Genomic DNA, 57,671 nt, shown 5'->3' with positions numbered 1-57,671 from the left:
TGATGTTGAATCGATTCAAGAGCATATGACGCCCAGTGCTAACCTAGATGAATCTGAGCATGATTTAGGGGCTGATGGCGTCGATGACGATATTATCGACGAAAATGACAGTGATGAGGAGCAACTCGCCTTCAGTTTCGATATCGAGCAAGCAGAGCCTGAAGCCGTTCAAACGGATGAAGCCGATAGCCATCAGGTCAACCTAGACAAAGCGCAGACATAAAAAGACCAACAAAAAAGACCGATTAACTGTTTAAAGTTAATCGGTCTTTTTATTACTGCAAGTGCTAACTACAACAAATAGTGACTGCAACAAGTCGTTACTGCAAGCCTGACCGCATATGCGATATCAGGCAAGCATGAGCGTATTAGCTGCGGCGCTGACGCACAGCTTCAAATAAGCAAATACCGGTCGCAACCGATACGTTCAAGCTCGACACACTACCGGCCATAGGGATAGAGATCAGTGAATCGCAAGACTCACGGCTTAAACGGCGTAAACCTTTATCTTCCGCACCCATGGCAATCGCCAGTGGCCCTTTAAGATCGGCTTGATAAAGCTCGCAATCTGCCTCGCCCGCCGTACCCACAATCCATACACCTTTATCCTGCAGGTGACGCATAGTGCGCGCAAGATTAGTCACTTGGAATAAAGGCACAGTTTCCGCCGCGCCACATGCCACTTTACTCACTGTCGCAGTTAAGCCGACTGAGTTGTCTTTAGGCACGATAATACCTTGCACGCCAGCCGCATCGGCATTACGTAGGCAAGCGCCTAAGTTATGGGGATCCGTCACGCCATCCAAAATCAGCAGAAATGGTTGCTCAGTGTTGGCAAGCAGCACATCTAGATCTTGCTCATTCAACACTTTCGCCGCTTTAACGCGCGCGACTATGCCTTGATGTTGGCTGCTTTCCGCTTTGTCATCCAAGGCTTTACGAGAAGCGACTTGAATCGTAGTGCCAAAGGCTTTGGCCTGATTGGCAAGCACAGTTAAGCGCTCATCGTCACGGCCTTGTAACAGCCATAACTCGATAATGCGCTCAGGGCTGTGTTTTAACAGGGCTTCAACTGCGTGGATCCCAAAAATAATATCTTGTTTTTTCATTTATTTCTTTCTCGTGCTCCGCTTAGCGGCTTTTGGCTTTTTAGCCGGATCTTTTACTGCTGTTTTTTTCGCTTTAGTGCCCGCTTTAGCCTTAGGTTTGGCTTTGCCAGCTTCAGCCTTAGTGCTAGGGGTTGCGGTTTTACCTGCTTTGCCTTGCTTAGCACCTTCGCGATTAACACGCTCACGGGCAGTCATCGGCTTATCACGGCTGGCAGATGCTTTACGCTTGCCACCTTTACCGTCATCGCCCAGCATGACTAAATCAATCTGTCTGTCATCTAAGTTAACAGCAGCGACCTTAACCGTCACAGGATCGCCAACTTGATAGACTTGGCCAGTGTGCTCACCGATAAGACGTTGACGCATAGGATCGAATTGGTAGTAATCGCTACCTAGGCTTGAGATATGCACTAAGCCATCGATAAACAGCTCATTTAAGCGCACGAACAAACCAAAACTCGTCACTGAGGCAATCACAGCTTCAAAGGTATCGCCGACGTGATCTTGCATAAACTCGCACTTGAGCCAATCGCTAACATCGCGGGTCGCTTCATCGGCACGACGCTCTGTAGTCGAACACTCTTCGCCCAATTGGTCGAGTTCATCGAGTTGATAGTGGTAGCCACCATCCTGCGTCCACTTTTCTGTGGCTTCGCCTCTTTCCTTCGCCAGTAAATAACGGATCACACGATGTAAGACTAAATCCGGATAACGGCGAATGGGCGAGGTAAAATGCGCATATTCTTCTAAGGCTAGACCGAAGTGACCTTCATTATCTGGGGTGTAAATTGCCTGACGCATAGAGCGCAGCAACATCACTTGGATAAGTTCAGCATCGGGACGGTCGGCAATTTGCAGCATCACGTTCTGGTAATCAGACGGCGTTGGCTCAAGTCCGCCAGGCATAGTCAAACCACGCTCAGCAAGGAACTCTTTAAAGTTCGCCAACTTTTGCTCAGATGGCGCTTCATGCACTCGGTACAGCACGTCGCCTTTGTGTTTCTTCACAAATTTAGCTGCAGAAACGTTGGCTAAAATCATGCATTCTTCAATGATTTTATGTGCTTGATTACGGCCACGCGGCACGATTTTATCAATCTTGCGCTGCTCATTGAAAATGAACTGCGTTTCCATGGTTTCAAACGCAATCGCACCACGCTCAGCTCTTTGCTCATCTAGCGCTAAATACAATGACTGTAAACACTGCAGATGCGGGAACAAGGCTTCATGCTCAGGCGCAATCGGGCCGCCTTCTAACATCTCAGCCACTTGGGTATAAGTGAAACGGGCATGGGAATACATCACAGCCGGATAAAACTTATAACCCGACAACTTGCCTTTGGCAGACACTGTCATCTCGGCGACCATACATAAACGGTCGACGTGAGGATTAAGCGAACATAGGCCGTTGGAGATTTTCTCCGGCAGCATAGGGATCACTTGCGATGGGAAATACACTGAGTTACCACGGGCACGCGCTTCGGTATCTAAAGCCGAATCGGTGCGAACATAATAACTAACGTCAGCAATCGCAACCCATAAACGCCAGCCGCCACCGGCTTTTTTCTCCGCATACACGGCATCGTCAAAATCGCGGGCGTCTTCGCCGTCGATAGTCACTAATGGCAGATGACGTAAATCCACACGGCCAACTTTATCGGCGTCGGTCACTTCATCGGGAATTCGGCGCAGTTTCTTCTCGATCACAGGTGACCAAGTATGGGGTAAGTCATAGTTACGCAAGGCGATTTCGATTTCCATCCCCGGCGCCATTTGCTTACCAAGCACTTCAGTCACTTTACCCGCAGCCTTAACAAAACGACCCGGGCGACGCGTTAATTCAACCACAACCACATCGCCTTGACGGGCGCCGTTGCGATCTTCATTCGCGACTAAGATTTCTTGGGTTATACGCTTATCATCGGCAATGACAAATGCCATACCGCTATCAACATGATAACGGCCAACAATCGCGGCACTGCGCGGCTGGATCAAACGCACCAAACGCGCTTCGCGGCGACCACGACGATCTGTGCCCGCTTTTTGCGCGAGCACTTTATCACCATGGAAATACATCAGCATATCGCGGTTCGAAATAAATAAGTCATCACCGCCTTCATCGGGTTTGAAAAAGCCGAAGCCTTCTCTGTGTCCGAGTACAGTGCCGGGGATAAGATCCATTTTCTCGGGCAAGCCATAGCTCTGCCCACGGGTGAACACGAGTTCGCCATCGCGTTCCATCGCACGTAGGCGACGGCGCAGGGCCTCAAGCTGTTCTTCCTCTTGGATGTTTAACGCCGCGGCAATACTGTCACGAGTGATAGGTGATTTCTGAGAACGTAAGTAATCGATAATATACTCACGGCTTGGGATAGGGTTTTCGTACTTATCCTGTTCACGCTCAAAATGAGGGTCTTTGATCATTCAATATCCAAATAATGTGTCTCTAGATTAAGAGACCACTTAACGGGTTCGCAACTGTTCTTGCTGGGCCCGCGCCACTGCACTGGGGGGCATTTTAGCTGCTAACACCTGCAGTAAAGACAAGGCTTTTTTCTTCGTCGCCTCGTCCGCAAATACATCGTTATATAACCAGTGATAGGCCATCTCGTAATCCCTAGGACTACCATAACCTTCACCGAATAAACGCACTAACATCATACGAGCGGGTAAATCACCACTTGCAGCCGCAGGCAGTAAATAATGCACTGCTCTGTCTTTATTGCGGATGACAAATTTCCCACTCTGATAATACTCGGCAAGCTTTAACATCGCTTCTGAGCTACCTTGTTCGGCCGAGTCACGTAACAAAGCAATGCCCTTCACAGGGTTTGCCTTTACACAGGTTCCATAATTGAGCATTTCGCCCCACAGGAATTGATATAAAGGCTGTTTTAAGACTTGGGCTCGCGCCTCAATGTCTTGGACTAACTGGCAATCATCACGCTTCACTTTCGCTAAATATTGATCACTTCGGATCAAATCAAGCAATTGATCTTGGCTATAAATATCCACCGCCTGCGTTTCAGCAAAGCACATTGAAGATACTAAGGGCAGTAGCGCAACTAGTGCTGTACGTAGCATAACGACTCTCAATGACAATAGGGTGAATACTTGCATCGGCAGTATAACCTATTTCTTGAGCTTGAGCTGAATTTCTAACCGCAGAATTAAACAGAGAAAGGCATAAAGAAGCAGAGAAAAAGGCCGTGAAACACGGCCTTAACAGGTCTTAATTGAACGGATTAACCAAAATCATGGTTTCGTTACGGTCAGGACCAGTAGAGATAATGTCGATTGGTGTTTCTAATAGCTCTTCAAGACGCTTGATATAATTGATCGCTGCCGGTGGCAGTTGCTCAATGGATGTCGCGCCAAAAGTCGACTCGCTCCAACCTGGCATAGTTTCATAAACAGGCGTAACCAGTTCATAACCTTCAGCCGCAAGCGGGGTCACTTTAGAGATAGTGCCATCAGGATTCTGATAACCCACACAAATTTTCACTTCTTTCAGACCATCAAGTACATCTAACTTAGTCAAGCAGAAGCCACTTACACTGTTGATTTGAACTGCACGGCGCATTGCCACAGCATCCAACCAACCTGGACGACGCTTACGACCCGTTGTCGCACCAAACTCATGACCTTTAGTACCTAAATGATCACCAACTTCACATAATAGTTCAGTTGGGAATGGACCTGCACCCACGCGAGTGGTGTAAGCCTTCATGATACCTAAGACATAGTCTAAGTGACGTGGACCAAAACCTGACCCCGTCGCAACACCACCGGCAGTGGTATTTGAAGAGGTTACAAAAGGATAAGTTCCGTGGTCGATGTCGAGTAATGTACCTTGAGCGCCTTCAAACAGGATTGGCTCACCGGCTTTACGCGCAGTATCCAACAGTTCAGTCACGTCAACACACATGCTCTTCAGATAATCGGCCATAGCCAAAGCATCTGCTAGCGTTTGCTCGTAATCAACAGCTTCGACTTGATAGTACTCTGTCAGCATAAAGTTATGGTATTTCATAACTTCTTTCAGCTTTTCAGCAAACAGTTCAGCATTGAACAAGTCGCCTACTCGCAGACCGCGACGGGAGATCTTGTCTTCATACGCAGGTCCGATACCGCGGCCAGTTGTACCAATAGCTTTATTGCCACGTGCTTTTTCACGGGCGATATCTAAGGCGCAATGGAATGGTAGGATCAGCGGACACGCTTCAGAGATCAACAGACGTTCCTCAACAGGAACACCACGATCTTTCAGCATGTTGATCTCTTTCATCAGGGCGTCAGGTGCAAGCACCACACCGTTGCCAATAATGCATTTCACATTATCGCGCAGGATACCCGATGGGATCAGATGAAGAACGGTTTTATCACCATCGATAACCAAGGTATGACCAGCATTGTGGCCGCCTTGATAGCGAACTACATATTTTGCCTGTTCTGTTAGAAGGTCGACAATCTTACCTTTTCCTTCGTCACCCCATTGGGTGCCGAGAACAACTACGTTTTTGCCCATTATTTGCTGCAAGGTTGCGGTTAAAAAAGAATTTTAACAGATCTTAGTAAGCAAGGGCAAGCAGGCTGTTTTTTACGCAAAAATCACCAAGATCACCACTCCTGCCGTGACTAACGCGCCACCAAGTCGCTGGATAACCTGCTGATTTTGATGGGAGAGTTCATTTAAATAACGACGCCACTTGTTCGGAAAGAGTAAGGGGCCGACTCCCTCTAAAAGTAACACAAGTGCTACTGCCAGCATAAAAACTTGAAAAGTCATGCGCACCTCAAACTCAGTCGTTCAATACAAATTGATTGTATATCAGCACACCCCAACAACAGAGTCTCTTATTTAAATGAATTCGCCAGTACCGTAAATTTTAGCCAATAAAAAACCCAGCATAGGCTGGGTTTTTTGATATTCCAAAAACGAATTAACGCTTAGAGAATTGTGGCTTACGACGTGCTTTACGTAGACCCACTTTCTTACGCTCAACTTTACGAGCGTCACGGGTAACGAAACCAGCAGAACGTAGTGATGGACGCAGTGCTTCATCTAATTGCATCAGAGCACGGGTAATACCGTGACGGATTGCGCCTGCTTGGCCAGTGATACCACCGCCTTTAACAGTTACATAGATGTCCAGCTTGTCAGTCATTTCAACTAACTCTAAAGGTTGACGAACAACCATACGAGCAGTTTCACGACCAAAATACTGATCCAAAGGACGTTGATTTACAACGATGTTGCCACTACCTGCTTTAGCGAAAACGCGAGCTGTAGAGGTTTTGCGACGGCCAGTGCCGTAGTACTGAGTTGCAGCCATTTGCTTAATCCCGTTTAGATATCAAGAACTTGAGGTTGTTGTGCAGTGTGGTTATGTTCTGCGCCAGCGTAAACTTTCAGTTTACGGAACATGGCACGGCCCAGAGGACCTTTTGGTAACATACCCTTAACTGCTTTCTCGATGATCATTTCTGGCTTTTGCGCTTGCAGCTTTTCAAAGCTGATTTGCTTAATGCCACCAGGGAAGCCTGAATGCGAGTAGTACGTTTTGCCTTTCGCTTTGTTACCAGTAACAGTCACTTTTTCAGCATTAACAACGATGATGTAATCACCGGTATCAACGTGTGGAGTGTATTCTGGCTTATGCTTACCGCGTAAACGGGTAGCAATTTCAGTAGCGATACGACCTAAAGTTTTGCCGTCTGCATCAACGACGAACCAGTCACGAGTTACGGTTTCTGGTGTAGCAGTAAAAGTCTTCATTATTACAAAAACCCAAAGTTAATTTTCTGTCTCACATGCTGTCTGCATTTGCAAACAACACAAAATTGCCTTTTAGCACCCCTTCGAGCACTGACTTCGGCTTACAACTTCCGCCCAATTGGCGGAGTAACGTGGGCAGGTGGCGGAGTATAGACAAAGCTGAGTTAAAAATCACCTGATATTTTGATAAAAATTATAAAATATCGACCAATCTGGCTTGTCATCCTAAGGATTAACAAGCCAGTGGTGATTTAACACGGGAGTTAAAGCGAAACTCTTGCGCCGCAGGGTTAAGGCAGGTGCTCTGTTTTCAAATAATCGTGTGATTGCATCTCAATAAGACGCGAGCGACAACGTCTAAATTCGAAGTTAAGCAAGCCATCGGCGTAGATATCTTCGAGTGGCACTTGGGCCGATACGATAAGCTTTACATTGCGCTCGTAAAACTCATCGACCATAGCTAAAAATCGTCTGGCGATATCATCACCGGTCAAAAATGCGCCCATTTGCTCAATGCCGCTGACCAGTACAGTATGATAAATCCGCGCCAATTCCATGTAGTCACGCTGACTTCGCGGACCATCACAGAGCGCTCTAAAATCGGCCAACAATACGCCCTGCGCCTGCTGACGAATACTGATACTACGACCTTCGATTTCGATGTCGGCGGTAAGCACCTCTGACTCAGGCGCTAACTGGCTAAAATAACGCATAAGATTGGCATCGGCTTGTGCGTCTAACGGATGATGATAAATCTCCGCTTGCTCAAGGGTACGTAGTCGATAATCGATGCCAGAATCCACATTGAGTACTTCACAATGTTGATTAATTAAGGCTATCGCGGGTAAGAAACGTGCCCGCTGTAAGCCATTTTTATATAAGTCGTCGGGGATGATGTTAGACGTAGCGACCAGCACAACGCCTTCTTTAAATAGCGCTTGAAACAGCGTACCTAACAACATGGCATCGGTAATATCGGAGACAAAGAATTCATCAAAACAGATAACGCGATATTTCGCGGCCATCTTTTTCGCAATCACCAGCAAGGGATCGCGCACGCCTTTCAGCTCATCTAAATCTAAATGTAGCTGATGCATGAAACGATGGAAGTGAGCCCGCAGCTTTTGATCGCCAGGCAAGGCATCAAAAAAAGTATCCATCAGATAGGTTTTACCGCGACCCACACCGCCCCAAAGATACAGGCCTTTAGGTGAAGCAGGCGCCGATTTTAAGCCCAATGCACTAAACAATTTCCCTACGACAGAACTCGGCTCTTCCGCCGCCGTTAAGTCTTCATAGACACGTTGTAATGCTTTGACCGCAATTTCTTGGGCCGGATCATGGGAAAAACCGTCACGGGTAAGATCTTTTTGATAATGCTGCCAAGGGCTTAACTGAGGCACTTTTTAATTCTCTTATGTCCTTTATTAAAACTGCGATGATATTAGCACGGCCAATGTGGCGCAGGATATATTAATGCTGAATACGACTTTTGCCTCAACGCTAAACAGCATACAAGCGGCGAATAAACCTCTATGCTGTAGGTCATTTTAATCGGCAAAATTTGCTGATATCAGGGCTTGAAAAATGAGTATCTTGCCCACAGTTTTCCACTCAGCAACGAGTATGAAACAGCCGATAAAATAGGCTCAAAAAAATTAACATTTGTTAATATGATGAACTTTTTCAATTAGGTGCGTGTCCGAATGGTTACCTAGGCAAATAGCCGGTACCGATACAGATTTGATCTGGCACTCGCACAATAGCTAATGCATTACATCCAGATCGTTCAACCCTTATTTGGAGTTATGAATAGATGAAAACAAAATTATCTGTACTTTCAGCCGCAATGTTAGCCGCGACCCTGACTATGATGCCTGTCGTCTCACAGGCCGCCATTCCACAGACGGTTGAGGGACAATCCATTCCAAGTCTTGCGCCCATGCTTGAGCGTACGACACCTGCTGTTGTGTCCGTAGCCGTTACGGGGACTCATGTTTCAAAACAAAGAGTACCTGATGTTTTCCGTTACTTCTTTGGCCCCAATGCGCCACAGGAGCAAGTGCAGGAACGTCCTTTTAGAGGCTTAGGCTCAGGCGTTATTATTGACGCCGAAAAAGGCTACATAGTCACTAACAACCACGTGATTGACGGTGCTGATGATATTCAAGTTGGTCTACATGACGGTCGTGAAGTAAAGGCCAAACTCATTGGTACTGACTCAGAATCGGATATTGCATTGCTGCAAATTGAGGCAAAAAATCTTGTCGCAATCAAGTCATCAAACTCTGACGACTTGCGTGTTGGTGACTTTGCCGTTGCCATTGGTAACCCCTTCGGTTTAGGGCAAACCGTGACTTCAGGTATTGTCAGTGCTTTAGGCCGTAGCGGTTTAGGCATAGAAATGCTGGAAAACTTTATTCAAACCGATGCCGCGATTAACAGTGGTAACTCGGGTGGTGCACTCGTTAACTTAAACGGGGAATTGATTGGGATTAACACCGCAATCGTAGCGCCGGGGGGTGGTAACGTTGGTATCGGCTTTGCGATCCCAGCCAATATGGTGAAAAACTTGGTCGCGCAAATTGCCGAACACGGTGAAGTACGCCGCGGAGTACTGGGGATTTCGGGACGCGATCTTGATAGCCAACTCGCCCAAGGCTTTGGTTTAGACACCCAGCACGGCGGCTTCGTGAATGAAGTAGCCAAAGACAGTGCCGCCGAGAAAGCCGGTATTAAAGCGGGTGATATCATTATCAGCGTCGATGGCCGTGGTATTAAGTCCTTCCAAGAACTGCGAGCCAAAGTCGCCACTATGGGTGCGGGTGCTAAGGTTGAGTTAGGACTCATCCGTGACGGTGATAAGAAAACCGTTAAGGTGACCTTAGGTGAAGCAAGCCAAACCAGTGAATCTGCGGCTGGCGCCGTGCATCCTATGTTGCAAGGTGCATCCTTAGAAAACTCATCTAAGGGCATTGAAATTACCGATGTCGCCCAAGGTTCACCTGCGGCAATGAGTGGCTTACAAAAAGGAGATGTGATTGTCGGTATTAACCGTACTGCCATTAAAGATCTTAAGGCACTTAAAGCACAGCTAAAAGATCAAGAAGGTGCGGTGGCATTGAAGATCATGCGTGATAAGAGCATGTTGTATTTAGTCCTACGTTAATCGACTAAATAGGCCATTTTTTCTGCCACACATAAGCATAGGGAGCTTAGGTTCCCTATGCTTACATAGATTAAACATGTTAATCTAACTCACCTTTTTCAAGATCCATCCTGCCATGACGATAAAAGACACACTATTATATCTCGGTAAAGCCACCCTTTTCGGTCTTATCATGGCGGCCATGTTTTTATTGGTAACCCGTTATTTCGATAACCAATCCCTCGGTAATAGCCTGCTTCAAACCCGGGCCAACAACACAGTCGAGCTCTCCTTTGCCAAGGCGGTCCGCCGCGCAGCCCCTGCCGTTGTTAACATTTATAGCCTCAGCATAGATCAGAACCGCCCACTTAACTCGGGTTCGCTACAGGGCCTAGGTTCTGGGGTGATAATGAGCAAAGAAGGCTATATTCTTACTAATTATCATGTCATTAAAAAGGCCGATGAAATTGTTGTCGCCCTGCAAGATGGACGCAAATTTACCTCTGAAGTGGTTGGCTTCGATCCAGAAACCGATTTATCGGTACTCAAGATTGAAGGCGATAACTTACCGATAGTCCCCGTTAACCTCGACAGTCCGCCTCAAGTTGGTGATGTCGTACTCGCCATTGGTAATCCCTACAATTTAGGCCAAACCATTACCCAAGGCATCATAAGTGCCACAGGTCGTAACGGCTTAAGTTCTGGTTACTTAGACTTTTTGCAAACCGATGCGGCGATTAATGCCGGTAACTCTGGCGGCGCGCTCATTGACACTAACGGCAGCCTTATCGGTATTAATACCGCAGCATTCCAAGTGGGTGAAGAAGGCGGCGGCCATGGGATTAACTTCGCTATCCCGATTAAATTGGCCCACAGCATTATGGGTAAGTTGATTAAGAATGGCCGCGTGATCCGTGGTGCCTTAGGGATTTCTGGCGAGCCAATTAACCCTGTGGTGGCGCAGATCCTTAATCTACCCGACCTAAAAGGTGTGCTAGTTACAGGTGTCGATCCTAATGGCCCTGCGGCGCGAGCCCTCTTAATGCCAAGGGATGTGATTATTAAATACGATGGTGAAGATGTGCCAGGTGTTGAAATGCTGATGGACCGCATCGCTGAAACCACACCGGGTAAGAAAGTGATGATGACTGTGATACGCCAAGGTAAACAACAGGAGTTACCTGTGATTATCGATGAAAAGGTTGTGGTCGATAACTAGAGTGGCGCCCCTCATTGCGTAGCGCACTAAAACGCAGACAACAAAAAACCAGCTTTTAAGCTGGTTTTTTATTGGGTCGAGATTTTAATCTCTCAGCCCTAACTCAATAACTCGTTACTGAGTACGTACAACCTGCGCGCCTAAACCTTGGAATTTATTCTCAATGTGCTCGTAACCACGGTCTAAGTGATAGATACGATCGACAATCGTCTTGCCATCGGCCACTAAGCCCGCAATCACTAGACTCGCTGACGCACGTAAATCCGTCGCCATCACCTGCGCACCACTTAAGGATTCAATCCCTTGGATAATGCAGGTATTACCTTCAAGCTCCATGGTTGCGCCCATACGAATAAGCTCTGGCACGTGCATAAAGCGGTTTTCGAAGATGGTCTCGGTAATGGTGGCCGTACCTTGCGCTAAGGCATTAAGCACACAGAACTGCGCCTGCATATCCGTTGGGAAACCGGGATAAGGTGCCGTCTTGATATTGACCGCCTTTGGACGCTTACCTTGCATATCAAGCTCAATCCAATCTTCGCCCGTCGTAATCTTAGCGCCCGCATCTTCAAGCTTAGCGATAACTGACTCAAGTGATGCAGGATCGGCTTTTAGGCAACGAATACGGCCACGAGTTACCGCAGCAGCAACCAAGAATGAACCGGTTTCGATACGGTCTGGCATCACGCGGTAATTACAGCCCTGTAAACGCTCAACCCCTTGAATACGCAAGGTTGCACTGCCTACGCCGGTGATTTTTGCGCCCATGGCAATCAAGCAATTGGCCAAATCGATCACTTCAGGTTCGCGCGCCGCGTTTTCAATCACGGTTTCGCCATCGGCCAACGCCGCAGCCATCAGTAAGTTTTCGGTTGCGCCGACACTCACCATGTCCATGAAAATGTGTGCGCCCTTAAGACGACCATCAACACGGGCTTTAATATAGCCTTCTTTCACTTCAATCTTGGCACCCATCATTTCGAGGCCATGTAAGTGTAAGTTCACCGGTCTTGCGCCAATGGCGCAGCCGCCTGGCAATGACACGTCTGCGGTACCATAACGCGCCAATAACGGCCCTAAGATCAAGATAGACGCGCGCATGGTTTTCACGAGATCGTAGGGAGCGCAAAACTCATTCAGATTAGTGGTTGAAATGCGGATCTGTCCGTCGCCAAGCTCAGTCACTTCAGCACCGAGGCAGCGTAATAATTTACAGCTAGTAGTCACATCGCGAAGATTCGGCACGTTAGAAACCACAAAATCGGTTTCGGCCAATACGCCTGCCATCAGAATAGGCAGAGCCGCATTTTTAGCACCTGAAATGATCACATCACCGGCAAGCGGGGGGCTTGCCTGAATTGTTAGTTTATCCACTTTTCCTCACTAGCTAGGCATGTTGAAAACTTTTTCGCGTTTCCATTGAGTCGGCGTGAAAGTTTTGATCGTTAATGCATGTAATTCACCGCTGGCAATGTGTGCTGTCAACGGTGCATAAATGGCTTGTTGCTGTTTGACTCGGCTCATACCATCGAAGCATTCGCCTACGGCGATCACTTTATAATGGCTACCATCCGAGCTAGCGTGAACTTCTTCAAGCCCTAACGCATCACGTAAAATCTGTTCGATTAAGCTGCATTCCATGAAATCTATTACCCTATTCTCAATGCGCTTCTTCGGTAAAGAAGGCATGTAAATCATATAAATCGATGAGTTTTTTAAGTTGTGGTGAGGCAGAACTCAATTCAAGTTGGCTGCCATGTTCACGCACTAACGCCAGCAAAAATGCCATGCCAGCGCTATCACTGTATTCGAGCCCAGATAAAGACAATATCTGAGTAGACTCGCCCAGCAGTTGTTGCCGCTGTGGCCAAAGAGTAATGACATCGGCTTGGGTTATGCGCCCTTTGATATGACAAACTGTGCCCTGTTGCACAAATTCAATCACGACTGCGACTTCCCTGATTTAGCCTTGATGGTCACTTTTTCTTTGGTACGATCTTCGAGCATCTTAATCACAGGATCAATACCCTGCTGGCGAATCAGATTCGAGATTTCAGACTGCTTAGAAGACAGTAAGCTCACACCTTCGGCAACTAAGTCGAATGCCTTCCATGAGTCATCTTTCAAACGGCGTGCCTTAAACAGCAGTTTGATTGGCGGACGGCCGGCTTCGATGATCTGCACGTTCACATCCACCATTTTCTCTTTGCTGAAATCAACCCCAGGTGAAAATTCCACTTTTTGATTGGTATATTCAGTAAAAGCTTGGGCATAAGTCGACACTAAATAACCTTCAAAGGCATCGACGAAACGATTACGCTGATCTTCGGTTGAATCCTTAAGATATTGGCCTAAGACTTTGTAAGATGCGTATTTATAATCGACATAAGGCATTAGTTCTTCACGAACGATCACCTTTAAATGATCTGAGTCAGCATCGATTAACGCTTTATCTTTATGAAAACGATCGAAGGTTTTATTAGCAACGGCTTTCACCATGGCATACGGGTCCATAGTGTCGACCACCACATCGGCGGCAACAGCGCTCGTTGCCCCTAAAACCATCACTAACGGCAGTAAAAAACGAGATAAGTTTTTAAACATAGCGGTAACCCCTATTTATCCTTCGAACCCATACTATATAAGAACTGACCAATCAGTTCCTCCAACACTAATGCTGAACGCGTGTCATCAATCTTATCGCCATCTTTAAGCATACTGACATCATCGTCGACAAAACCCGGTGTTAACCCTAAGAATTGCTCGCCCAATAAACCCGAAGTCAAAATTGCTAAACTACTGGTTTCTGGGAATTTATCGTAACGCTTATCCATCACTAAGGTGACCACAGCCACTAACTTAACGGGATCTAAATCAATGCCACTGACGCGGCCAACCACAACACCGCCGACCTTAACGGGCGAACGTACCTTCAAGCCACCAATATTGGTGAAATTGGCTTTTATGGTATAAGTGCTATCGCTGCTTTTAACTTCAATATTGGCGACGTTAAAGACCAAGACCAAAAAAGCGGCCAATCCCGTTAAAAGAAACACACCCACTAATAATTCAATTTTTCGTGTCAACATGTTCAGCTACCACTCTGTTAATCCATCTTACCTGTGTCGAAATCCGCAGTGTTCCGTTAGCGGCCAAACATCAGGGCTGTCAGTAAAAAATCTAATGCCAATACAGCGAGGCTCGACTGAACCACTGTCTGAGTCGTTGCACGGCTGATGCCTTCCGGATTTGGGATCACTTGATAACCGCGATACAACGCAATCCAAGTCACCACTACGGCAAACACACCACTCTTGATCAAGCAGTTAACTATGTCCTGACGCCATTCGACCGACGCCTGCAGAATCGACCAAAACGCCCCGCTGTCGATTCCCTTCCATTCCACGCCGACTATGTGACCACCGTAAATACCCACAGCGGTAAACATTAACGCCAGCAATGGCATACTGATCACCCCAGCCCAAAAGCGCGGTGCAATAATCTGCCTTAATGGGTCGATAGCCATCATCTCTAAACTCGATAGCTGCTCAGTACTTTTCATTAAACCAATTTCAGCGGTTAAGGCTGAACCCGCACGTCCCGCAAACAAAAGTGCGGTAACCACGGGCCCTAACTCACGCAGTAAACTGAGCGCCACCATAGGGCCTAAGCTTTCTTCGGTGCCAAAACCAACTAAGATGTTGTAGCCTTGCAGCGCCAACACCATACCGATAAAAAGCCCTGAGACTAAAATAATCACCATAGATTGCACGCCGACCACATAAATCTGGCGTACTAATAATGGAAAGCCTTTGCGCACCCGTGGCCAGCGAAAAATCGCCCCCCACAACATGAGCCCTGCGCGGCCAAAACCGAGCACTAACTCAATCGCGCTACGGCCCAAGTCGGCAATACTGTCTATTAACTTCACTTGCCAACTCCTTTTGCCATTAATTCTTGTTGGTAATCATTCGCCGGATAATGGAATGGTACAGGGCCATCCGGTGCGCCTTGAATAAACTGTTTTAGCTGTGGATTGTCGGCGTACTTCAATTCCTCTGGTGTGCCGTGGGCGATAACTTTTTTGTCGGCCACCACATAGACATAATCGGCAATACCGAGGACTTCATCCACATCGTGGGACACCACAATAGAGGTCAGATTCAGCGCATCGGATAACTCACGGATCAGCTTCACTAACACGCCCATAGAGATAGGATCTTGGCCGGCAAAAGGTTCATCGTACATCACCATTTCAGGCTCAAGCGCGATGGCTCTAGCCAATGCCGCGCGGCGTTGCATACCACCGGATAACTCACTTGGCATCATCTGGGCGGCACCACGTAAACCTACGGCTTCGAGCTTCATCAGCACGATAGTGCGAATAATGTCTTCTGGCAGACCAGAATGTTCGCGCAGCGCAAACGCCACGTTATCGAACACATTGATGTCAGTAAACAGCGCACCGCTTTGAAACAACATGCTCATCCGCTTACGCAGACTAAATAATTCATTGCGACTCACACCATGGATATCGTGGCCATCAAATAGCACTTGTCCGTGGTCAGGCGTTAATTGGCCGCCGATCAACTTTAACAGGGTCGTTTTGCCTATGCCGCTCGGCCCCATGATCGCCGTCACTTTGCCCCTTGGAATGGACAGGCTAATATCTTCATATATCACACGCTGACCGCGGCTAAAACCCAAATTACGGATCTCAACCAACGGCGTTTGTTCTTGAGTCATGCTTGATTCCGACATTTGCAAAAGAGGTGATCCTAGTATTCCTAGACTGACCAATCGAAGAGCCGCAAATTGTACGTAATTGCGCTTTAACCTACAACCGAATCGACACTATCGCCCTGCGATACTTTCAATTTGCCTCATTTACAGCGAAAATGCGCCCTAAGTTTTCACTCTGCACAGGTAAAATGTTACTTAATGTTTTCAACCTAGTTGCAGAATTGGCGATATTGGCTAATTCGTTCGCACTTAGCTCGCTCTTCGTCCAATTTTAGGTGCAATGAGTCGATATACGAGTGTGAAATAGAGGCATCCCGTGCGGTAATACCCGCCGCGATACGGGATAAATGCATTGAAATAAACGACAAAGACGATGATATTGCTCAAGACCTTCGGCCGCGAAACAGGTTATTGTGCATGAATAGCTACCGCAGCTGAACTTGACGAGTCGGATCAATCGCTCTAGCCTGCCGCAATTGTTTTGTTGCTTTAGGGAATTCACCACAACAAGACATAAGCTAAATCGTCTGAAAACAAACTAAAACTTGGCAGAAAGCCTATTACATATCATCTTTATCGCGTACCAAATTGTGCTATTCCAATCCCATCAATGGGGCGACAAAGACAATGCAAAAAGAGAGATAGACATGGTAGACAAATCACAACTGCGCCAATGGGGCTGTAAAGTTATCGACATTGAAAAGTCAGCCCTAGACAATCTTTATCAATATGTTGATTCGGCTGAATTTGCAGAAGCTTGCGAGTTGATCCTTAACTGCACAGGCAAAGTGATTGTCATGGGAATGGGCAAGTCGGGCCATATCGGCAATAAGATTTCTGCCACCCTCGCCAGCACAGGAACGCCCGCATTTTTTGTGCATCCGGGTGAAGCCAGCCACGGCGATCTCGGTGTATTAGCCGATAACGATGTGATTTTAGCGATTTCTAATTCTGGTGAGTCGAGCGAAATCCTCACCTTAATGCCCGTCATCCAACGTATGGGCGTGCCAGTTATCGCGGTAACAGGTAAACCCGAATCGAACATGGCGCGCTTATCTAAAGTACATTTATGTATTGAAGTCCCAGAAGAAGCTTGCCCACTTGGACTCGCGCCAACATCAAGCACTACCGCGACCTTAGTGATGGGCGATGCCATTGCCATTGCGCTACTGCAGGCAAAAGGCTTTACCCGTGATGACTTTGCTATGTCCCATCCTGGCGGTGCTTTAGGGCGTAAGTTATTGTTAAAAGTCTGCGATGTCATGCATAGCGGTGATGACTTACCGCTCGTTAACCACGATATTTGCATCACAGAAGCCCTGTACGAAATTTCCAAAAAAGGCTTAGGCATGACGGCGATTATCGATGATCAGCGCAAGCTGGTTGGTATCTTCACCGATGGTGATTTACGCCGCGTTATCGATGCCGAAGTGAATCTACGTACTACGCCCATCGCCGATGTGATGACCCGTAACTGCGTGACCATCACAGACGGTGTGTTGGCGGCCCAAGCGCTGCAAGTGATGGACTCAAAAAACATCAACGGATTAATTGTTATCGATAAAGACCGCCATCCAATCGGCGCTCTTAACATGCTAGACATGGTTAAAGCAGGAGTCATTTAATGCCACAGCAAGGATTTTACGGCCCAATCAGTGATGATGTGTGGCAACGCGCGCAAAAGATTAAACTGTTGATCTGTGACGTCGACGGGGTGTTTTCCGATGGTCGTATTTACCTAAGCAATAGCGGCGAAGAGCTAAAAGCCTTCCACACTCGCGACGGCTATGGCGTGCGCTCGATACTCACCAGCGGTTTTAATCTTGCGGTGATCACTGGACGTCAATCCAAAATCGTTGAAAACCGTATGACGGCGCTTGGCGTAACTCATATCTACCAAGGCGTAGACAATAAGTTCGAGCCCTATGAAGCATTGCTCGCACTCTATGGTGTTACCCCAGAAGAAGTGGCTTATATCGGTGATGATATTGTCGATCTGCCAGTAATGAATGTCGTCGGTTTAGCAGTCAGCGTAGCCGATGGTCATCCCTATGTTCGTCAGCACGCCCACTTTGTGACTACGCTCAATGGCGGCCACGGTGCCTTGCGTGAACTCACAGATCTATTGCTACTCAGTCAAAATAAATTCACTTCGGCCCATGGAATGAGTATATGAGTCGTGTGACACTCGCGATTATCGCTTTTTTTGGAACGGCATTAGTGCTTTATTGGCAAGTGCAGAACAAACACAGCGGTGATACCGATAACAGAGTAAAAGATCAAAATACCCCAGATTTCATCGTTGAAGATCTGCGCAGTGTTGAGTTCAACGAACAAGGGCTAGTCAATAGCCGTGTGACGGCGAAACACATGGAACATTATGATTCAACGAATCAAACTTACTTTACTCAACCTGTTTATCTTGTTTATCCAGACCAAGGTAAAGCACAATGGCAACTCAGAGCAGATCAGGGCAAGCTAAACAAGGAAACGGGCAAGGTTGTATTAGAAAACAATGTTATTATTGATGCCATTAGCCCAGAAGAACCGATCCAGACCTTGTCCACCAGTTATCTGGAACTCGATCTCAATACGATGATAATGACCTCTGACCGCACCATTTACGTCACAGGGAAAGATTTTAATATTCAAGGCCAAGGCCTTTATGCCGACCTCAACGCGCAAGAAGTGCAATTGACCAGTCAGGTAGTAGGAACATATGAAGCAAAATAACGTATTACTTGCCAGCCTAATGCTAATAATGAGCATGAGCGCCTTTGCTAAAGTCGACGACCTGAAACAGGAAGTCAAAATCAAGGCTGTGAGCCAAACGGCAGATATCAAGAACAACCAGATCATCTTCTTTGGTCCGGTTGAAGTCACCCAAGGTTCGATTAAAATCCATGCAGATCAACTGCGTGCATTTTCTGCCGAAGGTGAAAATAGCAAAATTTTAGTGGCCACAGGTAACCCTGCGACGTACAGCCAAGTGTTAGACGATGGCCGTCCAGCCTCAGCGAGCGCGAAAGAAATTCGTTACGATATGGCGAGCCGCACCCTGACACTTAAAGGTTTAGCCTCGTTAGATCAAGCGGGCAGCCAAGTGACGGGTAATTTGATCCGCTACAACATCATCCAGCAAAAATTGATTGCCGAGAGTACCGGCAGTGGCGACGATCGCGTGATCACGATTATTCAGCCAGAAAGCTATCAAGATGATGCCAAACCAGACGCGCCAGCAGATAAACCTGTGAAAAAGCAGGACTCTAAATGACCCAAATCACCCTAAGAGCACAAAATCTGGCGAAGAGTTACAAGAGTCGCCAAGTGGTTAAAGACGTCAGTCTGACGGTCAAAACCGGTCAAGTCGTTGGCCTACTCGGCCCGAACGGCGCGGGTAAAACCACCACCTTTTACATGGTCGTCGGTCTGGTTAAAAGCGATAAAGGCCACATCTTTATCGACGATGATGATTTAACCGCAGATCCTATGCACCTGCGCGCCCGCAAAGGCATAGGTTACTTGCCACAGGAAGCCAGTATCTTCCGTAAACTGACCGTCCATGACAACATCATGGCCGTGCTGCAAACGCGCAAAGAATTAAAAAAAGAGCAAAGGGAAGAAGAGCTAGAGCATCTGCTTGAAGAGTTCCACATCACCCATATCCGTGACAGCCAAGGCATGTCATTGTCGGGGGGTGAACGTCGCCGTGTCGAAATTGCGCGGGCGTTAGCAGCAAATCCTAAGTTCATTTTGCTCGATGAACCCTTTGCTGGTGTCGATCCGATTTCAGTTATCGACATTAAAAAGATTATCGAACAGCTCAAAAGTCGTGGCCTTGGCGTGTTGATCACAGACCACAATGTCCGTGAGACATTAGATGTGTGTGAACATGCCTATATCGTGAGTCACGGAAACTTGATTGCCGAAGGAACACCCGCAGAGATCTTAGACAATCAGCAAGTTAGGGCTGTGTACTTAGGTGAACAATTCAGGCTATAGTTAATCAAGCGGAGCCAATGCAGGCAATTTATGCCACCATTGGACTCCACTCAAGATGATAACAAGCGACCTCATCCAACAATAATAACGTAGGGATCAGCGGTAACATGAAAGCGTCACTCCAGCTCAAACTGGGTCAACAGTTAACCATGACGCCACAATTACAACAGGCCATCCGTCTGTTGCAACTGTCGTCATTAGAACTGCAGCAAGAGATCCAGCAAGCCTTAGATTCTAATCCCCTTCTCGAGCTGGAAGAGGATCAATTCGACGCCACTAAAGACCCTGTAAACCAAACGCTATCCGATACGGATTTCAGTGAATCTAGCACCCTGCCGCCAGAAAAAGACAGCTCCACCATAGACACGGCAGAGTCCTTAACCAAAGAATCCATGCCCGACGAACTGCCCATGGACACCACGTGGGATGAAGTGTTCACCGCCTCCCCTAATTCTGGCCCCGGCGGCAGTCGTGAAGATGATATGCCCTTCCAAGGTGAGACCAGTGAAGGCTTGTATGAACACTTAGAATGGCAAAAAAACCTCACACCGTTTTCTGAAACCGATTTAGCCATTGCCACCGCTATTATTGATGCCATCGACGATCAAGGCTATCTCACCCAAAGCACTGACGAAATCCTCGAAGCCATGGGCAATTCTGAGGTTGAGCTCGACGAAGTCGAAGCCGTACTAAAGCGCATTCAACATTTTGATCCCATTGGTGTTGCCGCCCGCGATTTAAGCGAGTGCCTGTTGATCCAACTGTCGCATTTTGCCGCTGACACGCCCAACCTAGAAAACGCCCGCATGCTGATCAAAGATCATTTAGATCTGATCGCCGCCCGCGATTTTAGATTGTTGATGCGTAAGACTAAATTAAAAGAGGATGAATTAAGAGACGGCATCGCGCTTATCCAAACTCTCAATCCCCGCCCAGGTTTATTGATTACGCCCAACGATGACGAATACGTCATCCCAGATGTGTCAGTGTCGAAGAAAAATGGCCGCTGGGTGGTTGAGCTGAATCCTGACTGCATGCCAAAAATCAATGTAAACCAACATTATGCCTCGATGGCGCGCAGCACTAAAAGCCAAGCCGATAGCCAATTTATTCGTGGTCATCTGCAAGAGGCTAAATGGTTTATCAAGAGTTTAGAGAGCCGTAATGATACCCTGTTGAAGGTGGCGAACTGTATCGTCCAATATCAGCAAGGTTTCTTTGAATACGGTGAAGAAGCCATGAAACCTATGGTGCTTAACGATATTGCCGAAGCGGTAGAAATGCATGAGTCGACCATCTCAAGGGTGACGACACAGAAATACATGCATACCCCTAAGGGACTTTTTGAACTAAAATACTTCTTCTCTAGCCACGTCGGTACTGACGATGGTGGGGAGTGCTCATCCACAGCAATCAGAGCCTTCATTAAGAAACTGGTTGCAGCGGAAAACCAGAAAAAACCATTAAGCGACAGTAAGATGGCACAGCTTCTGGCAGAACAAGGGATCAACGTAGCCCGCAGAACCATTGCGAAGTACCGAGAGGCTATGCTCATTCCGCCTTCTAATCAGCGTAAAAGTTTATAACCTACAGTGGATATCGGAGGACGTTTCTATGCAAATAAACCTGAGTGGACACCATGTCGAAATTACCGAATCGTTACGCGCATATGTAGAAGAAAAGTTTTCAAAACTTGAACGCCATTTCGAACAGATCAATAATGTGCACGTTGTGCTCAATGTCGAGAAAATGCAACAGATTGCCGAAGCGAGAATAAATCTTATCGGTGGTGAAGTTTTTGCTACTTCAGAGCATGCTGACATGTATGCCGCTATAGACGCCCTGATTGACAAGCTTGATCGTCAGGTTATTAAACACAAAGAGAAGTTAACAAAACACTAATAATGGAACTTTGTACCATACTGCGGCCGGAGTGCACTACCTGCGCCACTCCGGGCAGCAAGAAAAAGGTACTGGAACTCATCAGCGACTTAGTCGCTGCCCAGTACCCGACCCTCTCATCTCAAGAGATATTCGAAAGCCTAGTGGCGCGCGAAAAGATGGGGAGCACAGGTATAGGTAACGGCATCGCCATTCCACATGGTCGACTAGCCGATATAGATCAGCCCATTGCCATACTCATTAAGTGTGAAGAGCCGATAGCATTCGATGCTATCGATAAGCAACCTGTTGATATTTTATTTGCACTACTGGTGCCTGCAGACCAATGTCAGCAGCACTTAAGTACCTTGTCTTGCATGGCCGAAAAGCTGAGCGACAAGCAAATATTAAAGCAATTACGCAAGACGCATGATGAAACGGAACTCTATCAGGTAATCACTGGATGAAACTGGTCATAGTGTCGGGCCGCTCAGGCTCAGGCAAATCTGTCGCCCTAAGGGTACTCGAAGATCTCGGCTATTATTGTGTCGATAACCTTCCCTTGCCCTTAATCGGCACTTTGCTTGAGCAACTCAAAGGCAGTAACGATCTCGTCGCCATCAGTGTCGACGTGCGTAACATGCCTGAGCAGGATAAAGTCTTAGTGAAGCAACTCGCGAGCCTGCCTCCTGATACTGAGTTAACCAGCTTCTTCCTCAATTCCAGCGATAAAATTCTGCTTAAGCGTTACAGCGAGACCCGCCGTTTGCATCCTTTGTCGAAGAGCCAAGTCTCTTTGCAAGAAGCGATAAAGCTGGAAGGGAAACTGCTCGAGCCTATGTCAAAACTGGTCGATCACTACATAGATACGTCAAATTTGAATATCTATGATTTAAGCGATCAAGTGAGACAAATTCTGCTCGGCAGCGTCGATAAAGAGTTAGTGATTAACTTCGAGTCCTTTGGCTTTAAGCACGGTATGCCAACCGAAGCCGACTTTATGTTCGATGTGCGCTTCCTGCCTAACCCACACTGGGAACTGGCGCTGCGTCCATTGACAGGCTTAGATGAGCCCGTGGCTGAGTTCTTAAATCGTCAACCACTCGTGAATAAGTTCATCTGGCAAATCGAAAATTTACTGGAAACTTGGCTGCCACATCTCGAGCGCAACAATCGCAGTTATTTAACTGTGGCGATTGGCTGCACGGGTGGGCAACACAGATCGGTTTACGTCGCAGAGCAATTGGCTAAACGCTTTAGTAACGGTAAACATAAAGTTTATGCCCGCCATCGAGAGCTGAATAATGCCAAAGCTTGAACGTCAGATCACCATCTGTAACAAACTGGGATTACATGCCCGTGCCGCCACTAAGTTGGTGGTACTGGCATCCGAGTTTGATGCGACCATCACCTTGATACAAGGCGATAAACAGGCATCCGCCGCCAGCGTACTCGGCTTATTGATGCTTGAGACTGGCATGGGTAAAACCATTAAACTTATCGCCGAAGGCCCAGATGCTGAGCCAGCTCTGGATGCCATTTGTGCCTTAATCGACGCTAAGTTTGACGAAGCCTGTTAGTTTGATTTCATACTCAGCGTTCCACACAGGCACTCAGATTAGTACACCTCACACTTAGCACTGCTTATTTGTGCAGTTCACATCTCGTTTCAAAAGCTTGGCGACACATTTGTCGCTCGACGACACGAACCATAGGCGATTACACTAGCGAGCATTACCGCTGACTCATCTTAGTTTTAGCCGCCTTAATCTATGCGTAAAACGCATGACCTATGCCAGAGCGCTCTATCTGTGACTGAAGCATAGTTATCGCGAAGTCACCGCTAAGTCTCAGCCCTGCGCCAAGCAGCGCACTCTCGAACCAATTTGCCGCACAGTGGCGGACAACTATGGAGGACAAATGCCCGTAGATAATTCAGAAAACGATCACACCGGACATAGTCTCGACCAGTTAAACCAAGCGCTTAGCAGTGGCATGTTTGTGCACGTGCGTAACATGCTGCAAAAAATGGCCGCCTCAGATATCGCGCTGATCTTAGAATCCTCACCACCCAGCGCCAGACAAGTGCTGTGGCAGCTTATCGATCAGGAACAAATAGGCGACATACTCGACGAGTTAAGCGAAGAACTCAAAGATCCGCTGATCCGCAGCATGAGTCCTGAGCGAGTTGCGAAAGCGACGGCGAGCATGGACACCGATGATCTGGCCTATATTCTGCGTAGTCTTCCCGATGCCGTTTACAAGCAAGTGCTGCAGTCGATGACAGAACAAAACCGCCAGCGGGTAGAACAGGCCTTATCCTATCCCGATGAGACCGCCGGCAGCTTGATGAACACAGATACCGTCACCTTAAGACCCGATGTAAATATCGATGTGGTGCTGCGCTATCTTCGCCAAAGGGGCAACCTGCCAGACACCACAGATACCTTATATGTCGTCGATAAACAGGACAAAGTGCTCGGCGGTGTCAGGCTGGCAGATCTACTGACTTGCGCGCCAAGCACCACAATTCGCAACATCATGGACCCCGATATCCAAAGTATTCCTGTGAGCATGTCCGACAGTGAAGTGGCGCAGAAATTCGAACGCAATGACTGGGTATCAGCTCCCGTTGTTGATAGCGATGGCAAGCTGCTAGGACGAATAACAATCGATGACGTGGTCGATGTTATCCGCGAAGATGCCGAACATTCCATGATGGGGATGGCGGGGATGGACGATGACGAGGATACTTTTGGCCCAGTGCTAAAAAGTACCCTACGTCGCTCACTCTGGCTCACGATTAACTTGTTCGCGGCACTGCTCGCCTCCTCAGTTAGTAATATGTTTGAAGGCACTATCGAGCAATTTGCCACAATAGCCATCTTGATGACAATTGTCCCTAGCATGGGCGGTGTGGCTGGTAATCAAACCTTAGCGCTCGTGATCCGCGGTATTGCCTTAGGCCACATAGGCCAAAGCAACGCCCGTTGGCTTATTGGTAAAGAATTATCGATTGGCTTTCTCAATGGCTTAATGTGGTCGATTTTAGTCTTTATTGCCGTGTTGCTGTGGAAGGATGATATGGCTCTCGCAGGATTAATTGGCAGCGCCATGCTGATCAACATGACAGTTGCTGGGCTTGCAGGTGCGAGTATTCCATTGATTTTAAAACGCCTTAAAATCGATCCCGCCCTCGCTGGCGGCATGGTGCTCACCACTGTCACTGACGTAGTTGGTCTATTCGCCTTCCTCGGATTAGCGACGCTCTATCTGATGCACTAACGCACTAGTGCTTTAACGCTTTAACAGTTTGAGTTTATAACAAAAACGGCACCGAAAGGGTGCCGTTTTTATCTCGCAAAAAAGCTAAACAAGGCTATTTTGCCGGTGGTTGAAAACCATAACTGCTCAGAATCGCTTGACCTTTTGCCGATAGAATAAACTCAGCTAACGGCGTTGCGGCAGCATTGGCGCCCTGCAAAACCAGCAAACCATAGTCGGCCCCCACGGCGAGTTCCTGCGGTAAGTCGATGATTTGGAGACTCGGCACTTCTTGTTTAGCCAGCACAGCATTGGTGCAATAGGTTAAAAAGATATCTGCTTGCTTGTTTTCCATCACCCAGCCATAAGGATTGCGATCTTTAGGTGGTTTAGCACTCTCAGGGCCGCCAGTCAGTTGCAATGCCTTGGTCTCTAACGCGGCTTTCGCATTGGGTTTTACCGCTTCGGCCTTAGCAAAAACGGCCCAGGCATAATCACCCGCCGGATCGGCTTTCGGGGTTGAGGTGCCAAGTTTGACCTTAGGATCTAACATGGTATCGAGTAGCGTTGCGCTCGTCACCTGAACATTATCCTGGGCAACCGCGCAGAGTTGATTACGGGCAAACATTTGCACCGCTTTCCCCTGACCCGCATCCACTAACGCCTGCGGATGTTTCATATTCGCCGAGGCAAAAATATCGACTTTTTCATCCTCTTGAATGCGTTTTAACAGTAAACCAGATGGCGCATATTGTGCCGCAACACTCGTGTGCGACTCGGCTTGATAAGCGGCAATAATATCCTTCATCGCAGTCTTTAAACTGCCTGCGGCGCGCAATTCTATCGGCGCCGCTCCTGTGGTCACTTCGGCTTTCATCGGCATTCCTTGTACAGCAGCCACCATGATGACAGGGCTTAAACTCAAGGCAACTAACACGTGTTTGCTTATCATAGTCATATTCTCCTCTGGGCGCTAAAAGTCATTCTTGTGACTTATCCCCATACAGAACGTGAAATCGGTAAAGGGATCAAGCTGAACTCATCCCAAGGCAAACCGCTGTGATGTGATTGTGGTGCAGATCACCCAAAACACAGGTTAGAGAGGACAAATTGTCTAGCTTAAATCTGCGAGGCACTTATCGCTAAATATACCTATCACAGAAACAAAAAAGTCGCCCTCAGGCGACTTTTGTAAAACTAGAATGCTTAATGTCTATTGACCAGTCGGCGTTAATACAATCTCAACGCGGCGGTTTTGGGCGCGGCCATTGGCATTAGCATTTGATGCGATAGGACTCGCTTCACCCATGCCTTTTGATTTTACACGGGCAGAGGCTACGCCTTTGCTCATCAAGTAATTACCCACTTCACCCGCACGCACTTGTGACAGACGTAAGTTGTAAGAGTCTGAGCCACTGCTATCGGTATAACCTAAAACGTTAAGCTGTGTTTTGCTGTATTCCTTGGCCACAACCGCCACTGAGTTCAGCACGCGTTTAGCGCCGTCGCTTAACTCGGTTTGATCTACGCCGAAGGTGACTTCATTAGGCATGTTCAAAATGATGTTATCGCCGCTACGGGTCACACTCACGCCCGTTGAGGCGAGTTGTTGGCGTAATTTGGTCTCTTGCACATCCATGTAATAACCAATACCACCACCGACTGCAGCGCCCGATGCTGCACCAATTAAGGCACCTTTACCGCGGTCGCTTTTGCTCGAAGAGACTACGCCAATGGCAGCCCCTGCGACGGCACCAATCAATGCACCACTGGTCGCTTTAGCGGTTTGTTGTTCGTTTGAATAGGGATTGATTGTTGTACAACCCGATGCAACTAGCGCGGTCGTCAATACCACTATGGCTAACAGGGATGGTTTAGATTGCACTGCCTGAAAACACTTCATCATTTATAACCTCTTTATATGATTGATGACTGTGAATACCGCTCAAAGGGCAAGAAATATCACTTCACACTAAGTAATACGAATGACCTAGGGATTGCCACAAGGCAGGCAGTATATAAGCTATTGCGCTCGAGACAATCCTTTATCCATATTCAATTCTGCTAATCCAGATTTTAGTCAGCAAAGATACAGATTTCGGGCTTCAATCTTGGCTTAGACCGCCCAGCTCTATATCAAGCCGATGGCACCGAAATAGTGCGTCTTGCACCTTTTTTGGCAGCACTAAAAATCACGCCGTTTTAATCGAACAAGCAAACTAATGATTTTAAACATTAAAATTAAAATTAGAATATTGGCACGAATTTTACATACTACTAAGTGAGTAGACAGTCAGACGCGGTATAAATCGCCGAAAACTCAAGTCGACTTCAACAGGATTAATCCAAATTAAATGGACCTATCGAGACAGAAAATAAACTCGAGAATTTAGGGTCATGAAGGAGGAAGTATGAAAACAGTCATGAACTTTATCGCACTATGTCGCCACGAATGGATTTGTCTGCGCCACCTAGGTCTGAGCCAGTGGGATTTAGAACAGCGTCAATATCATCAATAAAAGGCAACGCAAACGGTCATATTTTAGTTAGAAAGCAGTAAAAGAGGGAACGCTCATGGGAATCGCAGAAAATAGTCTCAAGCTACATGTTATCACCGAGGTTAAAGTGCAAGGTCGCTTACTGTCGGATGTTGCACGTCAATACGGTTTATCTGCCAAGGCAGTTTACCAATGGGTGCGGGAAAGCGATCTGCAACCCCAGCAAAGAGAATGCGCATTAATGAGCGAGATTGCCCAACTGCAGAAAAGAATTAAACAGCTCAATAACGAGCTACGCACTATAGGTTAAGTGCTGCATGGCAATTGAGTGCCTGTACAACAAGTTAAACGTGCCCGAATAGACAAGGCCGGACGAGATTGCATATCGCCCTGCTGATAACGCTAACGATGTAAAAGATGTGCTAACAACAATAATAACAGCGCCATTTTTAGTCCGGCCTTGTCGTCCAAATTGTTAAGCGAGAAAAGTTAAGAAAGTTAAGAAAGTTAAGAAAGTTAACCAGTTTAGGCAGAGTCGGATGGGTATCTATTATAGCTCCCCAACGACCTAAGATATGAATTGTGCAAATAACAATAATAAGTGTGCTGTTTACGACTATCTGACTCTGTCACTTTATTGATGAACCCAGCGAAGATTGGGAAATAGTATTAAAACCGACAAACGAAACGAACAGAGACAATGCAAAAGTTTCGGCAAGACTGGGGAGGGAGTTATCTCCCCCAAGATCAAATATGTGAACTGTGCTCCCCCAAGTCATGAACATATTTCTCTCTCTGGTCTTGTCATTTTATTCACAGGATCAATGATGATCCAGCGCTATAACAAGTGTGGCGCGCCAAGGAAGGCTGTGATTTAGTGTGCTGTTTCATAGATTGACTGAAGAGTTACCAAGGTTTCGGCAAGGATTGAGGGAGTTGTCTTCCCCAAAGATTAAATATGTGAATTGTGCTCCCCCAAGTCATGAACATATTTCTCTCTCAGCTCTTGTCCTTTTATTACACAGTTTGATGATTGCTAGCTTGTTTATAGCAACAAGGATGGACCTAGCTCCAACCGGAGATTAAGCCATGGATTGGCTAACGCCAAAAATTAAATAACAATAATAAAATAAGCAATAAAATCAACAACAGAAATAATAGTGACACTTAATTTTTAGCATAAAAAAGACGCTACTTTGAGCGTCTTTTTTATGGGCGAAAAACGACTGACAATTAATAGTCTTCTTCGTTTGCCTCTTGGATCCTTTGCTTACGCTCTTGCGCCTCTTCAAAGGCCGCTTGAATTTCCTCTAACACGGCACTGACATCGGCTTCGACCAGCACTTCGGTAAACTCACCGGTTAATGGCGTTTCAGGTTTTAACTCACCCGCTTCAAACAGAGCCCAAATCTCTTTGGCATATTGCGTTTTTAACAGCTCAGGAGCATACAAGCCATAGTATTGGGTCATGTTATTCACATCACGCGCTAACATCCATTTGGCATGGTTATTCGCCGCGGCATCGACCGCCTGAGGCAAGTCGATAATCACTGGCCCTTCACTATCGACTAACACGTTAAACTCAGACAAGTCACCGTGCACTAAACCTGCACAGAGCATACGTTTGACATAGGTCATCACCAACGCATGATCGTTCAGGGCTTTTTCTGCCGACATACTCACATCGTTTAATCTCGGAGCGACATTGCCCTCGGCATCCGTCACTAACTCCATCAGCAACACGCCATCAAAACAGCCATAGGGCGTTGGCACGCGCACACCCGCATTCGCTAAACGATAAAGCGCTTCAACCTCGGCATTTTGCCAAGCTTCTTCCTGCTGATCGCGACCAAATTTAGAGCCTTTCTCCATCGCACGTGCACGACGGCTGTTGCGGACTTTTCGGCCTTCTTGATACAACACAGCTTGCTTAAAACTGCGCTTGTCCGCTTCTTTATAGACTTTGGCACAGCGGATATCATCACCACTGCGTACAACGTACACAGTAGCTTCTTTACCGCTCATTAACTGGCTAATGACCTCATCGACCAGTCCTTCATCAACCAGGGGTTGGATTCGTTTCGGAGTTTTCATAGCGCCCTTATACCTTACTTAGGCATGATATGGAATACTGCGGGCAAATCTTCATACAAAAGCGGTCTCCAGCGGAAGTTTGATGAATATAGTTCAGGATTGTTAAACGAATTTTAAGTAAAAACTAATGTACTTGCGTGTTAAACACAATACCAGATTTACTGAGGACTTTGGCAAAGAAAGAGACTGAAAATGAAGCTTAAACTAAAAGAATATTCTTTTCCGCCAACCTATATAAAGCAAGAGGTAAAACCACAGCCACTATGCTGCAGCGAACATTCAAATTCAAGACCGCTCAAATAGATATCCGAGCTAAATTTACGTAAAAACGTAACTCACACAAATAAGGCAATCACACTTCCCACGGTCGCCGCCGCTTTCAATATTTGCCCAGCACTGTAATACGTGTCGTTCGAATCGTTAGTGTCATTAGGGGCATCATCGGGAGTTGGCGCCTCAGTTTTGCTCATCGCAGCAACATCGGAACTGGGCTCAGCTTTGGGAGCCGCCAAGCCCAATGCGCCATAGGTAAAGGATTTCAGTCCACTTGGCTCCGCCGTATCACTGGATTGATGAACCGATTTGGCCGTCGGTAATGAAGCAGAATGCGCTGATGAAACGGGTGAAATCATAGCTAACCCCAAAGCAGACATTAAAGTGTTAATCGCAAATTAACACAATATCAGCCGGTTATCATGTATTCATCCGCTAAACTGTGATGGATTCTGCCCAACAAAACGCATCTATGACAGTATAAATAGCGGTATATAAAGCTAGATCTCCCCCATAAGAGCCTTTATCCTAAACGCCACAACATATAGAGAACTTGTCCATGCATTATCCTAGCCTTTTCCTCGCCCTTTCGGTCCTATCACTCACTCAATGCAGCAGCTTATCGATTGAAGAATGCGCCAATAGTGATTGGTTTGCCCTAGGACTGGCCGATGGCAACCGTGGGACGAGCGCAGGGCAATTGAATCAATATCAAAAAGATTGCCGAGAATTTAATCTCAGCGTCGATACCGTACAGTGGAAACAAGGATACCAGCAAGGGTTAGCCAGTTACTGTCTTCCCGAAAATGGCTACCGCGTGGGCTTAGCGGGAGAAAGCTATTATGGGGTTTGCAGCAATAACGCCTTCGTTGAAAGTTATAATCAAGGCCATCAACAATATCTGACTAACAAACGCTTAGCTGAAATAGCCGATCGCTTAAATACCATCGATAGAGAGATAAGCAGTCTTGATGGCAAGATCAATAATCTCACCGATAAGGCCGACTTATTGAAACAGAAAAACAGCCTACTCAATGAGAAGAACCAACTGTTAGATGAAAGATCTCGCCTACGCAGACCCGATATGCGCTTCGAATTAAGATTCTAAGCCATAAAAAAACACTGAGCCCAATTGGACTCAGTGTTTAAGTTAATCGCATAGGTTAGTCAGTTTCACAGTCCGCTATTTTTGTGTTAATCCAGCAGTGGATTTAACATTGACTCTTTGGCTAACATCGGCCAATTTAGCTTTTTTTAACCCTGATGGGCGAAGGAAAAAACCATAGTAAAGTAGACTCGCCGACGTCCATGCAATAGCTAAACTCCATAAATCATGGCTCAAGAAATGGGCACCGCGTAACTCTTGGCCGATACCGAACACTAGGCCTAAACTCACCCCGAAAATCAAACCAAACTTAGCTAAATGCGGACGATACTCACGCAACACGTAATACAAGGCAACCCAAGCAAACCCACCGCTAGCATGGCCGCCAGGGAAACATTGACCAAATTCAGCGCCTTCAGGTAAACGGGCAAACAGGGATGAATGCAGCATACGGCCGCCAAACTCAATCACATCCCATGGGCAGGTCATATGGGTAAAACTCTTGCCAATACGTACCAGCAAAACACTCGCCAATACGCTACAAAATAGATAAATCAACCCTTTACGGTACGGCTTAACCCTGTCACTTCGAAAACTAAAGGCAATGCCGACTACAACGCTCACCGCCAGCAAGATAACAAAGTTACGCCCAGCAACGTGCAATACATTTTCGGTCAGCCAATGGCCTCTTAATGGCCAAGAGTCGACACCACCCTGCCAATGAAATAACAAAGTCGCCACTTTCATATCAGCGTGAGTCCATTCAAGCCCAAAGATGATCACCGCAAACACTAAAAGTGGCGCGATTAGATGCCCTTTGGCAAAATCGATAAATGTCATCCTAACATTACCTTTCAAATAGTTACTCACTCATAAATCCAATGACTAGAATATCTTGCGTTAGGGTAGCGCTGAATTCTTATCTAAAACTTAAGAAATGCAATTGCGCTGACGTTAACACAAAATTTACATCGCAATACAACTAAATTTATTCAAAAAACTCACAACATGAGTAAAAAGACTATAGTTTATAAATAATATCGCGCCTCTAGGACTGAGCATTCATGCCATACAATTTCGCCATTAATCAGTCTCAAAAAGATCGTTTATTCGCCGACATTGCTATCGACACAGACAAAATCGTTGTTCCCCAAGTCATGGTTGATAACTGGCAACAAACCTTAGATTTGCTCTCTGAATTGGTCGACACTCCCGCGGCTTTAATCATGCGTGTCCATCAAACCGATATAGAAGTCTTTACCTCGAGTCGCACTCAAGGGAATCCCTATAAAAAACACGACAAAGACAGTTTAGGCCACGGACTTTACTGCGAGACAGTGATAAGAGGAGGCAAGGAACTCCACATTCCGAATGCCCTAAAAGATAAAGACTGGGATAAAAATCCGGATATAAAACTCGGCATGATTGCCTACTGTGGCTTACCTTTACGCTGGCCCGATAACAGCGCCTTTGGCACTATCTGCATGCTCGATAGCAAAGAGCATAATTACAGCCAATCGTTTCGCAGCTTACTCGCTCGTTTTCAAAATGGTATAGAAGCCAACCTCGTCACCCTCTATCAACAGGCAAAGCTGCAACTGCACAACCAAGAGTTAGAGCAAAAAGTGCAACAACGCACCCATGAACTGGCCGAACTCAGTAGCAAACTCATCAAAGAAATCGAAAATCGGACCTCCACCGAAACCTCACTGGAATACCATAAAAGCTATGATCCACTGACGGGATTACCGAATCGCATCAATTTGATTAATAGCCTTTCGACCATGCTCGAAGAAGTGAATCGCAAGGAAAAGATTTCAGTACTCTATCTGGGGCTGCGTAATTTCAAATCCATCAATGACAGTTATGGCTATCTGATTGGCGATAAAATTCTCACCATTCTCAGCCAACGTTTACAACACTATGCCGATGAAAATACCTTCATCGCCCGTATTGCCGGCGCCGAGTTTGTGATTATTCAAGCCCATAAACCTTCGAACAACGAAACCAACAAACTCATCAATAAAGTGCTTAGCTGCTGTAATACCCCCTTTGGCGTGGCGGATTTTGTGATCACCATTCCATCGAGCATGGGTATAGCTCAAGCGCCCATCGATGGCATAGATGCCGCCATTCTGCTGCAAAAAGCGGGGGCTGCGATGACGATCAGCAAAGCCGATGGCTCAACTCACAGCTTCTTTAATCAAGATACTCAAGCGGCTTTGAATCTACGCTATCAACTGGAATCTCACTTAGTCGATGCATTGAACAAAAACGAGTTAAGCCTTCATTACCAACCCTTTATTAACTTAAAAACTCAAAAAGTGATAGGTGCCGAAGCCCTGCTGCGCTGGCACAACCCGATTCTTGGCAATGTCGCCCCAGACAGATTTATCGCCTTGGCAGAACGTAATGGACAGATTATTGATATCGGTAATTTTGTATTGCATACCGCGCTAGCTCAGGCGGCGCAATGGTGTCGCGAGCTAGACCAGGAGTTTAAAATCGCCATCAATATCTCCCCTTTGCAAATGCGCAATCCCCGTTTTAGCGAGCACATAGCTGACTTACTCACCCTCTATCAATTGCCACCGACCGCCCTAGAGCTTGAAATCACCGAAGGCATGTTGATGCAGGACGAGCACATTGCCCACAATGCCATCCAAAAGCTGCAGGAACTCGGGATCCGCATCTCCTTAGATGACTTTGGTACTGGCTATTCATCCCTAAGTTATCTACAAAAATACTCTTTCGACACCTTAAAAATCGATCGCTGCTTTATCAATAAACTCGAAGAAAACGAACAAGATAGGGAGCTCACCAAAGCGATTATTGCCATAGGCAAGAAACTGAACTTAGTCGTGATCGCCGAAGGCGTGGAAACCCTAGAACAAGATGCCTTTATTCGTCACGAGGAATGCGACTTAGGCCAAGGCTACCTCTACGGTAAACCCATCACCGCACAAGAGTTTGAGCCGGAATTTATCCATAAAAAAGAGCATTAAGTTCATCCTTAATGCTCTTTTTATCTCAGGAATAAAAATCGACTGCACAATGCTGCGTGAATAGTCATTTCCACAGAATGTTATAACTCACATTGGGATAGATATGTGTTGAAGACTAATGTTTGGGACCAGTAATTTTAGTCGTTAGCAGTTTAGCGTTTGCTGGTATCCACTCATATAGGTTTGCCATGGTATTTGCTCGTCGACTCGCAGCCAGTCCGTCCTTGGATGCTCGACCACCCCGTCCATGGGGCGGACGGTCGTCTCGCTAATCACCATGCCTCACCTTTTTGGCATTAGCGTAACCTGTAGGTTTAAAAGCCTTACGCAGCACGCTTTGGGACAATTCCGAGTTAGACTTTTAGCTCGAATTAGTGAGTTTCGAATTTAAATATCTATGTATAACAAACTGTTAATAGGGAAATGGTGTTTGGCTATAATTTTGGAACATAGAGATAAAAGCCAAACAGTATTTGTCCCTGTTGAACAGCTTGTATGTTACCGCTTCTTGATTACGTTACCGTATCTATCTCTCCAACCTTCAATTTCAGGCGTTGAGAGCAAATATGCGTGAAAAGTGATAATACCATGTGTTTTTCGAATAGTTTCAGCCCACCAAATACCCACAATAAAACCGAGACCTGATGCTCCGTACACAATGTTCAATGCCGTATTGAATTCGAAAAAATAAAAGCTAAATAAACTGGGCATGCAAAATAATGCTGTTGCCGAAAGAATTATTTGGAAATACAACCAAGCGAATATAAGCCAAGCTGTTAAATGTAGGTAGCCCTCAAGTGGCTTCATTATGATTAATTTTAGATACTTCATGCAATTCCATTTGGTAACATAACGTCTTAGTATTTATGCGCTGCGCTGTTTGCAGGGCATAAATCGCTTGTTCACTAAATCTCAAATATGGCCGCTGCCACATTCGTGTCAATGGGTATAAATGATGCTATAGGAACTTGCTTTTTTGCGGTAGCGGTTTTTTATACAGTTTGATGGGTAATCACTTGATATCGTTTTAGCGTTCTCATTTTTAGCGCTTATTTTTTGCTGATGAATCGCTATCTAACGACTCAAAACGCCAAGGAATACACCTCCCCTCGGAGTTGCCGCAGGGCGAATAGACAAATTGCGTGAGTTCGGTCATGGATGACCGACTAGCTTTCGCAGGTGCAGGGACGCATCCTTCGGAAGCGATAGCAAATTTGGCNNNNAGCACAAGGGGCTTTCAACTCCGTTGGGGGCGTCTTGGAGCATCCAAGGAGGATAGGACGAGCAGTCCTCCTTGGTCGGGTGTGGGGTGAAGCCCCACGACTTTGATTTTGATTTTGATTAAAGCATTCAAACTACGAAACACACTTTGGGGCAACAGCTTCTAGCTAAAGGAGTCGTTAGGATTATTAAAGCAGCGACCATCAACGGATAGTCGCTGCTTTACATCTCACTCATAGGGATATGGAAACGAGACTAGTCAGCTTTGATGACGGCTTGTTTTAGTATTTCTTCATCATTCTTATATACCACTAGCTCGCCTGGAGGGCTATCGCTGGTGCCTAAGACGGTGACATAACAATGATACTGGTATGGGCCGCTGCGAAATTGGAATGAATGATTACCACCACTACCGTCGAATACGAGTTTGCCTTTATTCAGCACTAGATCTGGCTTTTCGCTCAATGGCTTACCCTTTGCCCAAGCGGCATAACGGTATTGATCATTCCCCATATTATCGACACGAATCGTAAACTTAGCGGTTTCCCAAGTTAATTCTGGGCTCACAAACTCACTCACGCTCGCATGTAATCTCGTTTTTTGCTTAGCGATCAGCTCAGCTTTCAATTTTGCCTCTGCGGGTGTTTGGTAGTTAATGGCTATAATCTTGCCATCTAAATCCAGCCACACTTCACCGCTACCGAGCATAATGCCCCGCCACCCCATAATCTGCCAATCAGCGTCGACCTTAGAATTGGCAATCTGCTCAAGCAGTTGTGAATCGAATACTTGGTTGAAACGTGCAACCATTTCCTGAGTATTTTGAATCGCAAGGATCGGATATTCACGTTTAAGTGGGTAAGCCACACGCTTAGCAATGGCTTCTGGATCGTTCGCCTTAGCCGCATCGATAAGCCCTTGCACCAGAGGAATATATTCCTTTGGCAATGCCTCATCGGCGGCATTCACTGTGCTACTCAACCCCATAGCACCAAATATCAACACGGCATAACACGCGATTTGCATTAGTTTAGCTTGACCGAAAACAGCTAATTTTATTGCCTTTAGTGGTGAGGCGAGTGACATCTTTATCCCTTACATCCAAACGTCTCTACTGAGACCAAAGGCCAAGAATAACATAAATGCACAGGACTAAAACCTAAGCTGATTGACGCTACGCCTGACTAAGCCGTCAGCAACAGGTTAGCGTAAATAGCCAGCGCGACCGACATAAAGATGACACCAATAATTGCATCGATAATCGGTGTCAGTCGCTGCAATTTAAGTTGCACCTGCGCCTTAGATAACATCACAGCCAAAAAGCCAAACCATGCCAGCGACAGCGATAACAACAAGATAGCGGAAGCGATTTTAGTGCTAGTGGTAACGCTTGGGGTAATCAAGGCCGAAAACAGCGTTAAGAAAAACACCAATGCTTTGGGATTCAATAGATTGGTATAAAGCCCAGTCAAAAAACCTTGCTTCTGTGACATAGTGCCACCTAAGCCACCAGCAATAGACGCCGCACCTTCAACGTCAGCAGAAATAGCATCAACATTTGTCCCAGCATTTGTACTGGCACTCGCTTTACGTTTAGCCAGTATCGCAAGGCCTGCACGCAGGGCACCAAAACCCATCCAAGCTAGGTAAGACGCACCCACAATTTGCACTAATAGATACAGAGTGTGTGAACTCTTAATAAGCAGACTCACGCCAGTCAGACTTAAAATCGTGTGGGCTAAAATGGCGATTGAAATCCCCACTGCGGCGGCAATCGCCGTGCTTCGCGACTGCTGAGTCGCAATCTTCACCATAATAGCGAAATCGGGTCCGGGGCTGATCAAGGCAACCGAGTGGATCACGGCCAAGGTGAGTAATAAAGATAAATCCATAGAGATGCGGCTCCGCAAAAAAGGTGATGAACGATAACTGAGGCTGCCAGTATGGCCATTTGTCGCAGGGCTGAATTGTAATAAATTGCACTATTCTGTTTTATTCGAATCAGTGTTTTTGAACCAGTGACTTTAGAGGCAACCGTTTTCGAAATAACGGTTTCAAAGCAACGACTTTAAAAGCTGCAATCTTCAACTCTACAGCAATAGTCGAAAGACGGGAAAAACTAGAGCATACGTCGCTGAAATTGCACTGGCGATAATAGGAATGCCTGCTTAAAGGCTTTATTTAAATGGCTCTGGTCGAAAAATCCGAATTGCTGCGCCACATCCGCCACTAGAGCGCCATGGCTTAAGGATTTTTTCGCCAACTCTAAACGCACCCGCTTGAGATAAGCATGGGGTGTCATCCCTGTCGCCTGCTTAAATTGCCTTAAAAACTGAAACTTACTTAAGCTCACTTCATTGGCTAAGGTTTCAAGCTGAGTATTATGCCAAGGCTCATCGTGAATTCGCTGTTTCACTAAACTTACCTGTAACTTAGATAACCCCTGCGGTTGATTCGGTTTGGATATGCAAGATGAAACGCCGCTTGGGTAACGCTCCAGCAGCAGATGAATAAAGTTCAGTAGGTGGGACTCGCCCGCGAGCGCACTGCATTGGCCTTGGATTAATAGTTCGTGTAGCTGAATAAAATATTGATAAAGCGTTGGGTCATCCACCATGGGCGCGCTGAAAAAGTGCTCCTTCAACCCCAGTTCTTGGCTGACTTCATTCATGTATTCCACGGGGATCGACATGACTTTCACCCGATAACCGTCGGCATCGCGGCTCTGGCCATCGTGGGTTTCGTCAGGATTTAAGGTCGATAGACTGTGCTGACCAAGCTGATAACTGCTGCCCTTATTCACAAACTGCTGCGCACCTTGGGTGACTACACCTAAGTGATAATCCAGATGTACATGTTTATCAAAACTGAAATGCGTGAATTCCGCCTGACTCAGTTCTATGCCTGATAAGCTGGGATGACGCCAATAGTTAATATTTTCAACGGGTATTACTGTACTCATCGCTCGCGGCTATTACCTATAACATCAGTTTTAACACTGGGAGAACTCAAATCCACTAGGGTTCATTCTAGCCTTCATTGTCAGCGCGGCAATAGTAAATTATTGCAGCCACAGGGTTTGATGGAATGTGCGCTTGGATTCACGCATAAATTGGCGTTTTCATTAGCGCCGAAGACAAACAAAAACGCCCAACTCTTTGGGCGCTTATAAATACGGACTGGCTTACGTTATAAGTTTTACTCAGCGCTAAGCTCGTCAGTATCACTTAAACTTAATATCAATTAAATCGATTAATGCGAATGGCTGCCGTGTCCGCCTTGGGCTTCAATCGATTGGCCTTCGCTGTTGTAAAAACCGCTGCCGCCGTGTTCGATAAAGCCTTGGTTGATCATCTTAGCGATAAAAGGATCAGACTCACTGTCGCCGACATCGGCAAAATCAATATCTTGATAATCTTGGGTTAATACCACAAACGCATCGCTATCAAATGGCTCTACGTCCACCAGCTTGTACGCTAGATTCGGTTGAGATTGACCTAAGATAAACTCAGATGGCAGGCCAATAGCATCAATCCAAACAAGCTCACTCTCTAAACCGTTAACCTTACCTTCAAAGCCTTGAGTCGCAAAACACGCCTCTTGCTTAGCTTGTGTCTTGGTCATGTGGGTCGGCAATGCTGGCGATACGACATGGTACAACTGGTCGCGATCGTGCTGAATGTTGAGTGCGCGCAAATCACCTTTACGGTAAGTCACAGAACGTTTTTCAGCGGGGAAATAACGCACGTACTCGCCATTGCTCGACCATTCTTCAAATGTTGATCCATCACGCTGAATAATAAAGTCTTGTCCATTACGGATGAGGGTCATTTGCCATTGCTGGCCCTTGCCATTGGTCACTTGATATTGAGCCTTTAAATGCTCGGCTTGTAGCGTTGGACACTGAGCCTCTTGCGCTGCCATAGCAACACTTGGCAGAACTAAGCTGGATAACATTAGAGCCAATAGACGGTTTTTCATTAGACTTCTCACTTGCTGAACAGGGTAAACACTTAAGCTTTTGTAAACGCTTTGGTATGTTAAATCGTTAGGCTAAAGGCCGAAGGATGACGTATGCCATCCATCGGCACTGCTTTTACTTAACTATTTCTTACTGCACTATTTCTTACTTCACTATGCAGAAACTAAGCGGGTCTTACTTAACGGCAGCCGCTTCAGCTTTAGCCACTAAATTTGCCGCGCGGTTCATCACGTGGAAAATGTGGTTCTGCTCAACCGTACCTTGGATAAGATCCGAACTTGGGCCGCGGGCGAAAATCGCTACGTCTTCCCCAGCATGGGTCTCATCGCTTAATGGCACTAGGGCTTCTTGGTGGAATCCTGCGCTTTGAGTATCAACAAAGTTCAAGTCCTTACGGCCTGCGTCCACTGGGAAGTTGTAACGCTCATCGCCACCTGTCGCTAATGACGCATAGCCCATGCCGTTAGCGTAACCGACTGTGGTATATGGTAAACCGTTAGCATCGGTAGAGTTAGTCACTTCAGCAACGCCGTTGGCGTCGTTCGACTTCACTAAACCTAGGATAGGGTTACCGCGAGTTGGATAACCTGCAATGGTGAACACATGGCTGTGATCCGCTGTAACCATTAACAAGGTATCGTTTGCCGAGGTTTTTTCCATCGCCACACGCACCGCTTCAGAAAGCGCAACTGTGTCATACAGCGCACGCGCCGCATTACCTGCATGGTGAGCGTGGTCGATACGGCCAGCTTCAACAATCAGCACGAAGCCTTTTGAGTTTTTCTTCAGAATATCAATCGACTTAGCCGTCATTTCCGCCAGTGATGGCTCGCCAGTCACGCCCGCTTCCTTACGATCGTAGTCGTATTCCATGTGCGATGAGTTGAATAGGCCAAGCAAATGATCTGTGCTTGCCGCATCCACACTGAGGAAACCGTCCCTGTCTTGCACGTAAGCGGCGTTAGTGTATTTGGTCATCCACTCAGCAGTGAGATCGCGACCATCGTTACGCTTACCGGCTTTACCTTCTGGATCAACGGTCGTCTTAGGAATAAAGGCGCGGCGACCGCCACCCATCATCACGTTAAGACCGCTGCCGTAGTTAAAGTCGAGCATTTGCGCGGCGATATCTTTACAGCCGTTAGTCACAGCTTCAGCTGGCAGGTTTGAATCGGCTTCCCAATCACGCTCCGGCACATGGGCGTAAGTCGCCGCAGGAGTTGCGTGGGTTAAACGCGCAGTCGTTACCACACCCGTTGCCATTCCCGCCATTGCGGCAAGCTCAAGTGATGTCACGAGATTTTGATCTTTAGTCGAAGCACAGTTAGCACGAACTACGCCTTCAGCTTGTGAAATCACGCCCACGTCGGTTTTTACACCTGTCATCATCGCTGACATAGTGCCTGCAGAATCCGGCGTTTGGCCGTCGACGTTATAGGTTTTAGAAAGACCCACATAAGGCAGAGTTTCGAAAGATAACGAGTTTTCTTCACCCGTTTTGCCTTTTAGCTGGCCTTCTAAAATACGTGCGGCAGTAATGGTCGATACGCCCATACCGTCACCCACAAACAGGATCACGTTTTTCGCGGCGCCAACATCATTGTTAACCGTTAAGCCTTCGGCTTTAGTCACGCGAGCTTGTGCATCGACATACCACTGATTAACAGCAGTCCAATCTTTGCCATTGCTACCGTTAGACCCATTTGATCCATTGCTACCCGGTGTTCCCGCGGTACCGTTATCACCATCGCTACCGCATGCGGCTAAACCCAGCATGGCTGAAATCGCGACTACTAGTAATTTCTTATTCATTTTTTGCTCCAAAAGTGAGGACTCAGTAACTAATCCGTGATTAGTACTTAGTGCCGCCAAGCTGCTGCGCTTGGTTGATAATGTGGAAGATCACGTTCTGCTCAATCACGCCCTGAACCAGATTCGAACCTGGACCTCTGGCATGTAAGCTGATGTCTTCACCGGCGTGAGTCTCACTTTCCATTGGGATAAGCGCTTGTTGCATAAAATCTTTATCTTGCGTATCGACTGAGGTTAAGTCGTCACGCACACCCACCACAGCACCAGGGCCGTTGGTATAAGCCAGCGTGGTGTAAGGCTTGTTGTCATTCGCTGTCGCTAACGTGCCATCGACGTTATGCACTAAACCTAAGATAGGGTTACCGCGTTTTGGATAGCCTGCGATAGTGAACACATGGCTGTGGTCCGCTGTTACCATGATCAAAGTATCATCGCTGCTCGTTGCATCCATTGCCGCTTTCACTGCATTAGATAATTCAACCGCATCTGTCAACGCGCGGCTTGCGTTGCCCGCATGGTGACCATGGTCGATACGGCCAGATTCAACGATCAGCAAGTAGCCTTTGTCGTTCTTCTTCAAAATATCGAGGGATTTAGCGGTCATTTCAGTTAGTGATGGCTCACCACCGACGTCATCAGCGCGGTCTGCTTCGTATTCCATGTGTGATGGATTAAATAGGCCGAGTAAGTGATCTGTGTTGGCAGCATCAATGGCGTCGAAGCCTTTTTTGTCCCACACGTAAGCAGATTTGCTGAAATTATCGACCCAAGCTTTGGTTAAGTCTTTACCGTCTTTACGTTTACCAGCTTTGTTCTCGCCATCTTTCACTGTTGTGGGTAGGAAGTAGCTACGGCCGCCACCTAATGCCACAGTTAACGAATTAGCTTCATCGCGCATTACCAATTGGCTGGCGATGTCGGTACAACCGTTCGCAACCGCTTCGGCAGGTAAGTTGAAATCGCCTTCCCAATCGCGCTCAGGGGTTTTGGCATAGGTTGCCGCTGGCGTAGCATGCGTTAAACGCGCCGTAGTGACTATGCCTGTTGATAATCCTTTAGCATTAGCAAGGTCGACCAGTGAAACAAGTTCATTGCCTTTTGAAGACAAACAGTTACCACGTAAGCTGGTATCTGAAATAGAGATAATACCCGCCTTGGTTTTAACGCCTGTCGCCATGGCCGTCATAGTGCCCGCAGAATCTGGCGTTTGTTGGTTAGTGTTATAGGTTTTCACTAACGCCGTGTGGGGGAACTGTTCGAAACTTAAGAAGTTTTCTTCGCCGCCTTGGTTGTCAGCTTTATCCTGCCCTTGCAGAATTCGGGCTGCCGTTAGCGTCGAAATACTCATGCCGTCACCGACAAATAAAATCACATTTTTAGCGGTTTTTTTAGTGTCGACTTGGGCTTTAGCCACCACGTTTGCCGCACTGTCTTTAAACCACTGGCTGTCTGTTTGTGTTGCTGGCAGGACTGCAGCATGGGCTACAACCGTCATTAAGCTGCAGGAGATAGCTGCAGCGATCCGTTTAATATTCATCACGTTCATCACGTTCATCACCGATTTATTATTGAGTGTATGAGGGTATTCCCTGTAGAGGCGACCCGATTTTCAGGCATTTATGTGACGAATAGGCGTGATTTGGATGGCGGTTTTATTGCAGCTAAGTGTCAGATTTATTTCAACTAACAATATGCCAGACGTTAAGTTTGACCACCAGCAGATCACGTTTTAATGTCCTATTGATGTGAGCTCATGGAAACGAATGATTAAACTTGAATAAAAATGAACCCATTTATCAGGCTAGCTATACTCTAGTTAACTCAACACGGTTAGGGACTGGTTATGCAGCGACGGAGCAATATGCGCATTTGGAGTGTGTTGATAGGTCTATTCTTTTGTATCTCTGTTCATGCGACCAGTAAATCCACAGCAGAAACCACAGCGACACTTGCTGATAAACCTATCATTACCATGGCGTTTTATGAGGACCCAAAACACAACTTCTACTTTAAATGGGCTGAACTGATTTACACCCAAGCCTTTGAACGCTTAGGTTATGGCTTCTCCTATCAAGTGGTTCCCGCTGCCCGCGCCAGTATGATGGCGGACTCAGGAAAAGTGGATGGTGAACCGGGGCGTGTATTTCATTATGGCGAAAAATTTACCAACCTCATTCGCATCGAGGAACCGGTTGTTGATACCCATTTAATTGCCTTCGCACACAATCCCAAAATCAAGATTACTAACTGGCAAGCACTGCAAAAGAGTCGATATAAGATCGAATACTATCGAGGCGTGTTCCTCGCAGAACAAAAGCTAAAGGGACTCATTCCAGAGGAGCGCCTGACTGAATCCTCATCCCCTGTGAGCTCTTTTCGTAAAATGCTCCGCAACCGAATTGATATCTATATTGATACAGAGGCAAGCTCATTGGATCTATTACAAACCCCAGAGTTTCAAGGTAGCGAGATCATCGCGATTGCCACCCTAGAAGAACTCACTAGCTATGGTTACCTGAATAAACGTCACGCGGCACTCGCCGTAAATCTTGCTCGGGAGCTAAAACAGATGAAGCAAGAAGGCATATTTGAAACCTATAAACAGCAGGCGCGAAAATCGCTTAATGATGCAATGAATAATGGCGATACCCCACAATAACGCAATTGGCATCGCCAATCTTGTTTCAATTATTTCATTGACTTAATTTCAAAGCGTTTTAGTGTTATCTAAAGTATGTCGCTGACATATATGGCTTAACTGACAGTACATTACTTAACTGGCAATACATTAATTAACTGACAGTGGATTGCTCAACGAAGAGGCTGACCCACAACCAAGCAGTACTTTGATTTAGCATGTGGAACAATCAATCTAAGGAACAGATGAACAACAAAATAACCTTCAAAAATAGCAGGCAAATTGATTCACTCCTTCTCCTTAAGCTGCCCACTCTAGAGTGGCGCCACTGTATTGGTTGTGGAGCGTAAGGATGGGGACTCAGTTCGCGCGCACATTAGCTATTTTACGGCAACGAACTCGCTCAACCGTTGCTAAGGTTCTGTTGATCATCAGCATGTTTATCGGGATCTGCATCGCCCTCGTCGCACTTGTGTATATTCAAGGCAATATATTTGATGGTGTACGCACCTATGTCCGCGGTGAAGGCTTATGGGCCAAGGCGCAAAAAGATGCGGTACTTTATCTCACCCATTACTCTTACACTCAAAATGATGTGGACTTTCAGCATTATCGTGCAGCGACTAGCGTCATGGAAGGTGATCATCAAGCTAGGCAAGCCCTACTCGCAACGCCAATCGATGAACAGGCCGCCAAACTGGGTTTTATTCAGGGCCTCAATGACGAACGGGATACCGACTCACTGATCTGGTTCTTCCGTCACTTTCAATCCAATTCCTATATGCGGCAAGCGATTCAGCTGTGGGGCTTAGCCGATCAACGCTTCGAGTTTGTAATGCAACTCGCCGAGAATATGCGTATTGAAATCAATCAACTTGGTGGCAGACCCGAAATCCTCGCGCAATACCGCCAGCAATTGATTGATGTAAATGAAGAATTACTCAGCCTAGAAATTGAATTTTCAGCTGTGCTCAGTGAAGGCGCACGTTGGGTAAAGCAAATGACCTGGTTGATTAGCCTTGGCGCCCTACTGCTGTTTATCAGTATTGGGATATTCGCCAGTCGGCAGATCATTCGTAACATCGCCAAGTCTGAACGGCAGTTACTGATCAGTGAATCTCGCTTCACTAGCCTGAAAAACTCCGACACCATAGGGATTATTTCATGGCAGCTCGATGGCACCCTCCATGATGCTAATGATCATTTCCTCAAGATGCTCAATTTTGACCGCGCGGATTTGACCTCAGGCTTAATCAACTGGCGCTCAATTACCCCACCAGAATATGAAACACGAGATGCCATTGCGATTGCAGAGTTAGAACAGTTTGGCCACTGCCAACAATATGAAAAACAACTTATCAGCAAGAGTGGTGCCTTAGTGCCTGTGATGTTAGCGGCCAGTTTTTTAAATGGCAGCAAATGTGAAGGCGTGGCTTACTTTATGGATCTCACCGCCAGTAAACAGGCCGAAGATAAACTCAGGCTCGCGGCAACCGTGTTTAATGCCAGCACCGACGGCATAATGATCACCGATCCCCTGCTGAGTATTATTTCTATCAATCAAGCCTTTACTCATATAACTGGCTTTACCCAGCAGGATTTGCACGGCGATGCCAACCACTTCCTCAATGACGGGCACAATAGTGATGACGCCCGCCAAGCCATGCTAAATCTGCTTCAACAGGGCGAGCAATGGCAGGGGGAATTACTCAAACAAGTTAAATCGGGCGACTTACTGCCGCTCAGTGTGCGCATCAATACAGTGCGCAATGAGCATGACCGTCTGACTCATTTTGTCATTGTGATTACCGACATTGCCGAACGCAAGGCAGAGGAGGAATATCTGCGTCATATCGCCCATCACGATGCCCTGACTAACCTGCCTAATCGTGTGTTATTCCACACTAAACTTGAACAAGCCATAGTGCACGCTCAAAGGTCTGATGATATTTTTGCAATCCTTTTCTTAGACTTAGATAACTTTAAGCCAGTGAATGACCAGTTTGGTCACGATGTGGGAGATAAACTATTACAGGAAGTCGCGAAACGGCTTTCATCTGGGATTCGCCAAATGGATACCATCACTCGCCTCGGAGGCGATGAGTTTGTGATCCTGCTAGAACACCTTGCCAATACACACAGAATCGGCCAACTGATCCCTCAGATAAGCCAAGCTATTTGCGCGCCTTACACTATCAATGGTCATCAAATCCATATCGGTGTCAGCGTCGGTTTGGCGATTTATCCAGAAAACGGCACAGATGCAAAAAGCCTGATCAATCATGCTGATCAGGCCATGTATTCGATGAAAAAAGCCAATAAGACTCACCTGCAAAGCCTAGGTTAAGCCTTACTGGCTGGCGAGTTTACGCCAACGTAATCCATCACGAATCACCTCATACCCAGGGAACATAGCGGCAATCACTAGACTATAACTGAGCCATTTATCTAGCTGCAGTAACGTAAATATCCCCTGTAATTCGGTTCCTTGGCTCTGTACTTGGGTTTGTAATAGTGGCGAACTAAATGCCAGAAAGACTAAGAACGAGGCATAAGCAAGATTGATCCCCATATTCGCCAGTAACAATTCAGTGGTCCACACTCTGCGGCGTAACTGCCACAGACTATTGCCCATAGACAGCAAAATAATAGGGCTAAACCATTGCAGTAATTGCTGAGCATTGGCGCTAAAAATTACAGTACGTGCAGCTAATTGCTCGCTACTCATCCACACAGAACACCAGATCACGAGCAAGAGGAAGAGATACGTCGCCAGATCAGCAAACACATCGCTTAAACTAATATGCTGCCAACCGGGGCCGACCTTTGGCAAATTCTGCGGCTGCCATTTTTGGCAATTACTGCCAGATAGCGGTTTTCCTTGAGCCGAAAAGCTCCAAAAAGACAAGCCAATTGCAGTAAAGGCAAGACAAGCATCGCCGATAAAACCTTTGGCAATATGATGGATAAATCCGAATAGGTTCCCCTCTGCCGAGCCCAGCCATTGAGTCGTGCCACCCACCACCTGCAGCACAAACAAGACACCAAGCACCATGAAAAGTGTATGTTTAAAAAGCGGAATATCCTCAGAGGCAATAATAGGCACTGCCGGTACAAATTGCTGCGCGACCTTACAGGGATGACCCATTTGCTTTAATACATCGGCAATTTGCGATTCGGTCAATTCACCTTGTTCAGATAAGGCATCCAATTGGTCGCAGATATTGGCTTTTAATTCACGACCAATTTCCTGACGTTTGTTCTCGGGCAATTCACGCTGCACCGCGGCGATATAGCGATCGACTAATTCCATATCAAATCTCCTCTGCGCTCTCGTCTGAGCGGTTAATATCAGAGCCATTAGTGTCAGCGCTTTGCTCCAGCAAAAAAGCCAAGGCGCCATTAAGTTGCTGCCATTCATCGGTAAGTTGACTGAGTAACTCAGCCCCCAATGACGACAATTGGTAATAACGACGCTCACGCCCTTCGGCCTGTCGCCACTCACTATCCAACAATCCTTGATCGGCTAGGCGGCGCACTAAGGGATACAGAGTCCCCTCATCAATATCGATACCGCCTTCCTGCAACTGTTTGCGGAGCGAATAACCGTAATGGGGTTGTTTTAATAATCCCAGTACTGCCAACACTAATACCCCACGACGCAACTCGAGTCGCATTTTGACTAGCTGTGAACTTGTCATAGTCGAATTCCTATCCTGAACACTGTGTCACACACACTGTGCGCCACACAGCAAATACTATGTATCACACAGTAAGATTGCAAGCTTTAATGTTGTTTTTTTGTACGCTTAAGTAAATGGAAAAACAAAAGAACAACAATTGAAGTGCTTTTAAGATGATGCAGTTTGCAAAAAATAATACTTTTTAGTAACTTAGTTATCGATCGTTAAAAATCAAATCTAATGATCTATGTACTCACGGATGAAACCTCATCGATATTCAACAGGATATTAATGAGAAAAATACAGGACCTCTGCCTTCCAGCTCATCCATTAAAAATTATTTCATATTTACTCAAAAACTATCTAACGCGATGAACTTGTTAATCGCTGTATTCAACAGATTAGAAATAAATAAAAAGGTATAAAGTGAATCAATCAAAAACGTTAATAGACTCTGAGGAAGGCGTGTTCAAGCGTCTTATCACAGGTAAATTTGGCTTAGTTGACACCTTTTGGGGCGTTTATTTTGCTGTAAGCATACTTTTTAATATCGTTTTAAATGCTATAGAAGATATCAATACGCTTATTGCGCTTAATATATTGAATTCATCATATCTAATCTTTGCATGTATTTGCGTCTGGAAAGCAGCCAATCTTTTCCAAGGGAAAAAGTATTGGTCAATTCTCGCTAAAGTCATCGTTTTAATTTCTTTAATATCCAACATAATAATTGTCATCTCCATGATCATTTACTTCTTCACTCACTAACAATTAAGGACATAGAAAATGCTCATGGATAGAGGCGTGCTGGTACGCTGGAACGATGAAAAGGGATTTGGCTTTATTCAGCCTGAAAAAAACGCAGCCCAAGATGTGTTTATTCACATTTCAGTGCTGAAAAAGATGGCGAGAAAACCCATAGTGGGCGACAGCATTCTGTTTCAAACTGAAGTGCAAAATGACGGCAAAAGAAAAGCGGTTATCGCCTCGATTGAAGGCGTCGCTGTGGTAGCGGCAAGCTCAGCGCCACGCACCGATTCCCACTCTCATGTCCAATCACGCAATGAAAACTTCAACTTCAATAACAAAAACAAAGACAAAGACAAAGACAAAGCCCATTACCATAACCCACGAAAATCGTCCTTTAATACGATAATCCCGCTGCTAATAATCGTTGCCATCGTTATCTTTGGCTTTAAACAATACCAAGAATTTAATGAAGCTCCTGCAATCGATGAAGTACCAGTCCTCACGAATGAGGACATTCAAAGAATGCCCATGTATGAATCTAAAGTGAGAACTCAAACACCTGCAACGCCAAGATTCCAATGTGAAGCGGGTAAAACCCATTGCAGCCACATGAGTTCCTGTGCTGAGGCGACTTTCTACATCCAACATTGCCCCAATACTCAAATGGATGGTGACAATGATGGCATTCCCTGCGAGCGCCAGTGGTGCAGTTAGCGATACGACATATGTAAAGTTACGCGTGTAACCTTAAGCCTGAGCAGGTAGTAAAATGATAAGTAATCTAAAACAATGGCGAGATAGCCTGACAGGCATACAGCAAACCGGAGTGATTGCTGCCAGTATCGGGCTTCTCATGCTTGGCTTATTCTACCTTGGTCAATTTATCGGTAGTAGCGTGGTAAAAATGGGCTGGCTTTAACCCTAAAAACACGCAAACTAGCCCATGAATTCATACCCATAGCAACTTCTAAATGGCAACGCATGCACTCTGATATCATCATGCACATTGATTCACCTGAGATGCTTGAGTCCATGTTAACCGAGCACGCAGCGGTGCTGTTGTTATTTGGCGCGCCAAACTGCGGTGTGTGCCAAACGCTCAAACCGAGAATTGCTGAAATGTTAGCGCAAGCGTTCCCGCTGATGCAGATGGCCTATATCGATTGCCAAGCCCAAGCTGTGATAGCGGCGAGCCACAATGTATTTACTCTGCCAGTGGTGGAATGTGTGTTCTATGGCAAAACCTTCGGACGGTTTTCTAAGGTATTTTCGTTAGCGGATATTCGAGGGGCGCTTGCCCGCCCCTATGGTTTACTCCCAAAAGCACCTGTAAGCGATTAGCACATATCAAGTATCGGAAGTTAAAAACTCATTTCAGTGGCAAACTTTTGCACTTTGCAGCAACAAAAAAGCGCCACTAGGGGGCTTTCGGGATTTTCAACACTAAACCAATTACAAGGTCAGGCTATTATTGCTGCGGTCGGCGTCGGGTAATTTATGCTCGGGATCCAGTGTCGCCATCTTCACAGGTTTAGTCACAGGTAAGACAATCGTTGGCGAAACACGGTGCATCCAGGTTTCAACCGGAATACGAAAATCTTCACTCGTCCCGTCAACATATTGCAAACGCAGCGTGGCTGGCATGACCAACTTTTGTTTACTGGTCAAACTGATAGCTGTACCTTTACCATGTTTGTCATCAACGGCCTTAACGCCTGTGACTGCCATATCCAACTGCCAATTGTTGAGATACCAACCACGCCACCACCATGCGAGGTCTTCACCTGCGGCGCTTTCCATAAAGCGGAAAAAATCCGATGGCGTAGGATGCTTAAACGCCCAAGTAGCAATGTATTCTTTAAATGCGGGATCGAATCTATCTGGCCCTAGAATCTGCTCACGCAGCAAGACCAGTCCTAAGGCACCTTTAAAGTAACTCACTGAATGGCGATAGGTTTCAGCAACCGCTTCCGAGGGTGCCATCAGAGTTGGCGCTTCTGCATCGGCCAACACAGACAAGATTTCATCCACAGGATTGCCGCCCTTAGGCGCATATTCGCTGTCGCGTTTAGGTGCAAACTCGCCTTGATTGAAAGCATCCGAGGCATACACATCGATAAAGGTATTAAACCCTTCGTCCATAAAGGCGTGGCGACGTTCGTCTGAGCCCACAATCATAGGGAACCAGTTGTGGCCGAGTTCATGGGCGGTGATCCAAAACAGCAGATCGTCCTTATCGTCCATGCCATCAAACACTATGCCGGGATATTCCATGCCAGCGCCCTGACCGCCGAGGTTGACCGCTGCAGGCCAAGGATAGGGATACCATTGGGAAAAATGCTCGATATTGGCTTTCACATACTCAGTGGCGCGATCCCACTTATTCGAGCCCACACCTTCGGCGGGATAGGCGGACATCGCCAGCGACGTTTTGCCATTGGGTAGATTAATCCGCGCCGCATCAATTACAAACGCGGGCGATGCCGCAAAGGCCACATCGCGAGTGTGCTCCATACGGAAATGCCAATCTAAGGTTTTGCTCGCACTTGGGCGACTGTCGGTTTTAGCAAGATCCTCTACAGTACGGATATAGACAGTTTTATCACTTTGCTTGGCCGCGGCGAATCTCTGCTGCTCGGTTTTGGTTAGCACATCCTTAGGATTCACTAACTCGCCAGAACCCACCACCCAATAGTTACCCGGCACTGTGACCGTGTAATCTATGGTGCCGTATTCCAAGTAAAACTCAGAACCTATGTAGGGATTGTTGTTCCAACCATGGAGATCGTCATATACCGCCATGCGTGGAAACCACTGGGCGATTTCAAAAATCTTGCCATTAGTCGACGGCGTGACTGAAGTACGGCCGCCCCAAGTGCCGGGAACTTGATAGCTATAATCGATTTGCAGTTGTAGCTTGCCGCCGTTCGCCGCCAGAGGCTCGGCCAAGTCCACCCGCATGCGGGTATCATCGATTAAGAATTTAGCATCATAGCGTTTACCGCCAATCAACACTGTGACCTTATCGAATTGATATCCATCGGTAAATTGACCACGACGCCATTCTGACGCCACAGTACTGCGGGAATCCTTGCGGTACATGTTTTGATCTAACTGCACCCACAGCGTTGGCAAGGCATCGGGACTGTTATTGGTATAAGTGATGACTTCTTTGCTGCTTAACTTATCGTTTTGCGTATCGATAGTGGCGTGCAAACTGTAATCAACGCGATTTTGCCAAAACATCGCACCGGGCTTGCCCGCACCATTACGCAGTGCCGTCGCGGGATAAGGTAACGACAGCGGCGCAAACAAGGTTTGTGGATCAAAGTGTGAAGGTGCGGGGGTGCTGGGCGCCGCGACAGCAAGCGCCGAGCAGCCAGCCCACAGGATGGCAGTTGCCCTGAGCCAATGAGGCATAGTGGAGATTCCTTTATTATTTTTAGATGGATGCACACAACAGCAGTAGCGCTTTAGACTGACGCTAAACATGGACTATACGATATCAACTCAAGCCAAATGAGGCAGCCCTTAAAATGCCTTTGAGCGCCGAGGAATTGTTACAAAGGGTGTGCTGTACGGGTTACCGCGAGTGAAATAGCAAGCTTGTGACAGCTCGCTTGTAATAAAAGCTCAATGGGATGGCAGGCCTCAGGCTTTTCATCCCAGCTTTGCATAACAACACTTCCATCACCGATTTACATTACACGCTCAGCAAACAGCTAAGTAGCCGTGACTCGCCAGCGGTTGCTGATGCTTGCTTGCTTATTAAGACTGGCTCAATCCTTGGACTCGCTATCACTCACCTGCACCGAATAACCGTCGCCCTGCTTAATAAAATCCACAAAATGATGGATAGCGGGCAACGCATCTTCCCTATGGTGCGACACGTACAGCAATTGGCTCAGATGATGCTCGGCTATCATCTCCAACGCCCGCATCACTAAGGTGCGATTGATAAAATCTAAGCCCTGATACGGCTCATCTAAAATCAGTAATAAGGGCTGTTTAATCAAGGCGCGACCAATAAGCAATAACCGCTGCTGACCATAATCGAGCTTCTTAAAGCTGGTGCTCGCCAGCCCTGTCATGTGCAAAATGGCTAACCATTCCTTCGCCAAATCCAGCTGAAGTTTAGTGGGTTTATGGTACAGACCAATAGAGTCAAAAAAGCCCGAAAGCAGCACATCTAATGCCGAGCAACTGACGCGATACTGTAAGTGCAGCGCCGACGATACTATGCCAATCCGTTGTTTAATCTGCCAAATACTCTCGCCGCTTCCGCGTGGACGGCCAAAGAGCGTGATGTCATTGCTATAGCATTGGGGATGGTCGCCTAAAATCAGCCCTAGCAAAGTGCTTTTGCCGCAGCCATTTGGGCCGCGAACTTGCCAATGTTGCCCCGCCTCGATGCGCCAATTCACGCCACTGAAAATCAGCCCACTGACATATTCCACTTTGCCATTTTTAATCTCGACCAGAGGATCAAACGCCTCGGCGTTGTGTCTTTGCCGCTCCATCAAGGCCAAGAGTTCATCACTACGCTGCGCCGATAACGCATTCAGCTGCGCCATCACAGGATGATTATGCCATTGCTCAATTGACATCGACGGGCTGAGTTTGTGCACACTCTGCCCCGATTTGAGCATCTCGCCATTAAACAGCGCCACATGGCTGATACACGGCGGCAATTCTTCTTGGCGCGAGGTGATGATCAGCAACTGAGTATGCTCAGCCACTTCACTCAGCAGCTCAGATAAACTCGCCTGATGTTCAACATCGAGGCCAGCATAAGGGTCATCTAAGATCAGCAATTGCGGTAACATTGCCAGCGCACGCGCCAGCATGACTCGGCGCGTTTCGCCCGTGGATAACTGCCGAAAACCACGCAGGCGCAGCGGCTCAAGCCCAACCTTTTGTAATAGTGGCGCGAGTTGTGCGGCATCTTGGCAACATTCCAACACTAAGGATTCGACATTCGAACCGTAATCCAATTCGTCTTTTTCTAACTCTCGCTCCAGCAACGCTTGCTGCAACCCAAGTGACACCCAGCCGATACGTTGCGGCAGGCCAGCAATCGTCCCTTCATCGGGCTGAATATCACCGGTTAATATTCGCCCGAGCAAGGAACCACAATAGCTGTCGGTCGCGAAAATCGCCCAATGTTCAGCGGGATGCAGTTGCCACTCATCGACGACCAGCACCTGATTATCACGCCCATACCGCAACTGTTTAACCACAATACTTTTGTCTTGGTTCGCGACAACATCAAGCATAACCACAGTTCCTTTCTATTTTTAAGGGATGATAAAAGCGGCATGGCGCAGCTCCGCACTATCTAATGCAACAAATATCCACGGCCATAATATCTAGAGCCCCAATATCCAATGCAACGGCTCAAGATGCACGATGCACGACAGTCGCTCAGGTTTTTATCGGCAGATTTGGGGGAATACGTCACCAGAGTAAAGCTTATTGGGGATAAAATCTAATGCGCTTAATGGCATAGGCAAGGCGTGGCAAAATCCAACGGGTACAGCATGTGTGAGGCAACCACTCTGGCAGAACTGTGATAAAATCGGCACCTGTTTAACTTTCATATCAACAAGGTAATGCAATGAATCCCATTATTGCCATCTTAAAAGAACACAACGTCAGTGACGCTAAGATCCAAGAACTGTTTCAAACATTAACCGAAAATCCATTAATGGCGATGGGTACGCTCGGTCAATTAGGCATCCCAGCCGAAAAATTACAACAACTGCTGGGACTAGTGATGCAGAAACCGGCCTTGATCAAAGAAGCCGTACTTGAACTCGGTTTGGATTTCTCAAAAGTAGAAGCCGCAAAAGCCCAGTTACAAAAATAAGCGCAGACTGTTCAAGTTTGTAGCCATCATGCGCTAGGGGAATACGCGTAACTCAGCTCCCCTAGCGAATGTTAAAACCACTAAACCGCAAAGTAACTAAACCCCACAGCAACTAAACCCCAAAGCAACTAAACCCCAAAGCCATTGACGCTCAAAATAATAGTACCAAGTGAACTAACTTTTTTGCGCCTGCCACTCCTCAAGCGCCTCTTTTGCCGCTCGAAAAGCTTCAATCCCCGCAGGCATACCGCAGTAAACGGTGCAATGCAGTAAGACTTCTTGGATCTCTTCAACTGAGCAGCCATTGTTTAGCGCGCCTCGCACATGGCCCTTTAACTCAGTCGGTGCCTTTAATGCCGCCAGCGTTGCAATAGTAATCAAACTGCGCGTTTGCCTTGAAATGGCATCACGCACCCAAACCTCACCCCAGCAATTCGCCGTAACTAAATCTTGCAACGGCTGAGTAAAATCCGTCGCACTACTGAGCGCCTTGTCCACATAGCTATCGCCCATCACAGCACGACGCACCTTAAGCCCCTTCTCGTATTGCTCATCGTTCATCGATGCCCCCCTCTTTGTATATGATTAAGCTATGTGATTAGACCTATTGAACCGCCGCCAAAGACGCAGCCCAGCAAAAACATAACATAGGATGTACAAATGAGCAGGATTTAAAAATCGCATTCCCTCAGCGTGATAGCCAAATAATAGGAGGATTGAGTTTTGGGCCTAGAAAGCTTAAAAACCGAACCTAAATCATCAGTAAAAGATACGACCATGGTCATTTTTGTGGCCTTGTTAAAGAATCAAAAAATAGGCTTATAGTTAAACAAGAGCAGGCTTATAGAACCAGCTTCACCGCGTTTACTCTGGTCAAAACGCCGATAACTTTCTATAGTGACAAGAAATATTATAAAGCAGTGAGTGGTTGTGCCAGACATTTATCCTTTTTTATCGCAGCGCCCCCATAAACATGCGGCGGTGATTGTCGCACTCTTACTGCTAACATCAGCTCTTGTGATCTCTCCTTTTATTTCAATACCTTTACCTGATATTGCCCCATTTTTACCTGTGTACGGCACCGCAGTAGTACTACTCGAAAGTATTACCGCGTATTTATTGCTGTCGCAGTTTGCCAGTAATAGGCAGGTTTTCGCAGGTTTTGTCGCCAGTGCGTATTTGTTTCTTATCCCCTTAGTCACTGTTCAGCTTTTGGTGTTTCCTGGAGTCTTTGCCCCCAAGGGGTTACTCAATGCCGGAGCACAAAGTGCAGTTTGGATCTGGGTCTTCTGGCATGCATCGTTTCCAACCTTAATCCTGCTGGCTTTGATGGCTCAACAGAAGTTAACAACACAGCAAGTTGCGCCGATGCAACTGAAATATTGGCTGTGGGGTTTTGTATTAATTCCTGTGTTGTGCAGTTTAGCACTAGCTTTGTTTGCAACATGGGGTAGCCATTGGTTACCAATCCTGATCGCTAAAAATAGCTATAAACAGTTATTACACAGCCCTTATGCATTACTCGTATGGGGACTAAACGCACTGGCTTTAGTCTGCATGATACGGCGCGCCCGCAGTAACAATGTGCTCTATACATGGCTGAGTGTGGCGCTGCTGGCCAGCCTGATTGATGTCACGTTAACCTTATTCGCTGGCGCCCGCTTTAGTCTAGGTTGGTACGCCGCAAGGATTAGCAGTTCAGTCTCTTCTATGGTCTTACTCTGCGCCTTACTATGGGAAGTCAACAGACTGTATGTCGCAACCCAAAGGGCGAATGAGTCGCTGTACCAGCAGAGTGTCAAAGACACCTTAACAGGCTTATTTAACCGCCGTTATCTAGAATCTCAGCTGGCAATACACATAGACCATGCGAAAAGGCATAAAGAGCCACTGTGCTTGTTAGTGCTCGATGTCGATCACTTTAAAGCCTTTAACGACCAGCATGGCCATTTGGCTGGGGACGACTGCCTAGTGGCCGTCGCAAAACAACTGGAGCAGAGTTTATATAGACCCGCAGATTTCATCGCCCGTTATGGTGGTGAAGAGTTTGTCGTAGTATTGCCGCATACCGATGCGAAAGACGGCATGCAGATAGCAGAACGATTGCGGCTAAACGTCAGCGCAGAAAAGATTGAATATCAAGGTCAGTTACTTAGCGTCACAATCAGTATAGGTTGTGCAGTATTGCGGCACAGTGAAGAGACCGCCCAAAGCTTACTGATTGCAGCCGATAGCGCCTTATATCAAGCTAAAGCCGCTGGCCGAAATTGCGTAAAAGTCGCGGTTGACTAACCAGACATAACTCACCCATAGACATACTCATCAGCTCAGCCATTCGATTAACCGCGCTTAATTAAATGGTTGCTCAGTCATAAAAGGCAGGTGACTACCAGCGGGAATCATTTTCACAGGGCTCACCATCATGGTCGCCATCCATCTTTGTATTGGGGCAGTATTTAACGAAAAACTCCGCCTCTGCACGTGAGGTCATTTGGCTGCAATACTGACGACCATCACACCTGAAATTATTAGACATTATCGCCGCAGCCTCCTTCGCTTTATCAATAGCCTGACTATCGATAATCGGCTCTTGTGCAGCCTCGTAGGACTCATACTCCGCCTTGCCGTAATAATGCCAAACACCGTAGCCAATGAGCGCTAATAACAATATCCGTTTCACCTGACATCCCTCATTATTTTTGTTTTACAGTATGCGATCTTAAACCAGTTAGCTCAATACTGCTTATTATAGCTACAGACCCTTGTGATTGACGTGCCTGCGGAGTTAATACGTCGTTCATCATTGAGTTTTAGTGTTGTATGGATTAAATACTGGCAGTTTGCATCACTGTCGATGGATTCCAACTGTATAAAAGTAGGTAGCTTATTTGGTTTATATTCAAGGAGTAAAGGTTCGATACCAAATTCATTACGTAACCACAGCAAAAAAATGTCGTAGCTGTCATCAAACTTAAGTTGCCGCTCAATGCGTTCTTGCTAAATCCCATCCTTAATTTTCACCTCTCCGATTTTTGGATCTGGGGCATTACAGCCATACACCGAACTAAATATCAGCAATATCACAAGCAAGCATTTCAACATCGAGTAACTTTAATGGTTCAAACAAACAGTTTAAAAAGCCAAAGCGGCATACTAACAATAAATGCAGAAAAAGAGAGCGACGATACCACAGAGGTCGAAAATTGATCCTTATCTTCCCCCTTTGGCTCGGCCAAGAGGCACTAGATGAAATGGCATGAGCGAGACATGGCTGCCCAAAAAGATATGCCTCTCCTCGATTTCCCGATTTCTTTCTCAGAAAGAAATGTGTCTGTCCTCGCTTTCGATCATATCAAAGGTCGGCAGACTATTTTGCTGCTCGTTTGCGGCTTAACAGCCAAAGTAAATCAAGATCGTGGTGCTTCACCCCACACCCGACCAAGGAGGACTGCTCGTCCTATCCTCCTTGGATTCTCCAAGACGCCCCTAGCGAAGTTACATGCTTTAGTTACTGGTCTCATACTCCAATAAAAATTGCCTAACGGCTCAGATGGGACATCCCTGTCCCCCCGAGCCTGCGCCATCATCCATGATGT

General features: G+C 46.6%; 57 protein-coding genes (1 of these 57 only partly in view). 24 read left to right on the top strand and 33 right to left on the bottom strand.

What is annotated here, in order from left to right:
- Positions 1-223: the 3' end of an MFS transporter gene (locus tag BM607_RS09040; protein WP_012088244.1), read on the top strand. The gene continues 1,220 nt to the left of window position 1, outside the view; 223 of the gene's 1,443 nt are visible here — the last part of the coding sequence; its start codon lies beyond the left edge, outside the window; it ends in the stop codon at positions 221-223.
- Positions 224-368: 145 nt separating this feature from the next.
- On the opposite strand, the gene rlmB is transcribed toward BM607_RS09040, so the two are convergent.
- The 8 genes from rlmB to zapE all read right to left on the bottom strand — a co-directional run bounded on the left by rlmB (position 369) and on the right by zapE (position 8,291).
- Positions 369-1,109, bottom strand: coding sequence for a 23S rRNA (guanosine(2251)-2'-O)-methyltransferase RlmB (rlmB, locus tag BM607_RS09035; protein ID WP_006083047.1), 741 nt, complete (start codon positions 1,107-1,109; stop codon positions 369-371).
- Positions 1,110-3,533 carry a ribonuclease R gene (gene rnr / locus BM607_RS09030; RefSeq protein WP_006083048.1) on the bottom strand — a complete coding sequence of 808 codons (2,424 nt, stop codon included), beginning with the start codon at positions 3,531-3,533 and terminating at the stop codon, positions 1,110-1,112.
- Positions 3,534-3,572: 39 nt separating this feature from the next.
- Positions 3,573-4,229, bottom strand: coding sequence for a flagellar protein MotX (motX, locus tag BM607_RS09025; RefSeq protein ID WP_011847814.1), 657 nt, complete (start codon positions 4,227-4,229; stop codon positions 3,573-3,575).
- A 112-nt stretch (positions 4,230-4,341) separates the two neighbouring features.
- The gene (locus BM607_RS09020; RefSeq protein WP_006083050.1) at positions 4,342-5,637 is read right to left on the bottom strand and encodes an adenylosuccinate synthase; all 1,296 of its coding nucleotides are present in this window, start codon (positions 5,635-5,637) and stop codon (positions 4,342-4,344) included.
- 72 nt (positions 5,638-5,709) lie between these two features.
- On the bottom strand, positions 5,710-5,898 hold the full coding sequence (locus tag BM607_RS09015) for a DUF2065 domain-containing protein (protein ID WP_006083051.1): 189 nt from the start codon (positions 5,896-5,898) through the stop codon (positions 5,710-5,712).
- 154 nt (positions 5,899-6,052) lie between these two features.
- Positions 6,053-6,445, bottom strand: a complete 393-nt coding sequence (rpsI, locus tag BM607_RS09010; protein WP_006083052.1) for a 30S ribosomal protein S9 — start codon at positions 6,443-6,445, stop codon at positions 6,053-6,055.
- Positions 6,446-6,459: 14 nt separating this feature from the next.
- Positions 6,460-6,888 (bottom strand): 50S ribosomal protein L13, encoded by a 429-nt coding sequence (gene rplM / locus BM607_RS09005; protein ID WP_006083053.1) that lies wholly within the window; start codon positions 6,886-6,888, stop codon positions 6,460-6,462.
- Positions 6,889-7,178: 290 nt separating this feature from the next.
- Positions 7,179-8,291 carry a cell division protein ZapE gene (gene zapE, locus BM607_RS09000; protein WP_071938627.1) on the bottom strand — a complete coding sequence of 371 codons (1,113 nt, stop codon included), beginning with the start codon at positions 8,289-8,291 and terminating at the stop codon, positions 7,179-7,181.
- Positions 8,292-8,704: 413 nt separating this feature from the next.
- Between zapE and degQ the strand changes: the two genes are divergently transcribed.
- Positions 8,705-10,057, top strand: a complete 1,353-nt coding sequence (gene degQ / locus BM607_RS08995) for a Do family serine endopeptidase DegQ (protein ID WP_006083055.1) — start codon at positions 8,705-8,707, stop codon at positions 10,055-10,057.
- A gap of 115 nt (positions 10,058-10,172) precedes the next feature.
- Positions 10,173-11,255 (top strand): outer membrane-stress sensor serine endopeptidase DegS, encoded by a 1,083-nt coding sequence (gene degS / locus BM607_RS08990; RefSeq protein ID WP_006083056.1) that lies wholly within the window; start codon positions 10,173-10,175, stop codon positions 11,253-11,255.
- Between the two features lie 114 nt (positions 11,256-11,369).
- Here degS and murA read toward each other — a convergent pair whose 3' ends face one another.
- Genes murA through mlaF form a run of 7 tightly spaced genes read right to left on the bottom strand, consistent with a single transcriptional unit; the run spans position 11,370 to position 16,001 of the window.
- Positions 11,370-12,629 (bottom strand): UDP-N-acetylglucosamine 1-carboxyvinyltransferase, encoded by a 1,260-nt coding sequence (murA, locus tag BM607_RS08985; protein WP_006083057.1) that lies wholly within the window; start codon positions 12,627-12,629, stop codon positions 11,370-11,372.
- 9 nt (positions 12,630-12,638) lie between these two features.
- Entirely contained in the window at positions 12,639-12,896 is a 258-nt protein-coding gene (locus BM607_RS08980; protein ID WP_006086065.1) for a BolA family protein, read from the bottom strand.
- Positions 12,897-12,915: 19 nt separating this feature from the next.
- Positions 12,916-13,200, bottom strand: coding sequence for an STAS domain-containing protein (locus tag BM607_RS08975; RefSeq protein ID WP_071938628.1), 285 nt, complete (start codon positions 13,198-13,200; stop codon positions 12,916-12,918).
- The gene (locus BM607_RS08970) at positions 13,197-13,859 is read right to left on the bottom strand and encodes an ABC transporter substrate-binding protein (protein WP_071938629.1); all 663 of its coding nucleotides are present in this window, start codon (positions 13,857-13,859) and stop codon (positions 13,197-13,199) included. Before BM607_RS08970 ends, BM607_RS08975 begins: the two co-directional genes overlap by 4 nt.
- Positions 13,860-13,870: 11 nt before the next feature.
- Complete coding sequence (gene mlaD, locus BM607_RS08965; protein WP_006083061.1) at positions 13,871-14,344, bottom strand: outer membrane lipid asymmetry maintenance protein MlaD; 474 nt, start codon at positions 14,342-14,344, stop codon at positions 13,871-13,873.
- A gap of 56 nt (positions 14,345-14,400) precedes the next feature.
- Positions 14,401-15,186 carry a lipid asymmetry maintenance ABC transporter permease subunit MlaE gene (gene mlaE / locus BM607_RS08960; protein ID WP_006083062.1) on the bottom strand — a complete coding sequence of 262 codons (786 nt, stop codon included), beginning with the start codon at positions 15,184-15,186 and terminating at the stop codon, positions 14,401-14,403.
- The gene (mlaF, locus tag BM607_RS08955) at positions 15,183-16,001 is read right to left on the bottom strand and encodes a phospholipid ABC transporter ATP-binding protein MlaF (protein WP_063882287.1); all 819 of its coding nucleotides are present in this window, start codon (positions 15,999-16,001) and stop codon (positions 15,183-15,185) included. Before mlaF ends, mlaE begins: the two co-directional genes overlap by 4 nt.
- Positions 16,002-16,645: 644 nt before the next feature.
- On the opposite strand from mlaF, the gene BM607_RS08950 reads away from it, so the two are divergent.
- From BM607_RS08950 to mgtE, 11 genes are all read left to right on the top strand, one after another.
- Positions 16,646-17,623, top strand: coding sequence for a KpsF/GutQ family sugar-phosphate isomerase (locus tag BM607_RS08950; protein ID WP_006086070.1), 978 nt, complete (start codon positions 16,646-16,648; stop codon positions 17,621-17,623).
- The gene (gene kdsC, locus BM607_RS08945) at positions 17,623-18,174 is read left to right on the top strand and encodes a 3-deoxy-manno-octulosonate-8-phosphatase KdsC (RefSeq protein WP_006083065.1); all 552 of its coding nucleotides are present in this window, start codon (positions 17,623-17,625) and stop codon (positions 18,172-18,174) included. Before BM607_RS08950 ends, kdsC begins: the two co-directional genes overlap by 1 nt.
- Complete coding sequence (gene lptC, locus BM607_RS08940; RefSeq protein ID WP_006083066.1) at positions 18,171-18,731, top strand: LPS export ABC transporter periplasmic protein LptC; 561 nt, start codon at positions 18,171-18,173, stop codon at positions 18,729-18,731. The genes kdsC and lptC overlap by 4 nt, the downstream gene beginning before the upstream one ends.
- Complete coding sequence (gene lptA, locus BM607_RS08935) at positions 18,718-19,272, top strand: lipopolysaccharide transport periplasmic protein LptA (RefSeq protein ID WP_006083067.1); 555 nt, start codon at positions 18,718-18,720, stop codon at positions 19,270-19,272. The genes lptC and lptA overlap by 14 nt, the downstream gene beginning before the upstream one ends.
- Entirely contained in the window at positions 19,269-20,000 is a 732-nt protein-coding gene (gene lptB, locus BM607_RS08930; RefSeq protein WP_006086073.1) for an LPS export ABC transporter ATP-binding protein, read from the top strand. The genes lptA and lptB overlap by 4 nt, the downstream gene beginning before the upstream one ends.
- 107 nt (positions 20,001-20,107) lie before the next feature.
- The gene (locus BM607_RS08925; protein WP_006083069.1) at positions 20,108-21,586 is read left to right on the top strand and encodes an RNA polymerase factor sigma-54; all 1,479 of its coding nucleotides are present in this window, start codon (positions 20,108-20,110) and stop codon (positions 21,584-21,586) included.
- 28 nt (positions 21,587-21,614) lie between these two features.
- Positions 21,615-21,902, top strand: a complete 288-nt coding sequence (gene hpf, locus BM607_RS08920; protein WP_006083070.1) for a ribosome hibernation promoting factor — start codon at positions 21,615-21,617, stop codon at positions 21,900-21,902.
- A 2-nt stretch (positions 21,903-21,904) separates the two neighbouring features.
- The gene (ptsN, locus tag BM607_RS08915) at positions 21,905-22,348 is read left to right on the top strand and encodes a PTS IIA-like nitrogen regulatory protein PtsN (RefSeq protein ID WP_006083071.1); all 444 of its coding nucleotides are present in this window, start codon (positions 21,905-21,907) and stop codon (positions 22,346-22,348) included.
- Positions 22,345-23,199, top strand: coding sequence for an RNase adapter RapZ (gene rapZ / locus BM607_RS08910; protein ID WP_006083072.1), 855 nt, complete (start codon positions 22,345-22,347; stop codon positions 23,197-23,199). The genes ptsN and rapZ overlap by 4 nt, the downstream gene beginning before the upstream one ends.
- Complete coding sequence (locus tag BM607_RS08905) at positions 23,186-23,461, top strand: HPr family phosphocarrier protein (protein ID WP_006083073.1); 276 nt, start codon at positions 23,186-23,188, stop codon at positions 23,459-23,461. Before rapZ ends, BM607_RS08905 begins: the two co-directional genes overlap by 14 nt.
- Before the next feature lie 340 nt (positions 23,462-23,801).
- Positions 23,802-25,166: a magnesium transporter gene (gene mgtE, locus BM607_RS08900; RefSeq protein ID WP_063882291.1), complete on the top strand. Its 1,365-nt coding sequence runs from the start codon at positions 23,802-23,804 to the stop codon at positions 25,164-25,166.
- Positions 25,167-25,260: 94 nt separating this feature from the next.
- Here the strand turns inward: mgtE and BM607_RS08895 are convergent, their stop codons facing one another.
- Both BM607_RS08895 and BM607_RS08890 read right to left on the bottom strand, forming a co-directional pair.
- Positions 25,261-26,097, bottom strand: coding sequence for a molybdate ABC transporter substrate-binding protein (locus BM607_RS08895; RefSeq protein ID WP_071938630.1), 837 nt, complete (start codon positions 26,095-26,097; stop codon positions 25,261-25,263).
- A 261-nt stretch (positions 26,098-26,358) separates the two neighbouring features.
- Positions 26,359-27,048, bottom strand: a complete 690-nt coding sequence (locus tag BM607_RS08890; RefSeq protein WP_162096847.1) for an OmpA family protein — start codon at positions 27,046-27,048, stop codon at positions 26,359-26,361.
- 671 nt (positions 27,049-27,719) lie between these two features.
- On the opposite strand from BM607_RS08890, the gene BM607_RS08885 reads away from it, so the two are divergent.
- Entirely contained in the window at positions 27,720-27,953 is a 234-nt protein-coding gene (locus tag BM607_RS08885; RefSeq protein ID WP_006083078.1) for a transposase, read from the top strand.
- Between the two features lie 923 nt (positions 27,954-28,876).
- Here BM607_RS08885 and BM607_RS08880 read toward each other — a convergent pair.
- Together BM607_RS08880 and BM607_RS08875 are read right to left on the bottom strand one after the other, a co-directional pair.
- A complete protein-coding gene (locus BM607_RS08880) occupies positions 28,877-29,737 on the bottom strand; it encodes a PA4780 family RIO1-like protein kinase (RefSeq protein WP_006083079.1) in 861 nt (286 codons plus the stop codon).
- 335 nt (positions 29,738-30,072) lie between these two features.
- Entirely contained in the window at positions 30,073-30,390 is a 318-nt protein-coding gene (locus BM607_RS08875) for a hypothetical protein (protein WP_071938631.1), read from the bottom strand.
- Positions 30,391-30,569: 179 nt separating this feature from the next.
- Between BM607_RS08875 and BM607_RS08870 the strand changes: the two genes are divergently transcribed.
- Positions 30,570-31,118, top strand: coding sequence for a DUF2799 domain-containing protein (locus BM607_RS08870; protein WP_071938632.1), 549 nt, complete (start codon positions 30,570-30,572; stop codon positions 31,116-31,118).
- 75 nt (positions 31,119-31,193) lie between these two features.
- On the opposite strand, the gene BM607_RS08865 is transcribed toward BM607_RS08870, so the two are convergent.
- Complete coding sequence (locus BM607_RS08865; protein ID WP_071938633.1) at positions 31,194-31,955, bottom strand: phosphatase PAP2 family protein; 762 nt, start codon at positions 31,953-31,955, stop codon at positions 31,194-31,196.
- A gap of 224 nt (positions 31,956-32,179) precedes the next feature.
- Between BM607_RS08865 and BM607_RS08860 the strand changes: the two genes are divergently transcribed.
- Positions 32,180-34,120 (top strand): EAL domain-containing protein, encoded by a 1,941-nt coding sequence (locus BM607_RS08860; protein ID WP_071938634.1) that lies wholly within the window; start codon positions 32,180-32,182, stop codon positions 34,118-34,120.
- A 1,476-nt stretch (positions 34,121-35,596) separates the two neighbouring features.
- Here the strand turns inward: BM607_RS08860 and BM607_RS08845 are convergent.
- The 6 genes from BM607_RS08845 to BM607_RS08820 all read right to left on the bottom strand — a co-directional run bounded on the left by BM607_RS08845 (position 35,597) and on the right by BM607_RS08820 (position 42,672).
- Positions 35,597-36,427 (bottom strand): hypothetical protein, encoded by an 831-nt coding sequence (locus BM607_RS08845; RefSeq protein WP_071938636.1) that lies wholly within the window; start codon positions 36,425-36,427, stop codon positions 35,597-35,599.
- 98 nt (positions 36,428-36,525) lie between these two features.
- Positions 36,526-37,233, bottom strand: coding sequence for a LysE family transporter (locus BM607_RS08840; RefSeq protein WP_011847832.1), 708 nt, complete (start codon positions 37,231-37,233; stop codon positions 36,526-36,528).
- A 227-nt stretch (positions 37,234-37,460) separates the two neighbouring features.
- Complete coding sequence (locus tag BM607_RS08835; RefSeq protein WP_071938637.1) at positions 37,461-38,303, bottom strand: AraC family transcriptional regulator; 843 nt, start codon at positions 38,301-38,303, stop codon at positions 37,461-37,463.
- Between the two features lie 290 nt (positions 38,304-38,593).
- Positions 38,594-39,322, bottom strand: a complete 729-nt coding sequence (locus BM607_RS08830; protein ID WP_071938638.1) for a hypothetical protein — start codon at positions 39,320-39,322, stop codon at positions 38,594-38,596.
- Between the two features lie 175 nt (positions 39,323-39,497).
- Positions 39,498-41,135: an alkaline phosphatase gene (locus BM607_RS08825; RefSeq protein WP_006086089.1), complete on the bottom strand. Its 1,638-nt coding sequence runs from the start codon at positions 41,133-41,135 to the stop codon at positions 39,498-39,500.
- A 40-nt stretch (positions 41,136-41,175) separates the two neighbouring features.
- Positions 41,176-42,672, bottom strand: a complete 1,497-nt coding sequence (locus BM607_RS08820; RefSeq protein ID WP_011847836.1) for an alkaline phosphatase — start codon at positions 42,670-42,672, stop codon at positions 41,176-41,178.
- Between the two features lie 306 nt (positions 42,673-42,978).
- Here BM607_RS08820 and BM607_RS08815 point away from each other — a divergent pair, with 306 nt between their 5' ends.
- Both BM607_RS08815 and BM607_RS08810 read left to right on the top strand, forming a co-directional pair.
- Positions 42,979-43,794: a hypothetical protein gene (locus BM607_RS08815; protein WP_071938639.1), complete on the top strand. Its 816-nt coding sequence runs from the start codon at positions 42,979-42,981 to the stop codon at positions 43,792-43,794.
- A 331-nt stretch (positions 43,795-44,125) separates the two neighbouring features.
- A complete protein-coding gene (locus BM607_RS08810) occupies positions 44,126-46,120 on the top strand; it encodes a diguanylate cyclase (protein WP_071938640.1) in 1,995 nt (664 codons plus the stop codon).
- A 3-nt stretch (positions 46,121-46,123) separates the two neighbouring features.
- Here the strand turns inward: BM607_RS08810 and BM607_RS08805 are convergent, their stop codons facing one another.
- The 3 genes from BM607_RS08805 to BM607_RS21920 all read right to left on the bottom strand — a co-directional run bounded on the left by BM607_RS08805 (position 46,124) and on the right by BM607_RS21920 (position 48,199).
- Entirely contained in the window at positions 46,124-47,086 is a 963-nt protein-coding gene (locus tag BM607_RS08805) for a hypothetical protein (RefSeq protein WP_012586745.1), read from the bottom strand.
- Between the two features lies 1 nt (position 47,087).
- Entirely contained in the window at positions 47,088-47,474 is a 387-nt protein-coding gene (locus tag BM607_RS08800) for a PadR family transcriptional regulator (protein ID WP_006086094.1), read from the bottom strand.
- Between the two features lie 503 nt (positions 47,475-47,977).
- Positions 47,978-48,199, bottom strand: a complete 222-nt coding sequence (locus tag BM607_RS21920; RefSeq protein WP_193377948.1) for a hypothetical protein — start codon at positions 48,197-48,199, stop codon at positions 47,978-47,980.
- A 43-nt stretch (positions 48,200-48,242) separates the two neighbouring features.
- Between BM607_RS21920 and BM607_RS08790 the strand changes: the two genes are divergently transcribed.
- The 3 genes from BM607_RS08790 (at position 48,243) to BM607_RS08785 (ending at position 49,547) form a co-directional block, all read left to right on the top strand.
- The gene (locus BM607_RS08790; protein ID WP_071938641.1) at positions 48,243-48,920 is read left to right on the top strand and encodes an excalibur calcium-binding domain-containing protein; all 678 of its coding nucleotides are present in this window, start codon (positions 48,243-48,245) and stop codon (positions 48,918-48,920) included.
- Positions 48,921-48,975: 55 nt separating this feature from the next.
- Positions 48,976-49,125, top strand: a complete 150-nt coding sequence (locus BM607_RS21915; protein WP_006086096.1) for a hypothetical protein — start codon at positions 48,976-48,978, stop codon at positions 49,123-49,125.
- A gap of 62 nt (positions 49,126-49,187) precedes the next feature.
- Positions 49,188-49,547 (top strand): thioredoxin family protein, encoded by a 360-nt coding sequence (locus tag BM607_RS08785; RefSeq protein WP_071938642.1) that lies wholly within the window; start codon positions 49,188-49,190, stop codon positions 49,545-49,547.
- Between the two features lie 111 nt (positions 49,548-49,658).
- Here BM607_RS08785 and BM607_RS08780 read toward each other — a convergent pair whose 3' ends face one another.
- Both BM607_RS08780 and BM607_RS08775 read right to left on the bottom strand, forming a co-directional pair.
- Positions 49,659-51,626: a M1 family metallopeptidase gene (locus BM607_RS08780; protein WP_071938643.1), complete on the bottom strand. Its 1,968-nt coding sequence runs from the start codon at positions 51,624-51,626 to the stop codon at positions 49,659-49,661.
- Positions 51,627-51,985: 359 nt separating this feature from the next.
- Positions 51,986-53,482 (bottom strand): ATP-binding cassette domain-containing protein, encoded by a 1,497-nt coding sequence (locus BM607_RS08775; protein ID WP_071938644.1) that lies wholly within the window; start codon positions 53,480-53,482, stop codon positions 51,986-51,988.
- 341 nt (positions 53,483-53,823) lie between these two features.
- On the opposite strand from BM607_RS08775, the gene BM607_RS08770 reads away from it, so the two are divergent.
- Positions 53,824-54,075 (top strand): DUF2999 family protein, encoded by a 252-nt coding sequence (locus tag BM607_RS08770; RefSeq protein ID WP_006083102.1) that lies wholly within the window; start codon positions 53,824-53,826, stop codon positions 54,073-54,075.
- A gap of 174 nt (positions 54,076-54,249) precedes the next feature.
- Here the strand turns inward: BM607_RS08770 and BM607_RS08765 are convergent, their stop codons facing one another.
- Complete coding sequence (locus BM607_RS08765) at positions 54,250-54,636, bottom strand: carboxymuconolactone decarboxylase family protein (protein WP_071938645.1); 387 nt, start codon at positions 54,634-54,636, stop codon at positions 54,250-54,252.
- 369 nt (positions 54,637-55,005) lie between these two features.
- Between BM607_RS08765 and BM607_RS08760 the strand changes: the two genes are divergently transcribed.
- Positions 55,006-56,367: a GGDEF domain-containing protein gene (locus tag BM607_RS08760; RefSeq protein ID WP_071938782.1), complete on the top strand. Its 1,362-nt coding sequence runs from the start codon at positions 55,006-55,008 to the stop codon at positions 56,365-56,367.
- 94 nt (positions 56,368-56,461) lie between these two features.
- Here BM607_RS08760 and BM607_RS08755 read toward each other — a convergent pair whose 3' ends face one another.
- Positions 56,462-56,755, bottom strand: a complete 294-nt coding sequence (locus BM607_RS08755; protein ID WP_063882339.1) for an excalibur calcium-binding domain-containing protein — start codon at positions 56,753-56,755, stop codon at positions 56,462-56,464.
- Positions 56,756-57,671 lie beyond the last annotated feature (916 nt).

This window comes from Shewanella sp. SACH, assembly GCF_001887095.2.
Classification (GTDB): Bacteria; Pseudomonadota; Gammaproteobacteria; order Enterobacterales; family Shewanellaceae; genus Shewanella; species Shewanella baltica.
This window is presented reverse-complemented; position numbering and strand designations above follow the sequence as displayed.

Bases quoted from the DNA above. Each gene is read 5' to 3' on its own strand.
- BM607_RS08890 (WP_162096847.1), bottom strand. From the start codon at position 27,048: ATGAAGTGTTTTCAGGCAGTGCAATCTAAACCATCCCTGTTAGCCATA.
- rlmB (WP_006083047.1), bottom strand. From the start codon at position 1,109: ATGAAAAAACAAGATATTATTTTTGGGATCCACGCAGTTGAAGCCCTG.
- mlaD (WP_006083061.1), bottom strand. From the start codon at position 14,344: ATGTTGACACGAAAAATTGAATTATTAGTGGGTGTGTTTCTTTTAACG.
- hpf (WP_006083070.1), top strand. From the start codon at position 21,615: ATGCAAATAAACCTGAGTGGACACCATGTCGAAATTACCGAATCGTTA.
- rpsI (WP_006083052.1), bottom strand. From the start codon at position 6,445: ATGGCTGCAACTCAGTACTACGGCACTGGCCGTCGCAAAACCTCTACA.
- mlaF (WP_063882287.1), bottom strand. From the start codon at position 16,001: ATGACTCAAGAACAAACGCCGTTGGTTGAGATCCGTAATTTGGGTTTT.
- lptC (WP_006083066.1), top strand. From the start codon at position 18,171: ATGAGTCGTGTGACACTCGCGATTATCGCTTTTTTTGGAACGGCATTA.
- BM607_RS08835 (WP_071938637.1), bottom strand. From the start codon at position 38,303: ATGAGTACAGTAATACCCGTTGAAAATATTAACTATTGGCGTCATCCC.
- degQ (WP_006083055.1), top strand. From the start codon at position 8,705: ATGAAAACAAAATTATCTGTACTTTCAGCCGCAATGTTAGCCGCGACC.
- BM607_RS08950 (WP_006086070.1), top strand. From the start codon at position 16,646: ATGGTAGACAAATCACAACTGCGCCAATGGGGCTGTAAAGTTATCGAC.
- BM607_RS08970 (WP_071938629.1), bottom strand. From the start codon at position 13,859: ATGTTTAAAAACTTATCTCGTTTTTTACTGCCGTTAGTGATGGTTTTA.
- BM607_RS08845 (WP_071938636.1), bottom strand. From the start codon at position 36,427: ATGTCACTCGCCTCACCACTAAAGGCAATAAAATTAGCTGTTTTCGGT.
- BM607_RS08815 (WP_071938639.1), top strand. From the start codon at position 42,979: ATGCAGCGACGGAGCAATATGCGCATTTGGAGTGTGTTGATAGGTCTA.
- rplM (WP_006083053.1), bottom strand. From the start codon at position 6,888: ATGAAGACTTTTACTGCTACACCAGAAACCGTAACTCGTGACTGGTTC.
- BM607_RS08980 (WP_006086065.1), bottom strand. From the start codon at position 12,896: ATGGAATGCAGCTTAATCGAACAGATTTTACGTGATGCGTTAGGGCTT.
- BM607_RS08895 (WP_071938630.1), bottom strand. From the start codon at position 26,097: ATGATAAGCAAACACGTGTTAGTTGCCTTGAGTTTAAGCCCTGTCATC.
- BM607_RS08880 (WP_006083079.1), bottom strand. From the start codon at position 29,737: ATGAAAACTCCGAAACGAATCCAACCCCTGGTTGATGAAGGACTGGTC.
- BM607_RS08765 (WP_071938645.1), bottom strand. From the start codon at position 54,636: ATGAACGATGAGCAATACGAGAAGGGGCTTAAGGTGCGTCGTGCTGTG.
- BM607_RS08840 (WP_011847832.1), bottom strand. From the start codon at position 37,233: ATGGATTTATCTTTATTACTCACCTTGGCCGTGATCCACTCGGTTGCC.
- BM607_RS08780 (WP_071938643.1), bottom strand. From the start codon at position 51,626: ATGCCTCATTGGCTCAGGGCAACTGCCATCCTGTGGGCTGGCTGCTCG.
- mgtE (WP_063882291.1), top strand. From the start codon at position 23,802: ATGCCCGTAGATAATTCAGAAAACGATCACACCGGACATAGTCTCGAC.
- BM607_RS08820 (WP_011847836.1), bottom strand. From the start codon at position 42,672: ATGAATATTAAACGGATCGCTGCAGCTATCTCCTGCAGCTTAATGACG.
- degS (WP_006083056.1), top strand. From the start codon at position 10,173: ATGACGATAAAAGACACACTATTATATCTCGGTAAAGCCACCCTTTTC.
- BM607_RS08825 (WP_006086089.1), bottom strand. From the start codon at position 41,135: ATGAATAAGAAATTACTAGTAGTCGCGATTTCAGCCATGCTGGGTTTA.
- BM607_RS08830 (WP_071938638.1), bottom strand. From the start codon at position 39,322: ATGAAAAACCGTCTATTGGCTCTAATGTTATCCAGCTTAGTTCTGCCA.
- BM607_RS08800 (WP_006086094.1), bottom strand. From the start codon at position 47,474: ATGACAAGTTCACAGCTAGTCAAAATGCGACTCGAGTTGCGTCGTGGG.
- BM607_RS21915 (WP_006086096.1), top strand. From the start codon at position 48,976: ATGATAAGTAATCTAAAACAATGGCGAGATAGCCTGACAGGCATACAG.
- rapZ (WP_006083072.1), top strand. From the start codon at position 22,345: ATGAAACTGGTCATAGTGTCGGGCCGCTCAGGCTCAGGCAAATCTGTC.
- rnr (WP_006083048.1), bottom strand. From the start codon at position 3,533: ATGATCAAAGACCCTCATTTTGAGCGTGAACAGGATAAGTACGAAAAC.
- BM607_RS08775 (WP_071938644.1), bottom strand. From the start codon at position 53,482: ATGCTTGATGTTGTCGCGAACCAAGACAAAAGTATTGTGGTTAAACAG.
- ptsN (WP_006083071.1), top strand. From the start codon at position 21,905: ATGGAACTTTGTACCATACTGCGGCCGGAGTGCACTACCTGCGCCACT.
- BM607_RS08860 (WP_071938634.1), top strand. From the start codon at position 32,180: ATGCCATACAATTTCGCCATTAATCAGTCTCAAAAAGATCGTTTATTC.
- BM607_RS09015 (WP_006083051.1), bottom strand. From the start codon at position 5,898: ATGACTTTTCAAGTTTTTATGCTGGCAGTAGCACTTGTGTTACTTTTA.
- BM607_RS08870 (WP_071938632.1), top strand. From the start codon at position 30,570: ATGCATTATCCTAGCCTTTTCCTCGCCCTTTCGGTCCTATCACTCACT.
- BM607_RS08805 (WP_012586745.1), bottom strand. From the start codon at position 47,086: ATGGAATTAGTCGATCGCTATATCGCCGCGGTGCAGCGTGAATTGCCC.
- kdsC (WP_006083065.1), top strand. From the start codon at position 17,623: ATGCCACAGCAAGGATTTTACGGCCCAATCAGTGATGATGTGTGGCAA.
- BM607_RS08905 (WP_006083073.1), top strand. From the start codon at position 23,186: ATGCCAAAGCTTGAACGTCAGATCACCATCTGTAACAAACTGGGATTA.
- BM607_RS08790 (WP_071938641.1), top strand. From the start codon at position 48,243: ATGCTCATGGATAGAGGCGTGCTGGTACGCTGGAACGATGAAAAGGGA.
- BM607_RS08885 (WP_006083078.1), top strand. From the start codon at position 27,720: ATGGGAATCGCAGAAAATAGTCTCAAGCTACATGTTATCACCGAGGTT.
- lptA (WP_006083067.1), top strand. From the start codon at position 18,718: ATGAAGCAAAATAACGTATTACTTGCCAGCCTAATGCTAATAATGAGC.
- BM607_RS08865 (WP_071938633.1), bottom strand. From the start codon at position 31,955: ATGACATTTATCGATTTTGCCAAAGGGCATCTAATCGCGCCACTTTTA.
- BM607_RS08875 (WP_071938631.1), bottom strand. From the start codon at position 30,390: ATGTCTGCTTTGGGGTTAGCTATGATTTCACCCGTTTCATCAGCGCAT.
- BM607_RS08810 (WP_071938640.1), top strand. From the start codon at position 44,126: ATGGGGACTCAGTTCGCGCGCACATTAGCTATTTTACGGCAACGAACT.
- BM607_RS08785 (WP_071938642.1), top strand. From the start codon at position 49,188: ATGCACTCTGATATCATCATGCACATTGATTCACCTGAGATGCTTGAG.
- BM607_RS09020 (WP_006083050.1), bottom strand. From the start codon at position 5,637: ATGGGCAAAAACGTAGTTGTTCTCGGCACCCAATGGGGTGACGAAGGA.
- BM607_RS08925 (WP_006083069.1), top strand. From the start codon at position 20,108: ATGAAAGCGTCACTCCAGCTCAAACTGGGTCAACAGTTAACCATGACG.
- motX (WP_011847814.1), bottom strand. From the start codon at position 4,229: ATGCAAGTATTCACCCTATTGTCATTGAGAGTCGTTATGCTACGTACA.
- BM607_RS08770 (WP_006083102.1), top strand. From the start codon at position 53,824: ATGAATCCCATTATTGCCATCTTAAAAGAACACAACGTCAGTGACGCT.
- lptB (WP_006086073.1), top strand. From the start codon at position 19,269: ATGACCCAAATCACCCTAAGAGCACAAAATCTGGCGAAGAGTTACAAG.
- BM607_RS21920 (WP_193377948.1), bottom strand. From the start codon at position 48,199: ATGGAGATGACAATTATTATGTTGGATATTAAAGAAATTAAAACGATG.